Origin of the sequence: Streptomyces sp. NPDC058880 (assembly GCF_042742535.1) — a bacterium.
Classification (GTDB): Bacteria; Actinomycetota; Actinomycetes; order Streptomycetales; family Streptomycetaceae; genus Streptomyces.
This window is the reverse complement of sequence record NZ_JBHYMC010000008.1, coordinates 114,561-155,417: the sequence shown is the minus strand read 5'-3', so window position 1 is coordinate 155,417 and position 40,857 is coordinate 114,561. Positions and strand designations below refer to the sequence as shown.

Annotated in this window: 37 protein-coding genes, 1 rRNA gene and 1 pseudogene (1 of these 39 cut by a window edge); 29 read left to right on the top strand and 10 right to left on the bottom strand. The window is 72.9% G+C overall.

Annotation, left to right across the window (positions count from 1 at the left end):
- The first annotated feature begins 143 nt into the window (after positions 1–143).
- The 3 genes and pseudogenes from rrf (at position 144) to ACFW2G_RS07575 (ending at position 2,384) form a co-directional block, all read left to right on the top strand.
- Positions 144–260: ribosomal RNA gene (gene rrf / locus ACFW2G_RS07585) — 5S ribosomal RNA — on the top strand.
- Between the two features lie 159 nt (positions 261–419).
- Positions 420–1,331 (top strand): annotated as a pseudogene (locus ACFW2G_RS07580) (tetratricopeptide repeat protein); the annotation flags it as partial.
- A 201-nt stretch (positions 1,332–1,532) separates the two neighbouring features.
- Complete coding sequence (locus tag ACFW2G_RS07575) at positions 1,533–2,384, top strand: tetratricopeptide repeat protein (protein ID WP_384454994.1); 852 nt, start codon at positions 1,533–1,535, stop codon at positions 2,382–2,384.
- 89 nt (positions 2,385–2,473) lie between these two features.
- On the opposite strand, the gene ACFW2G_RS07570 is transcribed toward ACFW2G_RS07575, so the two are convergent.
- A complete protein-coding gene (locus ACFW2G_RS07570; RefSeq protein WP_037925601.1) occupies positions 2,474–3,745 on the bottom strand; it encodes a DUF1015 family protein in 1,272 nt (423 codons plus the stop codon).
- 87 nt (positions 3,746–3,832) lie between these two features.
- On the opposite strand from ACFW2G_RS07570, the gene ACFW2G_RS07565 reads away from it, so the two are divergent.
- From ACFW2G_RS07565 to ACFW2G_RS07550, 4 genes are read left to right on the top strand one after another with little or no spacing between them, the layout of a single operon-like run.
- Positions 3,833–4,939 carry an HAD-IIA family hydrolase gene (locus tag ACFW2G_RS07565; protein WP_037925604.1) on the top strand — a complete coding sequence of 369 codons (1,107 nt, stop codon included), beginning with the start codon at positions 3,833–3,835 and terminating at the stop codon, positions 4,937–4,939.
- Between the two features lie 48 nt (positions 4,940–4,987).
- The gene (locus tag ACFW2G_RS07560) at positions 4,988–6,046 is read left to right on the top strand and encodes a FecCD family ABC transporter permease (protein WP_384580572.1); all 1,059 of its coding nucleotides are present in this window, start codon (positions 4,988–4,990) and stop codon (positions 6,044–6,046) included.
- A 41-nt stretch (positions 6,047–6,087) separates the two neighbouring features.
- Positions 6,088–7,089 (top strand): FecCD family ABC transporter permease, encoded by a 1,002-nt coding sequence (locus tag ACFW2G_RS07555; RefSeq protein ID WP_384580582.1) that lies wholly within the window; start codon positions 6,088–6,090, stop codon positions 7,087–7,089.
- On the top strand, positions 7,086–7,940 hold the full coding sequence (locus ACFW2G_RS07550) for an ABC transporter ATP-binding protein (RefSeq protein ID WP_384580570.1): 855 nt from the start codon (positions 7,086–7,088) through the stop codon (positions 7,938–7,940). The genes ACFW2G_RS07555 and ACFW2G_RS07550 overlap by 4 nt, the downstream gene beginning before the upstream one ends.
- Positions 7,941–7,972: 32 nt before the next feature.
- Here ACFW2G_RS07550 and ACFW2G_RS07545 read toward each other — a convergent pair whose 3' ends face one another.
- Positions 7,973–8,326: an SCP2 sterol-binding domain-containing protein gene (locus ACFW2G_RS07545; RefSeq protein ID WP_384580569.1), complete on the bottom strand. Its 354-nt coding sequence runs from the start codon at positions 8,324–8,326 to the stop codon at positions 7,973–7,975.
- A 65-nt stretch (positions 8,327–8,391) separates the two neighbouring features.
- On the opposite strand from ACFW2G_RS07545, the gene ACFW2G_RS07540 reads away from it, so the two are divergent.
- From ACFW2G_RS07540 to ACFW2G_RS07520, 5 genes are all read left to right on the top strand, one after another.
- On the top strand, positions 8,392–8,703 hold the full coding sequence (locus ACFW2G_RS07540) for a hypothetical protein (RefSeq protein WP_236647768.1): 312 nt from the start codon (positions 8,392–8,394) through the stop codon (positions 8,701–8,703).
- Positions 8,704–8,710: 7 nt separating this feature from the next.
- Positions 8,711–9,526 (top strand): TlyA family RNA methyltransferase, encoded by an 816-nt coding sequence (locus ACFW2G_RS07535; protein ID WP_037925614.1) that lies wholly within the window; start codon positions 8,711–8,713, stop codon positions 9,524–9,526.
- Positions 9,523–10,431, top strand: a complete 909-nt coding sequence (locus ACFW2G_RS07530; protein WP_037925616.1) for an NAD kinase — start codon at positions 9,523–9,525, stop codon at positions 10,429–10,431. The genes ACFW2G_RS07535 and ACFW2G_RS07530 overlap by 4 nt, the downstream gene beginning before the upstream one ends.
- A gap of 205 nt (positions 10,432–10,636) precedes the next feature.
- A complete protein-coding gene (gene recN / locus ACFW2G_RS07525) occupies positions 10,637–12,361 on the top strand; it encodes a DNA repair protein RecN (RefSeq protein WP_384580580.1) in 1,725 nt (574 codons plus the stop codon).
- 256 nt (positions 12,362–12,617) lie between these two features.
- Entirely contained in the window at positions 12,618–13,730 is a 1,113-nt protein-coding gene (locus ACFW2G_RS07520; RefSeq protein ID WP_037925621.1) for a glycosyltransferase family 4 protein, read from the top strand.
- A 178-nt stretch (positions 13,731–13,908) separates the two neighbouring features.
- Here the strand turns inward: ACFW2G_RS07520 and ACFW2G_RS07515 are convergent, their stop codons facing one another.
- From ACFW2G_RS07515 to ACFW2G_RS07505, 3 genes are all read right to left on the bottom strand, one after another.
- Entirely contained in the window at positions 13,909–15,528 is a 1,620-nt protein-coding gene (locus tag ACFW2G_RS07515; protein WP_384580567.1) for a PucR family transcriptional regulator, read from the bottom strand.
- A 22-nt stretch (positions 15,529–15,550) separates the two neighbouring features.
- On the bottom strand, positions 15,551–16,936 hold the full coding sequence (locus tag ACFW2G_RS07510) for an FAD-binding oxidoreductase (protein ID WP_384580565.1): 1,386 nt from the start codon (positions 16,934–16,936) through the stop codon (positions 15,551–15,553).
- A gap of 123 nt (positions 16,937–17,059) precedes the next feature.
- A complete protein-coding gene (locus ACFW2G_RS07505; protein WP_172671373.1) occupies positions 17,060–18,889 on the bottom strand; it encodes a glycoside hydrolase family 15 protein in 1,830 nt (609 codons plus the stop codon).
- Positions 18,890–19,335: 446 nt separating this feature from the next.
- On the opposite strand from ACFW2G_RS07505, the gene ACFW2G_RS07500 reads away from it, so the two are divergent.
- The 12 genes from ACFW2G_RS07500 to ACFW2G_RS07445 all read left to right on the top strand — a co-directional run bounded on the left by ACFW2G_RS07500 (position 19,336) and on the right by ACFW2G_RS07445 (position 32,974).
- Positions 19,336–20,988, top strand: coding sequence for a CTP synthase (locus tag ACFW2G_RS07500; protein WP_384454976.1), 1,653 nt, complete (start codon positions 19,336–19,338; stop codon positions 20,986–20,988).
- Positions 20,989–21,072: 84 nt separating this feature from the next.
- A complete protein-coding gene (locus tag ACFW2G_RS07495) occupies positions 21,073–21,705 on the top strand; it encodes an NUDIX hydrolase (RefSeq protein ID WP_304949920.1) in 633 nt (210 codons plus the stop codon).
- 285 nt (positions 21,706–21,990) lie between these two features.
- A complete protein-coding gene (locus tag ACFW2G_RS07490) occupies positions 21,991–23,967 on the top strand; it encodes a tetratricopeptide repeat protein (RefSeq protein WP_384454973.1) in 1,977 nt (658 codons plus the stop codon).
- A 153-nt stretch (positions 23,968–24,120) separates the two neighbouring features.
- Positions 24,121–25,236 (top strand): alanine dehydrogenase, encoded by a 1,116-nt coding sequence (ald, locus tag ACFW2G_RS07485; RefSeq protein WP_037925632.1) that lies wholly within the window; start codon positions 24,121–24,123, stop codon positions 25,234–25,236.
- A gap of 449 nt (positions 25,237–25,685) precedes the next feature.
- Positions 25,686–26,723, top strand: coding sequence for a ParA family protein (locus ACFW2G_RS07480; protein WP_225884681.1), 1,038 nt, complete (start codon positions 25,686–25,688; stop codon positions 26,721–26,723).
- A complete protein-coding gene (locus ACFW2G_RS07475) occupies positions 26,708–27,247 on the top strand; it encodes a hypothetical protein (protein ID WP_078556837.1) in 540 nt (179 codons plus the stop codon). Before ACFW2G_RS07480 ends, ACFW2G_RS07475 begins: the two co-directional genes overlap by 16 nt.
- Before the next feature lie 195 nt (positions 27,248–27,442).
- On the top strand, positions 27,443–28,462 hold the full coding sequence (locus ACFW2G_RS07470) for a segregation and condensation protein A (protein WP_384580562.1): 1,020 nt from the start codon (positions 27,443–27,445) through the stop codon (positions 28,460–28,462).
- Positions 28,459–29,091, top strand: a complete 633-nt coding sequence (gene scpB, locus ACFW2G_RS07465; protein ID WP_384456486.1) for an SMC-Scp complex subunit ScpB — start codon at positions 28,459–28,461, stop codon at positions 29,089–29,091. Before ACFW2G_RS07470 ends, scpB begins: the two co-directional genes overlap by 4 nt.
- The gene (locus ACFW2G_RS07460; RefSeq protein ID WP_384456484.1) at positions 29,091–30,332 is read left to right on the top strand and encodes a pseudouridine synthase; all 1,242 of its coding nucleotides are present in this window, start codon (positions 29,091–29,093) and stop codon (positions 30,330–30,332) included. The genes scpB and ACFW2G_RS07460 overlap by 1 nt, the downstream gene beginning before the upstream one ends.
- Before the next feature lie 130 nt (positions 30,333–30,462).
- A complete protein-coding gene (locus ACFW2G_RS07455; RefSeq protein WP_384580560.1) occupies positions 30,463–31,230 on the top strand; it encodes an AAA family ATPase in 768 nt (255 codons plus the stop codon).
- A complete protein-coding gene (locus ACFW2G_RS07450) occupies positions 31,227–31,967 on the top strand; it encodes an NUDIX domain-containing protein (RefSeq protein ID WP_384456478.1) in 741 nt (246 codons plus the stop codon). The genes ACFW2G_RS07455 and ACFW2G_RS07450 overlap by 4 nt, the downstream gene beginning before the upstream one ends.
- Positions 31,964–32,974 carry an ADP-ribosylglycohydrolase family protein gene (locus ACFW2G_RS07445; RefSeq protein ID WP_384456475.1) on the top strand — a complete coding sequence of 337 codons (1,011 nt, stop codon included), beginning with the start codon at positions 31,964–31,966 and terminating at the stop codon, positions 32,972–32,974. The genes ACFW2G_RS07450 and ACFW2G_RS07445 overlap by 4 nt, the downstream gene beginning before the upstream one ends.
- 13 nt (positions 32,975–32,987) lie before the next feature.
- Here ACFW2G_RS07445 and ACFW2G_RS07440 read toward each other — a convergent pair whose 3' ends face one another.
- The 3 genes from ACFW2G_RS07440 to ACFW2G_RS07430 all read right to left on the bottom strand — a co-directional run bounded on the left by ACFW2G_RS07440 (position 32,988) and on the right by ACFW2G_RS07430 (position 34,658).
- Entirely contained in the window at positions 32,988–33,668 is a 681-nt protein-coding gene (locus ACFW2G_RS07440; RefSeq protein WP_384580558.1) for a DNA polymerase beta superfamily protein, read from the bottom strand.
- 79 nt (positions 33,669–33,747) lie between these two features.
- Entirely contained in the window at positions 33,748–34,233 is a 486-nt protein-coding gene (locus tag ACFW2G_RS07435) for a Rieske (2Fe-2S) protein (RefSeq protein ID WP_037925645.1), read from the bottom strand.
- 83 nt (positions 34,234–34,316) lie between these two features.
- Positions 34,317–34,658: a DUF952 domain-containing protein gene (locus tag ACFW2G_RS07430; RefSeq protein WP_384456469.1), complete on the bottom strand. Its 342-nt coding sequence runs from the start codon at positions 34,656–34,658 to the stop codon at positions 34,317–34,319.
- A 129-nt stretch (positions 34,659–34,787) separates the two neighbouring features.
- Here ACFW2G_RS07430 and ACFW2G_RS07425 point away from each other — a divergent pair, with 129 nt between their 5' ends.
- The 4 genes from ACFW2G_RS07425 to der all read left to right on the top strand — a co-directional run bounded on the left by ACFW2G_RS07425 (position 34,788) and on the right by der (position 38,940).
- Positions 34,788–35,876: a prephenate dehydrogenase gene (locus tag ACFW2G_RS07425; protein ID WP_384446894.1), complete on the top strand. Its 1,089-nt coding sequence runs from the start codon at positions 34,788–34,790 to the stop codon at positions 35,874–35,876.
- Positions 35,877–36,049: 173 nt separating this feature from the next.
- Positions 36,050–36,757, top strand: a complete 708-nt coding sequence (gene cmk / locus ACFW2G_RS07420) for a (d)CMP kinase (RefSeq protein WP_037925648.1) — start codon at positions 36,050–36,052, stop codon at positions 36,755–36,757.
- On the top strand, positions 36,712–37,401 hold the full coding sequence (locus tag ACFW2G_RS07415; RefSeq protein ID WP_078556842.1) for a lysophospholipid acyltransferase family protein: 690 nt from the start codon (positions 36,712–36,714) through the stop codon (positions 37,399–37,401). The genes cmk and ACFW2G_RS07415 overlap by 46 nt, the downstream gene beginning before the upstream one ends.
- 75 nt (positions 37,402–37,476) lie before the next feature.
- Positions 37,477–38,940, top strand: coding sequence for a ribosome biogenesis GTPase Der (gene der / locus ACFW2G_RS07410; RefSeq protein WP_037925650.1), 1,464 nt, complete (start codon positions 37,477–37,479; stop codon positions 38,938–38,940).
- A 13-nt stretch (positions 38,941–38,953) separates the two neighbouring features.
- On the opposite strand, the gene ACFW2G_RS07405 is transcribed toward der, so the two are convergent.
- The gene (locus ACFW2G_RS07405) at positions 38,954–39,328 is read right to left on the bottom strand and encodes a hypothetical protein (RefSeq protein WP_063890635.1); all 375 of its coding nucleotides are present in this window, start codon (positions 39,326–39,328) and stop codon (positions 38,954–38,956) included.
- Positions 39,329–39,540: 212 nt separating this feature from the next.
- A complete protein-coding gene (locus tag ACFW2G_RS07400) occupies positions 39,541–40,353 on the bottom strand; it encodes a hypothetical protein (RefSeq protein WP_384446897.1) in 813 nt (270 codons plus the stop codon).
- 294 nt (positions 40,354–40,647) lie between these two features.
- On the opposite strand from ACFW2G_RS07400, the gene ACFW2G_RS07395 reads away from it, so the two are divergent.
- Positions 40,648–40,857, top strand: the beginning of a protein-coding gene (locus tag ACFW2G_RS07395) for a transglycosylase family protein (protein ID WP_384580556.1). Its footprint extends 510 nt past the window's final position; 210 of the gene's 720 nt are visible here — the first part of the coding sequence; the start codon lies at positions 40,648–40,650; its stop codon lies beyond the right edge, outside the window.

The window sequence follows — 40,857 nt, the reverse complement described above, 5'->3', positions numbered from 1 at the left end:
CCAGATGTGGAAGCCCGGTAACGGGTGGAGCTGACTGGTACTAATAGGCCGAGGGCTTGTCCTCAGTTGCTCGCGTCCACTGTGTTAGTTCTGAAATAACGAACGGCTGTGATTACACACCAGCGTTCTAAATTTCATAGTGTTTCGGTGGTCATAGCGTTAGGGAAACGCCCGGTTACATTCCGAACCCGGAAGCTAAGCCTTTCAGCGCCGATGGTACTGCAGGGGGGACCCTGTGGGAGAGTAGGACGCCGCCGAACAATCTTTCAAAGGACCCTTGGTCCAGCGTTCAACGCTGGACCAAGGGTCCTTTTTGTTTTTCGCTTCTTTACGCCGAAGCGCGGCCACGGGTTGGTTGCGCGAGAATGACTAGCGGTACCCCGAAGACAGGAGTCACACCCATGTCCAACTCTCCCGACGATCGTCCGGAGCGCGAGCCTCGTCGCAACGACGGCGGTGACAGGGGCGGCTACCGCGGGGGCCGTGACGACCGTGGCGGCGACCGTCCCCCGTTCCGTCGTGACGACCGCGGGGGCCGGCCGACCGGTGGTGGCGGTGGAGGCTTCCGCCGCGATGACCGCGGTGGACGTCCCGCCGGTGGCGGCGGTGGCTTCCGGCGCGACGACCGGGGCGGGGACCGTCCGTCCTACCCCCGCCGTGACGATCGTGGCGGGGAACGTGCCTCGTATCCGCGTCGTGATGACGACCGCGGTGGCTACCGGGGTGGCCGTGACGACCGCGGTGGGGACCGTCCGTCCTACCCCCGCCGTGACGACCGCGGTGACCGTCCCTCGTACCCGCGCCGTGACGACCGGGGTGACCGTCCGTCCTACCCGCGTCGTGATGACGACCGTGGCGGCTACCGCGGTGGCCGTGACGACCGCGGTGGCGAGCGTCCGTCCTACCCCCGCCGTGACGATCGTGGCGGGGAACGTGCCTCGTACCCGCGCCGCGACGACCGCGGTGGCGACCGTCCCTCGTACCCGCGCCGTGACGACCGGGGCGACCGTCCCTCGTACCCGCGCCGTGACGACCGGGGCGACCGTCCGTCCTACCCGCGTCGTGATGACGACCGTGGTGGCTACCGCGGTGGCCGTGACGACCGCGGTGGCGACCGTCCTTCGTACCCGCGCCGTGACGACCGGGGCGACCGTCCCTCGTACCCGCGCCGTGACGACCGGGGCGGGGACCGTGGTGGCTACCGCGGTGGCCGCGACGACCGCGGTGGCGACCGTCCGTCCTACCCCCGCCGTGACGACCGGGGTGACCGTCCGTCTTACCCGCGTCGTGATGACGACCGTGGTGGCTACCTCGGTGGCCGTGACGACCGCGGTGGCGAGCGTCCCTCGTACCCGCGCCGTGACGACCGGGGCGGGGACCGTGGAGGCTTCCGTGGTGGGCGTGACGACCGCGGTGGCTACCGCGGTGGCCGCGACGACCGCGGTGGCGACCGCGGGTACCGTTCGGACCGCGACCCCGTCAAGCGGCTTCCGATCGACGAGGACGTCACCGGTCTGGAGATCGACGCCGACGTGCGTCAGGAACTGCTGAGCCTGCCCAAGGGCCTGGCGGAAGAGGTCTCGAAGAACCTGGTCATGGTCGCCCGTCTGATCGACGAGGACCCCGAGCAGGCCTACGCGTACTCGCGCATCGCCCTGCGCCTGGCCTCCCGTGTCGCCGCCGTCCGCGAGGCGGCCGGCTTCGCCGCGTACGCCACGCAGAAGTACAGCGAGGCCCTGGCGGAGTTCCGTGCCGCCAAGCGCATGACCGGTTCCGTGGAGCTGTGGCCCGTCATGGCCGACTGCGAGCGCGGTCTCGGCCGTCCCGAGCGGGCCCTGGCCATGGCCGGCGAGCCCGAGGTGCAGAAGCTCGACAAGGCCGGCCAGGTCGAGATGCGTCTGGTCGCGGCCGGCGCCCGGCGGGACCAGGGGCAGCTCGAAGCCGCCATCGTGACCCTGCAGAGCCCCGAGCTGGCGTCCAGCGCCGTCCAGCCGTGGACGGCGCGCCTGCGGTACGCCTACGCCGACGCCCTGTTGGCGGCAGGTCGTGAGGACGAGGCCCGTGAGTGGTTCGGCAAGGCCCTGGAAGCGGACAAGGACGGGTCCACCGACGCTTCCGACCGTCTCGCCGAGCTCGACGGCGTCGAGTTCGTCGACGCCGCGGACCTGTCGGACGACGAAGAGGACCTGAACGAGGACCTCGCCGAAGGCGACCGGGAAGAGGACGACCAGGACGACGAGGACGACGAGGACGAGGACCCGGCCGAGATCGCCGCGGCCGAGCGCGCCACCGACGTCACCGAGTACTACGACGAGGACGACGAGGAGTACGAGCCGCTGGAGCAGCCCGCGGCCGACGCCGACGTCCGGGGCGACAAGGCCTGAGCCACTTCGGCTCCGGCGTAGCGACGCAGAGGAGAAGGGCGGTACCCCGAACGGGGTACCGCCCTTCTCCGTGTCCGGGCGGGCTCCGCTCAGCCCAGTCCGCGCAGGACCAGGCCCGTGGCCGGCTTCGGGCCGAAGGACGTGGACTTGCGGGGCATGGTGACCCCCTGGCGGGCGAGGTCGCGCACGACCTCCTCGCGTACGGGATGCAGCAGGACGGCGGTGCCCCCGTGCCGTTCGGCCATGGCCACCGTGGACGCGGCGTCGTGGATGTAGGTGATCTGGTCGGGGGCGTCCGGGACGTGCCAGAGGGCGTCGAGCAGCGTCGCGTGCAGCACGGTCGCGTCCAGCCGGCGCCAGGCCTCGGGGCGGTCGTGGCGGACCGTGCGGTCGAGGAGGTCCAGGTCGGGATCGGTGACCAGATGGAAGGTGCCGTCGCCGGCGAGGAGGAAGGCGTTGCCGCGTTCCGCCGCGTCCGAGAGGGCGTCCAGCGCGAGCGGCAGCGGCCCGTCGACCGGGCGGACCCGGAAGTGGCCGGCGACGGCGGCCAGCGCGTCCGCGACCGGGAGGCGGCGCAGCATCCGGTGGATGGCGCGGACCTGGAGCGGGTAGCGGGCGGTGTCCACGAGGAGCACGAGGCCGAAGTCCCACGCGGTGGGCGAGCCGTGCTCCTCCTGGAGGCGCAGGTAGGTCGCCCAACGGTGGTGGCCGTCGGCGATGAGCGCCTGACGGTGGCCGAGATCCGCTGTGACGGTGGCCAGTTCGTCCGGGTCCGTGATGGCCCAGAGGCGGTGCTGGAAGCCGTCCTCGGTGGTGGTCGACAGCAGGGGCTCGCGCTGGGCGGTCCGTTCGACGACCGCCGCAGCACCCGCCCCGGGGTCGTCGCCGCGGTAGGTGAGCAGGAGGGGTTCGAGGTTGGCGGAGGTGGCCCGCATGAGGCCCGCCCGGTCGGTGACCACGTCCGGCATGACGTCCTCGTGGGGGAGGACGATGCCGGCGTCGGCGGTGGACAGGGCGAGGGCTCCGATGACGCCGCGCTGGAGCAGCCCGGCCCGGCGCTGCTCGTACACGTACAGCGCCGGCTCGGGGTCGGCGGACAGGACGCCCTGGGCGAGCCAGTCCCGCAGCGTGCGCGCGGCCTGTTCGTTGCGCGCGGCCGGGGTGCCGGCCTGGGGGAGGATCAGGCGGACGATGTTGTGCGGGTCGGCGGACTCGAGGTGGTCGACTCCGTCGGGGCGCACGACCACGTCGTACGGCGGCGAGGTGACGGCGGCGAGGCTGCCGACACGCTCGGGGACATAGCGCAGCCCATGGAACGGGATGAGGCGCAGCCCGTGGTCCGCGGTGCCAGAAGTGGTCATTGGTGCATGGTAGATCGGGTCTCTCCATGCGGGATGATCGGGGCAGTAGGGAATCGGACACGATCGATCTCACAGGGAGCGGCCAGAATGACCCGGCAGATCAGGACCAGTCCCGCGGCGTGCGACCAGAGCTTGCACCAGGCGTACGACACCGCTCTCCTGGACCTGGACGGGGTGGTGTACGCGGGCGGGCGGGCCATCGGCCACGCCGTGGAGTCCCTCGCTGCGGCCCGCGCCGACGGCATGCACCTCGCGTACGTCACGAACAACGCGCTGCGGACCCCCGAGGCCGTCGCGGAGCACCTGGGCGAGCTGGGCATCCCGACGGACGCGGCCGAGGTGATCACCTCGGCGCAGGCGGTGGCCCGGCTGATCGCCGAGCAGGTGGAGCCTGGGTCCAAGGTGCTGGTGATCGGCGGGGAGGGGCTGCGGGTCGCGCTGCGCGAACGCGGCCTGGTGCCGGTCGAGTCCGCCGAGGAGGAGGGGCTGGCGGCGGTCGCGCAGGGCTACGGCGGTCCGGACCTGGCGTGGGGCCGGTTCGCGGAGGCCTCGTACGCGATCAGCCGGGGCGTGCCGTGGTACGCGTCGAACACCGACCTGACGATCCCCGGGGCGCGGGGCATCGCGCCCGGCAACGGGGCCGCGGTGCAGGTCGTACGGATCGCCACGGGCGCGGAGCCCCAGGTGGCGGGCAAGCCCCTGCCCCCGATGCATCGTGAGACGGTGCTGCGGACCGGGGCGAAGCGGCCGTTGGTCGTCGGGGACCGGCTGGACACCGACATCGAGGGCGCCTTCAACGGGGAGGTGGACTCGCTGCTGGTGCTGACCGGGGTGACCGACGCGGAGCAGCTGCTGCGGGCCGAGCCCCGGCACCGGCCGACGTACGTGGACCGGGACCTGCGCGGGCTGCTGGCCGGACAGCCGGAGGTGGTGCCGGCCGCGGAGGGATTCCGGTGCGGAGGCTGGACGGCGGTCGCGCTGAACAGCGGTGTGCTCGAACTGCGCGAGCACGACGAGGGTGGCGACGGCGATGGGGGCGGCGGGGGAGCGAAGGGTGTGGTGATCGGGGACGGCGGAGCCGGCCGGGACCCGTTGGACGGTCTGCGGGCGCTGTGCGCCGCGGCCTGGACGGCCGCCGCGGAGGACGTGTGCACGCTCGACGCGGCGAAGGCGCTGGCCAGGCTCGGTCTTTGAGGCCTCCGGAAGCCCACTCCGGGTGCAGGCTAGGCTAACCTAACCTGCGTGTTGGTTGAGAGTCCCCCCGAACCCGGGCCGCGCACGGTGCCCCCGCCGGACGCCGTCGCCCGCCCTCGCCATGCCGCGCGTGCCGCGGGCCTGGCCGGCGCCCTCGCGGTGCTCGCCCTGATCTCGGTGCTGAGCATCGCCGTGGGCGCCAGGCAGATGCCCCTGGACGAGGTCTGGCACGGTCTCTTCCACTACTCGGGGACCACCTCGGACGTGGTGGTGCGGGATCTCCGGGTCCCGCGCACCCTCCTCGGGCTGATGGTCGGCCTCGGCCTCGGCCTGTCCGGGGCGGTGATGCAGGCGCTGACCCGCAACCCGCTGGCCGAGCCCGGCATCCTCGGCGTCAACGCCGGTGCCGCCGCGGCCGTCGTCTCGGCGATCAGCTTCTTCGGCGCGAGCTCGCTGAGCGAGTTCGTGTGGTGGGCCTTCCTCGGCGCGGCCGTCGTCTCGGTCGTCGTGTACGTGCTCGGCGGCAGCCGCAGCGCCACGCCGGTACGCCTGGCGCTCGCTGGTACGGCGGCCAGCGCCGCCCTCGTCGGCTACATCAACGCGGTGCAGCTGATGGACAGCACGGCGCTGGACAAGCTGCGCTTCTGGACGGTGGGCTCGCTGGCGTCGGCCACCATGGACACCGTCCGCCAGGTCGCTCCCTTCCTGCTGGCGGGTGCGGTGCTCGCGCTGGCGCTCGGCCGGCCGCTCAACGCGATGGCGATGGGTGACGACACGGCCAGGGCGCTCGGCGCGAACCTGGCGCGGACCCGGATCGGCGCGATGCTCGCCATCACCCTGCTCTGCGGTGCGGCGACCGCCGCCTGCGGGCCCATCGTCTTCATAGGCCTGATGATCCCGCACCTGGTGCGGGTCTTCACCGGACCGGACATGCGCTGGGTGCTCGCGTACTCGGCCGTCCTGTCGCCCGTCCTGCTGCTCGCCGCGGACGTCGTCGGCAGGGTCGTCACCCGGCCCGCCGAGCTCCAGGTCGGCATCGTCACCGCGCTCATCGGCGGGCCCGTCTTCATCCACCTCGTCCGGCGCAAGAGGATGGCCCAGCTGTGACCGTGACCGCCAAAGCCCGTCCCCTGCGGCTCCCGGGCGGGATGTCCCTGCGGATCGAGCGGCGCGCCCTGGCCGTCGGCGGCCTGCTCGTCCTCGTCGCCTTCGCCATGTCCGTCCTGCTGATCGGCACCGGCGACTTCGACATCGCGCCGTGGGACGTGGTACGGACCCTGCTCGGCAACGGCACCCCCGCCGACGACTTCATCGTCAACGAGCTGCGGATGCCGCGGGTGCTGGTCGCCCTGCTGGTGGGTGCGGCTCTCGGGATGGCCGGAGCCGTCTTCCAGTCGGTGACCCGCAACCCGCTCGGCTCGCCCGACCTGCTCGGCTTCTCGTACGGGTCCGCGGTCGGCGCCCTCGTCGTCATCATCCTGATGAAGGGCTCGGCGACCGAGGTCGCCGCCGGCGCGCTGCTCGGCGGCCTGCTGGCCGGCGCGGCCGTCTACCTGCTGGCGTACAAGCGGGGCATCCACGGCTACCGGCTGGTCCTGGTGGGCATCGGCGCCTCCGCCATGCTGGTGGCCGTCATCCAGTACCTGATCACCAAGGCCCAGCTCGTGGAGGCCTCGCGGGCGATGGTCTGGCTGACCGGTTCGCTGGCCGGCCGGGACTGGGCACAAGTGTGGCCGCTGCTGGCGACCTGCGCGGTGCTGTTCCCGCTCGTGCTGGGGCAGAGCCGGGCGTTGCGGATGATCGAGATGGGCGACGACGCCGCGTACGCGGTCGGGGTGCGGGTGGAGCGCACGCGGTTGCTGCTGATGATGGCCGCGATCCTGCTCACCACGGCGGCGAGCGCGGCGGCCGGGCCGATCAGCTTCGTCGCGCTGGCCGCGCCGCAGCTGGCGCGGCGGCTGACCCGCTCGCCGGGCGCCAACCTGCTGACCGCCTCCCTCATGGGCTCGGTGGTGCTGCTGCTCTCGGACTGGGCCTCGCAGCGGGCCTTCGGCGCGGACCAGCTGCCGGTGGGTGTGGTGACCGGGCTGGTCGGCGGTGTCTATCTGCTCTGGCTGCTCGTCACCGAGCGCAGGGCGGGACGTATATGAACCTCAGGAGTGCGCAAGTGCAGCGGCTGACCGCGGAGAATGTGACCCTCGGCTACGACCGGCGGGTCATCGCCGAGAACCTGTCGGTGGAGATCCCCGACCACTCCTTCACAGTGATCGTCGGCCCCAACGCCTGCGGCAAGTCCACGCTTCTGCGGGCCCTGTCGCGGATGCTGAAGCCGTCCCGGGGGCAGGTGCTGCTGGACGGGCAGGCCATCGGGACCCTGCCCGCGAAGCAGGTCGCCAAGACCCTGGGGCTGCTCCCGCAGTCCTCGATCGCGCCCGACGGCATCACGGTCGCCGACCTGGTCTCGCGCGGCCGCTACCCGCACCAGGGCCTGCTGCGCCAGTGGTCGCCCGAGGACGAGCGGATCGTGAACGGAGCGATGGCCTCGACCGGGGTCGCCGAGCTCGCCGACCGGGCCGTGGACGAGCTCTCCGGCGGGCAGCGGCAGCGCGTGTGGATTGCGATGGCGCTGGCCCAGCAGACGCCGCTGCTGCTGCTCGACGAGCCGACGACGTACCTGGACATCCAGCATCAGATCGACGTGCTGGACCTGTGCGCCGACCTGCACGAGACCCAGGGACGCACCCTCGTCGCGGTCCTGCACGACCTCAACCACGCCGCCCGCTACGCCACGCACCTGATCGCCATGCGGGGCGGGAAGGTCATCGCCGAGGGGCCGCCGCGCGAGGTGGTGACCGCGGGGCTCGTGGAGCGGGTGTTCGGGCTGCGCTGCCAGGTCATCGACGACCCGGAGACGGGTACGCCGCTGGTCATCCCGGCGGGGCGGCGCGCGCGGGCGCGGGCGGCCGCCGAGGTCGCGGAGCCGGCGGCGGGCACGGCGTAGGGCCTGTCCGGCGGATCACGGTCGGGTGGGCACTACGACGAGAGGAGGCTCTTCAGTCGCAGCAGGTCGCGGAATCCGGCCTCCAGCCTGACCCGGCCGGAGGCCCAGGCCTTCGCGAACTTCAGCTCGCCCGCGACCAGGGCGACCAGGTCGTCGCCGGCCATCGCGAGGCGGATCTCCGCCTTGCGGGCCGGCGGGCCGGGCGCCACCGCCTCCACATGGATCCGGCCCCCGTCGAGGCGGCCCGTGAACGTCTGGTCCAGGTCCGTGATGTGGCAGCTGAGGGATCGGTCGAACGCGGCCGCGCCGCGCACGCCCTCCTCGGCCCGCACGAGGTTGTCGGAGAGTCGGTCGAGTGCTCCACGGCACTCCTGGATCGTAGCCATCGTGATCAGGACGGTACCGCAGAGCCGTGCGGGGCCGTGGGGGCGCTTCGGGGTAGCGTCGTGGCATGACCGACGAAGCAGCCGAGATCCGGGCCGGGACCCAGAGCGCGGACGGAACCGAGGCCGGGGGCGGTGCCGGCGCGGCGGAAGAGCCCGCCGCGCCCGCGGAGCCCGCCGCGCCGGCGCCGCTCGGCGTCGTACGCACCCCCACCGGCCACACCGGGGTGGACGCGTACCTGGCGCGGCTCGCGGACGCGGACCACCTCGGGGCGGACGGACACGTCGAGGTGTACGAGGATGTCCACCGGGGGCTGCGTGAGGCGCTGACGGCGCTGGACGCACCGCCCCTCCCCGGACCGTACGAAAACAGGAGCTGAACCGAACGTGGCAGGAGTGGCACGCCGCCGCCTGGACGCCGAACTGGTACGCCGCAGCATGGCCCGCTCGCGAGAGCACGCCGCGCAGCTGATCGCCGCGGGCCGGGTGACCGTCGGCGGCACCACCGCGACCAAGGCCGCCACCCAGGTCGAGACCAGCGCGGCCCTCGTGGTCCTCAAGGACGACGACGACCCCGACTACGTCTCGCGTGGCGGACACAAGCTCGCGGGCGCCCTCGCGGCGTTCCGGCCGCAGGGGCTGCAGGTCGAGGGCCGCCGGGCGCTGGACGCGGGCGCGTCCACCGGCGGCTTCACCGACGTGCTGCTGCGCGCGGGCGTGGCCCACGTCATGGCGGTGGACGTCGGCTACGGGCAGCTCGCCTGGTCGCTGCAGAGCGACGACCGGGTCACCGTGAAGGACCGCACGAACGTGCGTGAGCTGACGGTCGAGCAGATCGACGGCATCCCGGTCGATCTCGTCGTCGGCGACCTGTCCTTCATCTCCATCGGCCTGGTGCTGCCCGCGCTGGTGCGGTGCACGGCACCGGACGCGGACCTGGTGCTGATGGTCAAGCCGCAGTTCGAGGTCGGCAAGGACCGGTTGGGCAGCGGCGGCGTGGTGCGCAGCCCCGAGCTGCGTGCCGAGGCCGTGCGCGAGGTGGCGGCCAGCGCCGCGGGGCTGGGACTGGGCGTCCTCGGAGTCACCGCCAGTCCGCTGCCGGGGCCGTCGGGGAACGTCGAGTACTTTCTGTGGCTGAGGGCGGGGGCACCGGCACTCGACCCGGCGGATGTTGACCGTGCAGTGGCGGAGGGGCCGCAGTGACAGATTCTTCGGGGGCACGCACCGTATTCCTGCTCGCGCACACCGGGCGGCCGGCGGCCATCCGCAGCGCGGAGCTGGTCGTCAAGGGCCTGCTGCGCTGCGGACTGGGCGTACGGGTCTTCGACCACGAGGCGGTGGACCTGCCGCTGCCGCAGGAGGTGGAGCTCGTCACCGAGTCCACGCCGGGAGTGCTCGATGGGTGCGAGCTGCTCGTCGTGCTGGGCGGGGACGGGACCCTGCTGCGCGGCGCCGAGTTCGCGCGGGCCTCGGGTGTGCCGATGCTGGGCGTCAACCTGGGTCGGGTCGGCTTCCTCGCCGAGGCCGAGCGCGACGACCTGGACAAGGTAGTGGACCGGGTGGTGACGCGTTCGTACGAGGTCGAGGAGCGGATGACCCTCGACGTGATCGTGCGGACGAACGGCGACGTGGTGCACCGGGACTGGGCATTGAACGAGGCCGCGGTCCAGAAGGTGTCCCCGGAGCGGATGCTGGAGGTGGTCCTGGAGATCGACGGGCGTCCGGTGACCGGCTTCGGATGCGACGGGATCGTCTGCGCGACTCCGACCGGCTCGACGGCCTACGCCTTCTCCGCGGGCGGGCCGGTGGTCTGGCCGGAGGTGGAGGCGCTGCTGATGGTGCCCATCAGCGCCCACGCGCTGTTCGCGAAGCCGCTGGTGACCTCGCCGAACTCGGTGCTGGCGGTGGAGGTGCAGAGCGGTACTCCGCACGGGGTCTTGTGGTGCGACGGCCGGCGCACGCTGGAGCTGCCGGCCGGGGCCCGCGTGGAGGTCCGCCGGGGTGCGGTGCCGGTACGGCTCGCCCGGCTGCACCACGCGTCGTTCACGGACCGGCTCGTCGCGAAGTTCGCGCTGCCTGTGTCCGGCTGGCGGGGCGCGCCGCACTGACCGGTGCCTGGGGCTTTCGGCGGGCCGAGGGCGGCGTCCGGGGCGGAAGCAGCCCCGGCGCCCGCAAGCCCCGCCGGGTTCAAGGGCGTTGCCGCCCGGTGCCGGAGCCGAGAGCCCTAATAGCACACGCGTTCGAAGAATTCCGGGCGGGTGACGTCACATGGCACTCGGGAAACCTCGGTATCGTCGTCCCGTGCTTGAGGAGATGCGGATACGGTCGCTCGGGGTCATCGACGACGCGGTGGTCGAGCTGTCGCCCGGTTTCACCGCGGTGACCGGCGAGACCGGTGCGGGCAAGACGATGGTCGTCACCAGTCTCGGGCTGCTGCTCGGCGGGCGTGCCGACCCGGCCCTGGTGCGGATCGGGGCCAAGGCGGCGGTGGTCGAGGGCCGCATCGTCATGCGTCCGGACGCCCCTGCCGCGGTGCGTGCCGAGGAGGCGGGCGCCGAGCTCGACGACGGTGCCCTGCTGATCAGCCGGACCGTGTCCGCCGAGGGGCGCTCACGTGCCCACGTCGGCGGCCGTTCCGTGCCCGTCGGCCTGCTCGGCGAACTCGCGGACGACCTGGTCGCCGTCCACGGGCAGACCGACCAGCAGGGCCTGCTCCGGCCGGCCCGGCAGCGGCAGGCGCTCGACCGGTACGCCGGAGACGCCGTCGCCGTCCCGCTGGAGAAGTACGGCTCGGCCTACCGCAGGCTCCGGGCGGTCGCGGTGGAGCTCGACGAGATCACCACCCGGGCCCGGGAGCGGGCCCAGGAAGCCGATCTGCTGCGCTTCGGGCTCGACGAGATCGCGGCCGTGGAGCCGGTGGCTGGCGAGGACGTCGAACTGGCGGCCGAGGCGGAGCGGCTCGGGCACGCCGAGGCGCTGGCCCAGGCCGCCCAGGCGGCGCACGCCGCGCTCGCGGGCAACCCCGAGGACCCCGAGGCCATCGACGCGAACATGCTCGTGGCGGGAGCCCACCGGGCGCTGGAATCCGTACGGTCGCACGACCCGGCGCTCGGCGCGCTCGCCGAGCGGATCGGCGAGCTCGGCATCCTGATGTCGGACGTGGCGGGCGAACTGGCGGGCTACGCCGACGACCTCGACGCCGATCCGCTGCGGCTGGCCGCGGTGGAGGAGCGCCGGGCCGCCCTGACCCAGCTGACGCGCAAGTACGGCACCGCGGGCACCGTGGACGCCGTGCTGGAGTGGGCCGAACAGGGTGCGGCGCGGCTGCTGGAACTGGACGGCGACGACGAGCGGATCACCGAGCTGACCGCGGAACGCGACGGGCTGCGGTCCGAACTGTCCCTGCTGGCGCAGACGCTGACCGACGCCCGGGTGGAGGCGGCCAGCCGCTTCGCCGCCGCGGTGACGCAGGAGCTGGCATCGCTGGCGATGCCGCACGCCCGGGTGACGATCGACATCCGGCAGACGGAGGACCCCGAAGGGGTGGAGGTGGGCGGCCGTCTGGTCGCCTGCGGGCCGTCCGGCGCCGACGAGGTGGAGTTGCTGCTGGCCCCGCATCCGGGCGCCCAACCGCGGCCGATCGCCAAGGGCGCCTCCGGCGGCGAGCTGTCCCGCGTGATGCTCGCCGTCGAGGTCGTCTTCGCGGGTACCGACCCGGTGCCCACCTACCTCTTCGACGAGGTCGACGCAGGCGTCGGCGGCAAGGCGGCCGTCGAGATCGGCCGGCGCCTGGCGCAGTTGGCCAGGTCGGCGCAGGTCGTGGTCGTCACACACCTGCCGCAGGTGGCGGCCTTCGCCGACCGGCAACTGCTGGTGGAGAAGACCAACGACGGTTCGGTCACCCGCAGCGGCGTCACCGTCCTGGAGGGGGAGGACCGGGTGCGGGAGCTGTCGCGCATGCTCGCCGGGCACGAGGACTCCGTCTCCGCACGGGCGCACGCCGAGGAACTCCTGGCCGCGGCGCGCGCCGACGGGTGAACGCGCGCATCCCCGAGGGCCCGGACCGCATGGCGTTCCGGGTCCTCCGTTTGACCGCGAAAGACCGTTTCGGACCCGAAGTGGACCGATCGGCACGTCACTCTCCGGATTCCACTTACGCCCTGTGGGTGAGGCCGTCGGGCCTGCGACCGTATCTCGCACAGGATCCGCACCCGTATGGTCCCGGAACGCGCGTGCGGACTGGCATTCTGGGCGACGTCTCTGCACTCTTCCCTCCCCCCTGGAGCTTCGGCCCGTGAGCAGCTCCCCGGTCTCCACCTCCGCCGCGGCACAGCCCTACGGGCGCCCGCTGCGCACCGTCCACGTACTCGGCGACGGTGCGGGCGCGGGCAGCTGCGCTCACGTCCGATCACTCGCCACCGGGCTCGCCGCGCGCGGGGTGCGGGTCACGGTGTGCGCACCCGTCCGGGCGGAGGGGGAGTACGACTTCACCGGCGCCGGGGCGGAGTTCGCGCCCGACGCGGTGAGCGTGCTGCGGGCCGCGTGCGCCGGTGCGGACGTCGTGCACGCGCACGGGGTGAAGGCCGGCCTGCGGGCCGCGCTGGCCCTGCGCGGGCGCCGGGTGCCGTTGGTGGTGAGCTGGCACGGCGAAGGCCGGTCGGTGCCCGGAGCGCTCGGGCGGCTGAGCCGGATGCTGGAACGGCGCGTGGCGCGGGCCGCCGCGGTGGTGCTCGGCGCCTCCTCGGACCTGGTGGACCTGGCGCGGCAGCGGGGCGCCAGGGACGCGCGGCTGGCACCCGTCGCCTTCCCGTCGGCTCCGGAAGGGGTGACCGACCCAGGCAAACTGCGGGCGGAACTCGGGGTCATGGAGCGGCCGTTGCTCGTCACGGTCGGCAGCCTCGTCGCGCACCGCGGATACTCCGTCCTGCTGGACGCGGCGCGGGAGTGGCGGGCGCTGGAGCCGACGCCGCTGCTGGTGATCGCCGGCGAAGGGCCGTTGCGGACCGAACTCGCCCGGCGGATCGAGGCGGAGGGGCTCCCGGTCCGGCTGCTCGGACGGCGCCGGGATGCGGCGCACCTGCTGGCGGCGGCCGACCTGGCGGTCCTCCCGAGCCGGTGGGAGGCCCGGGCCCTGCCGGCGCAGGAGGCGCTCCGGGCGGGCGTACCGCTGGTGGCCACGGCGGTGGGGGGCGTCCCGGAGCTGGTGGGGGAGGGTGCGGTGCTCGTCCCGCCGGGGGAGGCGGGGGCCCTCGCCTCGGCCGTGACCGGCCTCCTGGCCGATCCGGCCCGCCGGGCCGATCTGGCCGCCGCCGGGCGCGTCCAGGCCGCGACGTGGCCGTCGGAGGACGACACGGTGGCCCAGATCCTGTCCGTCTACGACGAACTGACGGAACGCACCCGCCGCTAGGGTCTGTCCGCCGGCGGCACACCCCCAGCGAAACGGCGGCGAGGCGATGCGGCGAGGCGATGGGGCGGGGCCGATGGGGCGGGGCCGGGCCGGCGGGTCGGGGACGGCGGGTCGGGGAGGGCGGGTCCGGTCCGGGACGGTGCGGCTCAGCCCCGGCGGCGAGGGGCGAGAGGACGCGTCAGGAAGGGCCGGCGTGGCGGCGGGCGCGAAGGGCGAGGCTCAGCGAGAGGACCGTTTCCGGGTCGTCCAGATCCGTGCCCAGCAGCTCCGAGATGCGGGCCAGCCGGTTGTAGAGGGTCTGCCGGTTCAGGTGGAGCTCACGGGCCGTCTCCGCCTTGCGGCCCGCATGGGCCAGGTACGTCTCCAACGTGGGCAGCAGCGGCGGCCGCGAGGCCCCGTCGTGCGCGCGCAGCGGGCCGATCGCCCGGTCCACGAAGGCCGCCAGGTCCGGGTGTTCGCGCAGCCGCCAGAGCAGCAGGTCGATGTCCAGACGCCGGGCGTCGTACCAGGGCCGGGCCGGCAGCCCGTGGGCCGCCGTGGCGGTCTCGGCGGCGTGCCGCAGCCCCGACGAGGCGGCCGCCCAGCCGCCCGCCACGCCGACGACCACGGCCGGCGGGGCGGTGGCCCGGTCCAGGCCCGCGCGTTCGACACCCACCCGCAGCGCCGCAGCGACCCGGTCGGCGACCGCGGTGCGCTCCGACTCGGCCCGCAGCGACACCAGCAGCGGTACCCGGCCCTCGACCGGCCGGACGCCCAGCAGGAACGGGACCCCGACGGACGACAGCTCCTCCAGCACCGCCCTCGCCAGCACGGCCCAATTGCCCGACGGACCGAGGTCCGACAGTCGCATGACCACCGGAAGCAGCGGCCCGGCACCCGGCCTGAAACCCAGCACGCGGGCCTGCGCCGGCGCGTCCTCCGCCGAGATGCGGCCCTCCGCGAGGTCGGTCAGGAAGTCGCCGCGGCCGCGCGCCGCCAGCTCCTCCTCCTGCCGCGCCTGCATCAGGACCACGGCCAGCACGCCCGCCGTGCGCTCCGCCGCCATCCGGTGCACCGGCAGCAGCGGGGCCGAGACGCCGACCAGGACGACCCGGGCCCGGACCGAGCCCGAGCCGTGGCCACCGCCCGGTACGTCGATCACCACAGTGTTCGCCGACGGCTCGGCCTCGCGCTGGCCGCGCAGCCCCTCCCACACCTGGAGCGGGTCCGCCCCCGGGTCCCCGGCCGCGCTGGCAGCCGCGTACAGCAACTGCCCCTCGGGGGTCTCCAGGAACACCGGGTTCCCCGTGAAGTCGGCCAGGATGCGCAGGACCTGCGGGATGCCGCCGCCGCCCAACAGGGCCTCCGTGCACCGCCGGTGGACTTCCTCGGCCCGCTGGAGCAGGGCGTAGTGGCCGTTGACGATCTCGGTGTGGACCTCTTCGGTGACCGTGACGAAGGGGACCTCCCGGTGGAGCTGCACCAGAGGCAGTCCCGCGGCGCGCGCCGTCTCCACGATCGTCGCGGGCAGCCGCGTGAACCGCGGGCCCAGCTCGACGACCAGCGCGGCGATGCCCCGGTCCGCGAGGCGGCGTACGAAGGCCCGCTGCTCGGCGGGCCGGGCGCCCAGGCCCAGGCCCGTGGTCAGCAGCAGTTCGCCGCCCTTGAGCAGGGAGGCGATGTTCGGCACCTCGCCCGCGTGCACCCAGCGGACCGTGCGGCCCAGCCGGTCGGCGCAGGCCACCACCTCCGGCAGACCGCTGCGCAGCCCCGGCAGTTCCAGTGCCCGCTGAACGGTGATCCCGCCCTGGTTCTCCATGTCGCGGGACGCTACCAGGGGGTCAGGCCGGGCGGATGTTGTGGTTGAAGCGGAAGACGTTGTCCGGGTCGTACTGGCGCTTCACCCGCCCCAGCCGCCGCATGTTGTCCGCGCCGAGTCCGGAGACCACCCGGTCCGCGCCCTCGTCCCCGGTGAAGTTCAGGTACACCGCGCCGGTGCTCCACGGCTGCGCGTCCGCGCGGACGTCCTTGACCCACTGCCGGCAGCGTTCGTCGTCGGCCGGATCCTCCCAGATCCCGAACGGGTGCACCGCCCAGGGGGAGTCCCGGTACGGCACCGGATAGTCGGCCGGGCCGGAGGCGATCGCGCCGCCCTGCGGGAACAGGATGTGCTGGGTTCCGGTGGGCACCGGCATCGACGAGGCACGGGAGCAGAACACGTCCACGTACGCGTCGGGTGCGCCGGTCAGGTACTCGGCCGACCAGTAGTTCCGCATCCCCGGCGGGTCGTCGATCATGCACTGGAGGTCGGCGTACGCGATGCCGGTGACCATCGCCGCCTCGTGCGGCACCGCGAGCAGCGGCTCGGCGAGCCGCCGCAGCCGCTCCTCCGGGCCCGCGTACGTCAGCAGCGCCGCGCACAGCAGCTTCCCCGCGAGGTGCGGGGGCACGAAGTCGTCGTCCGGAGGGCCGGTCAGGTAGATCACGCCCCCGCTCGCCTCCGCCGGCCCGGCCTCGATGAGGTCCCGGTAGGTCCGCACCACCTCGGGGCCGTTCTCCGGCAGGTACAGGACGAACGCGATCGCCATGGCGGGCAGTTCGTGCAGCCGCAGGGTGATCGCGGTGGCCACGCCGAAGTTGCCGCCGCCGCCGTGCAGGGCCCAGAACAGCTCGGGGTGCTCCTCCGCGGTGGTCTCCACGACCGAGCCGTCGGCGGTCACCAGCTCCACGCCCAGCAGGTTGTCCACGGCCAGCCCACAGGTGCGGTCCAGCCAGCCGCTGCCGCCCCCCAGGACGAAGCCGCCCACCCCGGTGGTGGAGGCCCGGCCGCCGGTGGTGGCCAGGCCGTACGGGGCGCAGGCCCGGTCCAGGTGGCTCATCGTCGCCCCGCCCTCGATCCGAACCGCGCGAGCACCCGGGTGGACGGTGACCTCGTGCATCCGGCGCAGGTCGACCACCAGGGCTCCATCGCCGAGAGCGGAACCGGAGACGCTGTGCCCGCCGCCGCGCACCGCGATCTTCAGGTCCAGGTCCCTCGCGAAGCGCACGGCGGTGACCACGTCCTCCGCGCTCTCGCACTGGGCGATGACGGCGGGCCTTCGGTCGATCATCGCGTTGAAGACGGTCCGGGCCTCGTCGTAGCCCGGATCCTCCGGAGCGAACACCTCGCCGGACAGATCCTCGCGGAGCGCGGTCAGGGCCGCGCCCGCCTTCGAGAGGGGAGCCATGGCTGCCCCCTTCCAACAGACGGAGGGCATAAGACCCTTCCAGCCTAGGCCCGGAGGATCACCGGGGCGCGGTGAACACCGCGCCCGCCCGCACCGCCGTCGGGTCAGGAGCGCGCGGGCCCCTCAGCCGCCGTACGCCCCGCTCGCGGTCAGCCGCAGTGCCGTGTCGATCAGCGGAACGTGGCTGAACGCCTGCGGGAAGTTGCCCACCTGACGCTGGAGCCGCGGGTCCCACTCCTCCGCCAGCAGGCCCAGGTCGTTGCGCAGCGCCAGCAGCCGCTCGAACAGCCGCCGCGCCTCGTCCACCCGGCCGATCATCGCCAGGTCGTCGGCCATCCAGAACGAGCAGGCGAGGAAGGCCCCTTCGTCACCTTCGAGGCCGTCCACGCCGGCTTCCTCACCGGCCGTCGGGTAACGCAGGATGAAGCCGTCTGCCGTGGACAGCTCGCGCTGGATCGCCTCGATGGTGCCGATCACCCGCTTGTCGTCCGGGGGCAGGAACCCCATCTGCGGGATCAGCAGCAGCGAGGCGTCCAGCTCCTTGGACCCGTACGACTGCGTGAAGGTGTTGCGTTCCTTGTCGTAGCCCTTCTCGCACACGTCCTGGTGGATCTCGTCGCGCAGCTCCCGCCACCGCTCCAGCGGTCCGTCCGCGTCCCCGCTCTCGATCAGCTTGATCGTGCGGTCCACGGCCACCCACGCCATCACCTTCGAGTGCACGAAGTGCCGGCGCGGGCCGCGCACCTCCCAGATGCCCTCGTCCGGCTCCGACCAGTGCGTCTCCAGGTAGCGGATCAGCTTGAGCTGGAGCACCGAGGCGTAGTCGCTGCGGGCCAGGCCGGTCATGTGGCCCAGGTGGAGGGCTTCGGTGACCTCGCCGTACACGTCGAGCTGGAGCTGGCCCGCAGCGCCGTTGCCGACCCGGACCGGGCGCGAGCCCTCGTAGCCGGGAAGCCAGTCCAGCTCGGTCTCGCCGAGCTCCCGCTCGCCCGCGATCCCGTACATGATCTGCAGGTTCTCCGGGTCGCCGGCCACCGCGCGCAGCAGCCACTCGCGCCAGGCGCGGGCCTCCTCGCGGTAGCCGGTGCGCAGAAGTGAGGAGAGGGTGATGGCCGCGTCCCGCAGCCAGGTGTAGCGGTAGTCCCAGTTGCGGACCCCGCCGATCTCTTCCGGGAGGGAGGTGGTCGGCGCGGCGACGATCCCGCCCGTGGGGCCGTACGTGAGGGCCTTGAGCGTGATCAGGGAGCGGACCACGGCTTCCCGGTAGGGCCCGTGGTAGGTGCACTGGTCCACCCACTCGCGCCAGAACTCGGCGGTCGACTCCAGGGCCGCCTCGGCGTCGGGGGCCTCGGGTGCCCCGCGGTGCGAGGCCTGCCAGCTGATGCTGAAGGCGACCCGGTCGCCGGGCCCGACGGTGAAGTCCGCGTACGTCGTGAGGTCCTTGCCGTAGGTCTCCGCGTCGGTGTCCAGCCAGACCGAGTCGGGCCCGGCGACGGCCACAGTGCGTCCGTCGACCTTGTGCACCCACGGCACCACCCGCCCGTAGCTGAAGCGCATCCGCAGGGTCGAGCGCATGGGGACGCGCCCGCCGAGGCCTTCGACGATGCGGATCAGCTGCGGTGCGTGGTGCTCGCGCGGCGGCATGAAGTCGATCACCCGGACGCTGCCCCGCGGGGTGTCCCACTCGGACTCCAGCACCAGCGAGTCGCCGCGGTAGCGTCGGCGGGTGGCGCGCGGGGCCTCGGAGCCCGCCGGGAACACCGGCCCGATCCGCCAGAACCCGTGATCCTCGGTGCCGAGAATGCTCGCGAACACGGCATGGGAGTCGAAGCGGGGCAGGCACAGCCAGTCCACAGCCCCGTCCCGGCAGACCAGTGCCGCGGTCTGCATGTCCCCGATCAGTGCGTAATCCTCGATGCGCCCGGACACGTGCATCTCCAGTCGAACGGCCACGTCCGCCCCGAAGGGCGCTTGCATTGCGCGTCTGCGCGGTCTCCTGTGTGCAGGGATCCCCGCGTGAGCCCATGATTCCGTATATCGGCTCGGTTAGGCCGTCCGACGGACTGCCCGGCGGTGATGTGTGCAATATCCGAGCAGGATATGACGGCACCCTAGTGATCTTCTCCAGGCCGCGGGCAATGCCGTTGGGCCGAACGGGTGAGTCGCGCGACTGCCGCCCCGGCGCACTTCGGCGCTCTGCTACGAGCCGTCGACGGCGCGTGGCCGGAGGCAGACCGGTCCGGGCGCTGATAGGCTGGTACCCCGTGGACCGGTGGTCTGCCTGTGCGAATCAGGGGCCCCGAAACCGCAGCTTCGGCGCCCCCTGAAACCCTTCCGGATCGATGGTGGCCGGCGCTGGAAGCACCTCACTTCGCGACCACGGGAGCCCCCTCTTGGCGATGCCGCCCAAATCCATGACGACCAAGCACATCTTCGTCACCGGGGGTGTCGCTTCCTCCCTCGGCAAGGGCCTGACGGCCTCCAGCCTGGGTGCGCTCCTGAAGGCGCGCGGTCTGCGGGTCACCATGCAGAAGCTCGACCCGTACCTGAACGTCGACCCCGGCACGATGAACCCGTTCCAGCACGGTGAGGTGTTCGTCACCAACGACGGCGCGGAGACCGACCTGGACATCGGCCACTACGAGCGCTTCCTCGACGTCGACCTCGACGGCTCGGCCAACGTCACCACCGGCCAGGTGTACAACACCGTCATCGCCAAGGAGCGGCGCGGCGAGTACCTCGGCGACACCGTGCAGGTCATCCCGCACATCACCAACGAGATCAAGCACCGCATCCGCCGCATGGCGACCGACGACGTCGACGTCGTCATCACCGAGGTCGGCGGCACCGTCGGCGACATCGAGTCGCTGCCGTTCCTGGAGACCGTCCGCCAGGTCCGCCACGAGGTCGGCCGGGACAACGTCTTCGTCGTGCACATCTCGCTGCTGCCCTACATCGGCCCCTCCGGCGAGCTGAAGACCAAGCCGACCCAGCACTCCGTCGCCGCCCTGCGCAACATCGGCATCCAGCCCGACGCCATCGTGCTGCGCGCCGACCGCGACGTGCCCACCAGCATCAAGCGCAAGATCTCGCTGATGTGCGACGTGGACGAGGCGGCCGTGGTCGCGGCCATCGACGCCAAGTCGATCTACGACATTCCCAAGGTCCTGCACACCGAGGGCCTGGACGCGTATGTCGTCCGCAAGCTGGACCTGCCCTTCCGCGACGTCGACTGGACCGTCTGGGAGGACCTCCTCGACCGGGTCCACAACCCCGACCACGAGGTCAAGGTCGCGCTCGTCGGCAAGTACATCGACCTGCCCGACGCCTACCTGTCGGTGACCGAGGCGCTGCGCGCCGGCGGCTTCGCCAACAAGGCCCGCGTCCAGATCAAGTGGGTCACCTCCGACGACTGCCGGACCCCCGCCGGCGCGGCGGCCCAGCTGTCCGACGTGGACGCGATCTGCGTGCCCGGCGGCTTCGGCGACCGCGGCGTGAACGGCAAGGTCGGCGCGATCACCTACGCCCGCGAGAACAAGATCCCGCTGCTCGGCCTGTGTCTGGGCCTGCAGTGCGTGGTCATCGAGGCCGCGCGCAACCTCGCGGGTATCGAGGACGCCAACTCCACCGAGTTCGACGCCTCCACCCCGCACCCGGTCATCTCGACCATGGAGGAGCAGCTGGCCTTCGTCGAGGGCGCCGGCGACCTGGGCGGCACCATGCGCCTGGGCATGTACCCGGCGAAGCTCGCCGAGGGCTCCATCGTGCGCGAGGTCTACGGCGACGAGGCCTACGTGGACGAGCGCCACCGCCACCGCTACGAGGTCAACAACGCCTACCGCGGCGAGCTGGAGAAGAAGGCCGGCCTCGTCTTCTCCGGCACCTCCCCGGACAACAAGCTCGTCGAGTACGTCGAGTACCCGCGTGAGGTCCACCCCTACCTGGTGGCCACCCAGGCCCACCCGGAGCTGCGCTCGCGCCCGACCCGCCCGCACCCGCTGTTCGCGGGTCTGGTCAAGGCGGCCGTGGAGCGGCAGCAGGCCGCCAAGTGAGTGCCTGACCGCATAACGTAGACGGCCGGGGTACGGACAAGGATCCGTGCCCCGGTCGTCGCGCGTTGTGGAGGACTTCGGGGCATGATCATCAAGGACACGTCGGAATCCTGGGAGACACTGTCGACCCGGCGGCCCTTCCAGGGCGCCAAGACGGCGGTGGACTCCGACGAGGTCCGGATGCCGGACGGCTCGACCGCCCGCCGCGACTACCAGGTGCACCCCGGCTCGGTGTGCGTGCTCGCGCTGGACGAGGAGGGGCGGGTCCTGGTCCTCAGCCAGTACCGGCACCCGGTGCGGCGCAGGCTGTGGGAGCTGCCGGCCGGACTGCTGGACGTCCCCGGGGAGAACCCGCTGGTCGGCGCTCAGCGCGAGCTCTACGAGGAGGCGCACGTCAAGGCGGAGGACTGGCGGGTGCTGGTCGATTTCTACGCCTCGCCCGGCGGGTCGGACGAGGCGATCCGGGTCTTCCTCGCGCGCGGTGTCTCCGAGGCGGACGGCGAGCGCTACTCCGAGTCCGGCTCGGAGGAGGCGGACATGGAAGTGACCTGGGTGCCGCTGGCGGAGCTGGCCCGGGGGATCCTGGCGGGCGAGCTCGGCAACCCGGGGCTGGTAGCCGGGGTGCTGGCGCTGTCCGCCGCACTCGCCTCCGACGGCGGCGTCGACGCCCTGCGCCCGGCCCTCGCCCCGTGGCCGGCCCGCCCGTACGAGGTGTAGCCGGGCATCCCGGCCGCTATCCGGGCATCCCGGCCGGGCCGCCGCGCCCTCGGCCGGGCGGCGCGGGACCGCGGGGGACGGCGGGGCGGCTGCGTGCAGCGGCGCCCCCGCCCGTCGGCCGCGGTCCGGCCCATCCGGGGCGCCCTGCACGGCGCCGCCGGGTACCGCAGGGAAAAACCGACCATCTGCTGATCCGATTGGGGGATTTCCCCGCCGCGCTCCACACGGGCCGTCGCTCTGCGTGAACTACGCTCGCCATCCGAAGGCAGGGAGAGGAGCGGATCCGTGACGGATTTCGTCGGGCGGCGGCGTGAGCTCAAGGAGCTGCGCGAGGACATCGCGCGGACCGGGCTCGACACCCTCTCAGGCCGGAAGGCCAAGGCCCCCCGGGCGCGCGTGCTGCTCGTCGCCGGACGTCCCGGATCCGGCCGGACGGCCCTCGCGGAGACGTTCGTGCGCGAGGTCCGCGGCCAGTACCCCGACGGGGTGCTGCGGACCAGGCTCACCACTCCCGGCGGGGAGACCGTGGCGACCGAGCGGGCCCTGCGCGGCCTGCTGGCGGGGCTGGGGCACCGCACGCCGCCCGGCGCCGGTGAGGACGAGCTCAGTTCGGCCCTGCGCACCGCGCTCCACGAGCGGCGGGCGATCATCCTGATCGACGACGCGGCCGATCCGCACCAGGTCGACGCCTTGCTTCCGGACACCCCCGAATGCCTGGTCGTCGTCACCGCGGAGGGCCCGCTCACCGGCATCCCCGACGTGCGCCCCTGCACCCTCGGCGGCCTGGACACCGTCTCCGCCGTCGGGATGCTCGCCCGCCGTATCGGCGACACCCGCATCACCACCGACCCGCGGGCCGTGGAGTCCCTGGCCGAGGCGTGCGGGGGCCAGCCGGCCGCCCTGGAACTCGCCGGCGGCTGGCTCGCGGCCCGGCCCAAGGCCGCCGTCTCCGACCTGGCCAAACAGCTCCACGACATGCCCGCCGGCGCCGGCGGGCCGCTCGGCCGCGCCTTCCGGCTCGTCTACGACTCGCTGCCGCAGCCCGCCCAGCGCACCCTGCGCCTGCTCTTGCTCGCCCCCGCAGGCCTCGTCGATTCGCACACCGCCTCCGCGCTGGCCGGCTGCTCCGTGGCCGCCGCCCAGTCCACACTGGACGACTTCGCCGGTCTGGGACTCGTCCGGCACGCCTCCGACGGGCTGTTCCTGCTGCCCGGCTGCCTCACCCCGATGCTCCGGGCGCTGCTGGAGGCCAAGGAGCGTCCTGCCGAGGTCCAGCTGGCCCGGGCCCGGATGCTGGAGCGCACCGTCCGGCTGCTGCACTCGTGCCGGGCCATGGCGGCGGCCGAGGGCGACGGCCTCGACGGCGAACTCCAGGAGCTGCTGGACGGCCTCCCGCGCGCCCTGCGGTTCCCCGACCGGCGGGCCGCCGCCGTCTGGCTGGACACCCGGCTCCCGGCACTCTCGGCCGCGGCCTCCCTGGCGGTGGCCGACGGCGAGCTGGACACCCTGGCCCGCCGGCTGGTCGCCGCCCTCGTGCGGGCCCTCGCGGACCACCGCGGCACCACGGAGGCCGCCCCCGAGCTCTACGGGCTGCACCGCTTGGTCCTGGACGTGGCGGAGCGCCGCGGTCTGCACCGGGAACAGGCCGCGGCCCTGCTGAACCTGGCCGACCTGGACGCCGAGACCGGCCGCACCCAGGAGGCCCTGGAGCGCTACCGGGCCGCCCTGGATGCGGGCCGGGCCGCGAACGACCCGTACGCGACGGGCCGCGCGATGGAATCCGTAGGCGGGGCGTACCAGGAGCTGGCCGACTGGCACCGGGCCTCCGATTGGTTCGGCCGCGCGCTCGCCCAGGCCCTCTCGCGCGGGGAGCGCGCGGACGAGGCCCGGCTGTACGGGCGGCTCGGCAACGTCCACACGTACGCGGGCCGGTACGGGGACGCGCTGCGCAGCTGGCGGGCCGCCGCCGCGGGCTACCGGAAACTGGCCGATGTCCCGGGCCAGGCCAAGGCGTTGAGTGAGATGGCGCGGATCCAGGAGTACGCCGGTCGGCCCGAGGAATCCCTGCACACCTGCCGCGAGGCGGTGGAGCTGGCGCGCCGGGCCGGCGACCAGCGACTTCAGGCCGCGCTGCAGGTCCGGCTGGCCGACACGCTGGACCGGCTCGGGGACCCCGCGGCCGCGAGACTGCACCGCTCCGCCGCGGACAGATTGCTCGGAGATGACCCCGCCGCCTGCGAAATCCGTAGTGGATCCGACTGAGATTATTGGTTTGCAAGGCTAGACAGCGACTCATCCTTCATTAAACTGGGTTCACCACGCCATCTCGTGGTGCATCCCGTTGCGCACTCTTGTGGGCGGGTATGTATGGAAGTGCCCTGTTATTTCCCCCTGAGTCAAGGACCGTGATCGACGATGAAGGTCGGCATCCCCCGCGAGGTCAAGAACAACGAGTTCCGGGTCGCCATCACGCCCGCCGGCGTGCATGAGCTGGTCCGGGGCGGCCACCAGGTCTTCATCGAGCAGAACGCCGGCGTCGGCTCCTCGATCACGGACGCCGAGTACGTCGCGGCCGGCGCGGAGATCCTCGCCACCGCCGACGAGGTCTGGGCCACTGCCGACCTGCTGCTGAAGGTCAAGGAGCCGATCGCGGAGGAGTACCACCGCCTCCGCAAGGACCAGACCCTCTTCACGTACCTTCACCTGGCAGCCTCCCGCGAGTGCACGGACGCCCTGCTGGAGTCCGGTACCACCGCCATCGCCTACGAGACGGTCGAGCTCGCCAACCGCGCGCTCCCGCTGCTCGCCCCGATGTCCGAGGTTGCGGGCCGGCTGGCCCCGCAGGTCGGCGCCTACCACCTGATGCGCTCGGCCGGCGGCCGCGGCGTCCTCCCCGGCGGCGTCCCCGGCACCCACGCCGGCGAGTGCGTTGTCATCGGCGGCGGCGTCTCCGGCTGGAACGCCGCGCAGATCGCCATCGGCATGGGCTTCCACGTGACCCTGCTCGACAAGGACATCAACAAGCTCCGCGAGGCCGACAAGATCTTCGGCACGAAGATCAAGACGATCGTCTCCAACGCCTTCGAGCTGGAGAAGGCCGTCATCGAGGCAGACCTCGTCATCGGCGCCGTCCTGATCCCGGGTGCGAAGGCCCCGAAGCTGGTCACCAACGAGCTCGTCGCCAAGATGAAGCCCGGAAGTGTACTTGTCGACATCGCGATCGACCAGGGTGGCTGCTTCGAGGACTCGCGTCCGACCACCCACGCCGAGCCGACCTTCCAGGTCCACAACTCGGTCTTCTACTGCGTCGCCAACATGCCGGGCGCGGTGCCGAACACCTCCACCTACGCGCTGACCAACGCCACGCTGCCCTACATCGTGCAGCTCGCGAACCTCGGCTGGGTCGAGGCGCTGCGCCGTGACCCCGCGCTCGCGCTGGGCCTCAACACCCATGATGGCCAGGTCGTTTACGGTCCGGTCGCCGAGGCCCACGGTCTCCAGACCCTTGAGCTCGGCACGCTGCTCGGCTGACCCGTCAACGACTGACGTCAATCTCACGTATCCGGCCGGACCTTGCCCGCAAGGTCCGGCCGGACGTGTTTGCCGACCGCCCCGAGATTCCGCTCAACTCGCCTCGAACGTAAGCCTTTAACCCTTTCGCGCACCCGCGAAACTTCGCAGCGACAGCTCGGACGCCCTTGACAGAGCGGTGTTCGGTTGCCGACACATCGTGCCGGGTCCGGCGGATTGTGTTGCCGCTGAGTGGTGACACGCCATAGAGTCGCCAACCGTCGGCATGGTGCCACGCTGACCTATCGATAAGTGTCCTGGTCACGTCCGAGGAGGTAAGACGACTTGTGAATGAGTCGACATTTACTCCTGGGGGTGGTGGAGCAGGCGTCCCTGAGCGGGGCCAGAGTCCTGCCGGGCTCGAAGCTGTCGGCTCCGTCGCAGTACGCACCTTCGCAAACCACCAGCACATGACGACGCCCCAAAAGAGCATGGACGGCCTAGACGTGAACTCCAGGGCCGGCGACCTGAGCGGCGACACGCCCACGGGATTCGCCGACTACGACAATGTGCCCGAGGGGCACTTCTACGACCCCGACGCGGAGTACGAACCGGACCCCGAGTACGCGGCCACCCTCGCCCCCGACGCTGCCCGCCAGCGCCGTGAGCGGATCGGCCCGACCGGACGCCCGCTCCCGTACTTCCCGATCCCGGGTCCGCTGACCGACCACGGTCCGGCAAAGATCATCGCGATGTGCAACCAGAAGGGCGGCGTGGGCAAGACCACGTCGACCATCAACCTGGGTGCCGCGCTGGCCGAGTACGGGCGCCGCGTGCTGCTCGTCGATTTCGACCCGCAGGGCGCGCTGTCCGTGGGTCTCGGCGTGAACCCGATGGAACTCGACCTGACGGTCTACAACCTGCTCATGGAGCGGGGCATGTCGGCCGACGAGGTGCTGCTCAAGACGGCGGTCCCCAACATGGACCTGCTGCCGAGCAACATCGACCTGTCCGCTGCGGAAGTGCAGTTGGTCAGCGAGGTCGCGCGCGAGTCCACCCTGCAGCGGGCCCTGAAGCCCCTGATGGCCGACTACGACTACATCGTGATCGACTGTCAGCCCTCGCTCGGTCTGCTCACCGTGAACGCCCTGACGGCGGCTCACAAGGTCATCGTCCCGCTGGAGTGCGAGTTCTTCGCGCTACGCGGCGTGGCGCTGCTGACCGAGACGATCGAGAAGGTGCAGGAGCGGCTCAACCCCGAGCTGGAGCTCGACGGCATCCTCGCCACCATGTACGACTCCCGCACGGTGCACAGCCGCGAGGTGCTGGCGCGCGTCGTCGAGGCCTTCGACGACCACGTCTACCACACGGTCATCGGCCGGACGGTGCGCTTCCCGGAGACCACGGTCGCCGGCGAGCCGATCACGACGTACGCGTCCAACTCCGTCGGCGCCGCCGCCTATCGCCAGCTGGCCAGGGAGGTGCTCGCCCGGTGTCACGCCGAGTGAGTCTGCCCGGCGCCGACGAACTGTTCCGTACGACCGGGGGGATGGCGCTCCAGTCGTCCTCGCCGCGCCGCGGGGCCGACGAGGCGCCCGCCGCGGAACACTCGGCCGCTCCGGCCGGGGGCACGTCGGGAGCGGGCCGCAGCCGGGAGGCTGAGGCCGGTACGGACACAGGTGGCCCCGTGGTGGGGCAGCCGAGGCGGGCGCAGGAAGGTTCTGCCAGTCCGGCCGGGCCGACCCCCGGGGCGGCAGCCGCCCCGGCCGGGGCGACCCGGCGGGGCAAGGGCCAGGGCCGCGGCGCCAACCGGCGGCCCAGCGGCCGGGAGCGGCACGACGAGAAGATCACGGTCTACGTCTCCGCCGAGGAGTTGATGGACCTGGAGCACGCGCGGCTGGTGTTGCGCGGAGAGCACGGCCTGGCCGTCGACCGCGGCCGCATCGTCCGCGAGGCGGTGGCGGTCGTCCTCGCCGACCTGGAGTCCCGCGGGGACGCCAGCATCCTGGTCCGCCGCCTCCGCGGCCGCTGACCGCCGGTCCGCGGCGCACGGCGCCGCGTCCGGAGCGCGCCGAGGGGCCGCCGGCTCCGCCGCCGGTCACGCCCGGCCGGCGGGCCGTCCGCCCCCGGGCTCGGCCCGCGGCCCGCCGGGGCGGGAAAACGTTCGGGCAGGGCCTAGGCTTCCTGTGGCCGACCTGCCGTTCCTCCCGTACCCACCTGGACCGCCATGCCCCACCGCCACGACGCCGCCCGCCCGGCCCGCCGGAGCCTGGGGCGCGGGCCCGGCGCGGCCGCCGGGGCCCCGGCGGCCGACCCGGAGGTGCCGGAGGCCGCAGCGGCCACCGGCGGGCCCGGGCGCGCGGATCCGGCCCAGCCCGCCGAGGGGCCGGCCGCGGAGCCGGCGGGCCGGGGCGAGGAGCCCGCGCCCGGAGCGGGAAGCGGTACCGGGGGCGACGGGCGGTTCACGCTGCGGCTGGACAACTTCGAAGGGCCCTTCGACCTGCTCCTCCAGCTGATCTCCCGGCACAAGCTCGACGTCACCGAAGTCGCCCTGTCCAAGGTCACCGACGAGTTCATGACGTACATCCGGGCCATGGGGCCCGACTGGGACCTCGACCAGACCACCGAGTTCCTCGTGGTCGCCGCCACCCTGCTCGACCTGAAGGCCGCCCGGCTGCTGCCGGCGGCCGAGGTCGAGGACGAGGCCGACCTCGCCCTCCTGGAGGCCCGGGACCTGCTCTTCGCGCGCCTGCTCCAGTACCGCGCGTACAAGCAGATCGCCGAGATCTTCGAGCGGCGAGCGGAGAGCGAGGGCCGTCGCTATCCCCGGACGGTGGGGTTGGAGCCGCACCACGCCGACCTGCTTCCCGACGTCGTCATCAGCATCGGAGCGGAGGGGTTCGCCCGGCTCGCCGTCAAGGCCATGCAGCCCAGGGCCAAGCCCCAGGTGTACGTGGACCACATCCACGCGCCCCTCGTCAGCGTGCGCGAGCAGGCCGGGCTGGTGGTGCGGATGCTGAAGGCGCGCGGCGAGGCCACCTTCCAGGAACTCACCGAGGACGCCGAGGACACCCTCACCGTCGTGGCGCGCTTCCTGGCCCTGCTGGAGCTCTACCGGGAGAAGGCGGTCGCCCTCGACCAGGAGGAGGCCCTGCGGACCCTCACCGTCCGCTGGAGCGGCGGGGACGGCGACGGCATGCCGACCGTGACCGACGAGTTCGACCAGATCGTGGAGGCGAAGGATTGAGCAGCGACGCCGGCGCGGTCGCCGAGCTGGAACTGAAGCCCGCCCTGGAGGCCGTCCTCATGGTCGTGGACGAGCCCGCGACCGAGGCGCACCTCGCCAAGGTGCTGGAGCGCACCCCGCGCGAGGTCGCGACCGCGCTGCGCGAGCTCGCCGACGAGTACACCACCGCGGGCAGGGGCTTCGAGCTGAGGCTCGTCGCGGGCGGGTGGCGCTTCTACACCCGGGCGCAGTACGCCCCGGCCGTCGAGGGCTTCGTCCTGGACGGCCAGCAGGCCCGGCTCACCCAGGCGGCCCTGGAGACCCTGGCGGTGGTCGCGTACCGCCAGCCGGTGAGCCGGTCGCGGGTCTCCGCGGTGCGCGGAGTCAACTGCGACGGGGTCATGCGGACCCTCCTCCAGCGCGGTCTGGTGGCGGAGGCGGGGACGGAACCCGAAACAGGTGCGATCCTGTACAGGACGACGAACTACTTTCTGGAGCGGATGGGCCTGCGCGGCCTGGACGAGCTCCCGGAGCTCGCGCCCTTCCTCCCCGAGGCGGACGCGATCGAAGCCGAGACGCAGGAAGGTGTGCCGTCGTTCGATCCGGACGCACCGGACACCGATGAAGACGACAAGACGACGGAACTTTGATGCGAAGCAGCGGCAACGGCAACGGTGGCAACAGGAACAGCGGCGGAGGCTCCGGCGGCGGGCGCGGTGGCGCCCGGGGCGGCAGCCAGGGCGGCGGCTACCGCGGGGGCTCCGGCGGCGGTGGCGGCCACCGGGGAGGGTCCGGCGGTTCGGGCAGCGGTGGCGGCGGCTACCGCGGCGGCCAGGGCGGCGGCCAGGGAGGCTCGCGCGACCGTGACCGCGACCAGGCGCCGCAGCGGCCCCGCAACCCCCGTCCGGAGGAGCGCCGCTACGACGTGGGTCCCGAGGGCGAGCGCACTCGCGGCGCCCGCGGCGCGGCCGCGCGCGGCGGCGCCAAGGGCGGTCCCAAGGCCCCCAGGACGCCCGGCGTCGGTGGCGCCGGCGGCCCGCGCCGCGGTCCGGGCAGCCGCAGCGGCCAGTCCCGGCCGCGCGAGCTGGACGCGCGCATCGAGGAGCGCGTGCGCGACCGGTACGCCGACAAGCCCGTGATCAAGACGCCGAAGACCTTCCCGGGCGCCGAGCAGGAGGGGGAGCGCCTGCAGAAGGTCCTCGCCCGGGCCGGCATGGGCTCGCGCCGCGCCTGCGAGGAGCTCATCGAGCAGGCCCGCGTCGAGGTCAACGGCGAGATCGTCACCGAGCAGGGCAAGCGCGTCCAGCCCAAGGACGAGATCAAGGTCGACGGCCTGACCGTCGCCACCCAGTCGTACCTGTTCTTCGCGCTGAACAAGCCGGCCGGTGTCGTCTCCACCATGGAGGACCCGGACGGCCGCCAGTGCCTGGGCGACTACGTCACCAACCGTGAGACGCGGCTGTTCCACGTCGGCCGGCTGGACACCGAGACCGAGGGCATCATCCTGCTCACCAACCACGGTGAGCTGGCCCACCGCCTCACGCACCCGAAGTACGGCGTGCAGAAGACCTACGTCGCCGCGATCACCGGCAACCTGCCGCGCGATATCGGCAAGCGGCTCAAGGACGGCATCGAGCTGGAGGACGGCTGGGCGCGCGCCGACAACTTCCGCGTCGTCGACCAGGTGGGCAAGAACTACATGGTCGAGGTGACCCTCCACGAGGGCCGCAAGCACATCGTCCGCCGCATGCTGTCCGAGGCGGGCTTCCCCGTCGACAAGCTCGTCCGGACCTCCTTCGGTCCCATCGAGCTGGGCGACCAGAAGTCCGGCTGGCTGCGCCGCCTGACCAACACCGAGGTCGGCATGCTGATGCGCGAGGTCGGTCTGTAAGGACCCCGCCCGGTGCGCGAGGTCGGTCTGTAAGGACCCCGCCCGGACCCGCTCCACGAGAAGCCCGCAGTGCCCACGGCACCGCGGGCTTTTCGCTTGCCCAGGCCCCGCCCTCCTGTTTATAGTCACAATGACTATTAAGGGAGGTGGGGCGGGCATGACCGGGACCTTGAGCTGGAGCGAGGTGCTCGGGTTCGCCACGGGCGCCCTGTGCGTCTGGCTGGTGGCCCGTCAGCACATCGCCAACTGGCCGATCGGCATCGCCAACAACGTCTTCTTCAAGCCGCCGCACGCCGGCCACCACCACCTGGTGCGCACCGCCCAGGACCGCTGCGAGCGGCTGACCGTGCTGGTCTGCGCCGCCTCCGTGGAATCGGTGCCGCTCGCCGACCGCGGCGCCTGGATGCGCGAGGCCCACCCGGACGCGGACGTCGTCGGAGCCGCCGACCCGGGCGCCACGTGGGCGGACCTCTCCTTCACGTCGCAGGAGTTCCCCGTGATCGCCCGCCGCCAGGACGCGGCGGAGGAACGGGCCGCACGCGTCGGCTCCCCGGTGCTGGTCTGCGACACCGACTCCTTCGCCACCGGCATCTGGCACGAGCGGTACACGGACGGCCGCAGCGCGGAGGTCGAGCGGATCGCCGCGCTCACCCGCCGACACCTGTACCTGCTCACCGAGGACACCGACGTGCCCTTCGAGGACGACGGGCTGCGCGACGGCCCCGAGCTCAGCCCCTGGATGACCCGGCGCTTCCGCGAGGAGCCGGCGGCGACCGGACGGCGCCTCCGGTCCGTGCCCGGCGACCGCCGGGAGCGGCTGGCCACGGCCGTGGCAGCCGTGGACGGACTGCTCGCCGAAGGCTGGCGGTTTGCCGACCCCCTCCCGGAGAACCGATGAGCGGGGCGGCGCGCCCGGGCTATGACCCGTACGCCTTCCAGCCGTTCGCGGTGACCGTCGACCTCGCCGTGTTCACCGTGCGCGGCGGCGCCCTGCACGTGCTGCTGATCCGGCGCGGCCAGGAGCCGTACGCCGGGTCCTGGGCTCTGCCCGGCGGGTTCGTCCTGCCGCGGGAGTCCGCCGAGACGGCCGCCCGGCGCGAACTGGCCGAGGAGACCGGCCTGCCCGGGCGGACCGTGGCGGACCTGCACCTGGAGCAGCTGCGCACCTACAGCGAGCCGGACCGCGATCCCCGGATGCGGGTGGTCTCGGTGGCCTTCACGGTCCTCGTCCCGGATCTGCCCGAACCGGCCGCCGAGGGCGGCGGGGACGCGGCGCAGGCCCGCTGGCTGCCGCTGGGAGAGGCTCCCGACCTTGCCTTCGACCACGCGGTGATCCTGGCGGACGCACGCGAGCGGATCCGCTCGAAGCTGGAGTACACCTGCCTGGCCACCGCCTTCTGCCCGCCCGAGTTCACCCTCGGGGAGCTGCTGGCCGTGTACGAGACCGTCTGGGGCACCGCCCTGGACCGCCCCAACTTCCGCCGCAAGGTCCTGGCGACCCCCGGTTTCGTCGAGGCCGTACCGGGCGCCGCCCGGCTCACCGGAGGCCGCGGCAAACCGGCCGCCCTCTACCGGGCCGGTCCGGCGACCGCCCTCCATCCCCCCCTGCTCCGACCGGAAGGACCCACCCGATGACGAAGCGAGCCGCCACCGGCGCGCTGGTCGGCCTGGCCCTCGGCGACGCCCTGGGCTTCCCGACCGAGTTCAACGACGTTCCCGCGATCCTCGCCAAGACGGGCCCCTGGCGCGAGATGCGCCTGCCCCGCCCGGCGATCGTCACGGACGACACCCAGATGACCCTCGCCCTGGCGCGCGGCATCCGGACCGCGGCGGACCGAGGACGCATAGGCCCGCTGCGGCTGACCCGCCCGGTCCGCGAGGAGTTCGTCGACTGGTACCACTCGCCGGAGAACAACCGGGCGCCCGGCAACACCTGCCTGCGGGCCTGCCACCTGCTGAACGACCCGCAGCGCGACTGGCGCGACGCCAGCCAGACCGGCTCGAAGGGCTGCGGTGCGAACATGCGGGTGGCTCCCGTCGGGCTGGTGCCCGGCTGGACCGACGAGGAACGGGCCGGCGCGGCACAGCTGCAGTCCGCCCTCACCCACGGCCACCCGACGGCGCTCGCCGCCTCCGACCTGACGGCGCGGGCGGTGCACCTGCTGGCCCTGGGCACCGAGGTGACCGGCCTCGTCGGGCTGCTGCGCTCGTACGCCCTGGAGAACCGCACCCGGTACCACGAGCGCTGGCTCGGCGACCTGTGGATGCGCACCGCGAGCGACGCCACCCCGGAGTCCTTTATCGCGCGGGGCTGGGACGAGTGCCTGGCGGTGCTGGACCGGCTCGCGGCGGCGCTGCGTTCCCCGTCCCCGGAGACCGACCCCTGCCTGACCACCGGCGAGGGCTGGATCGCCGAGGAGGCCCTCGCCACCGCCCTGCAGTGCTTCCTGCTCTTTCCCGACGAACCCCTGACGGCCCTGCGGCGCGCCGCCTGCACCAAGGGCGACTCCGACTCCATCGCCTGCCTCGCCGGAGCCTTCGCCGGCGCTCACCTCGGGGCGGACGCCTGGCCGCGCGCATGGGAGGGGCGCATCGAGTACCGGGACGAGATCCTGGCCTTCGGGACCCTCTGGGACGCCTGACCCACGCCGGACCCTACCCGGCTGACGCGCGCCGGGCGCGGGCGAGGAAGTCCTCCACCCGGGCGCGATCCGGTGCCTCGGGCAGGGGGCTGCCGGCCAGGGCGTCCTCCGTCTCCTCCTGCAGGCGGGTCATCCAGGTGCCGGCCTCGTCCCAGGTGAGTTCACCGCGGCGGACGGCGAGCAGGCGGTCGCGGTACGGGCCCGCGTCGATGCTCAGGAGGCCGGTGCGCAGCAGGTCGCGGCAGGACAGCAGCAGGCGCAGCAGGTGCATGGCGTGCTTCCAGCGAGGTGCGCCGTGGAGGCGGACGTCCGCCAGGAGCTTGCCGTGCTGGGAGGCCGCGTACCGGCTGAAGCTGGTGTGGACCCGGCGGGAGAGGAAGGCCCCGCGCAGGTCGAGCAGCTCCCGGCCGACCGGGTCGACGTGCTCCACCAGCGGCGAGTGCAGGCACTCCAGGATGTTCGGGTTGGCCCGCAGGCCGAGTTCGCAGAAGCGTTCGAACTCCCAGGAGAACTCCTCCTCCCGGGGCCCCTCGACGTGCGTGGGGGGCTTCTCGAACCGCCAGAACAGCGGTGTCGGGGCGAGGTAGACACCACGCCGGTCCGTGTCGCTGGTCTCCGTGGCCAGCCCGAACGCCCGGGATCCCATCACGCACCGGTAGATCGTGTGGTCGCGTACCAGCGTCAGATCGTCCATCCCGGGAGCCTACGACGGGGCACACCCGCCCTGCCGGACAGTTTTCACCGGCCGGCAGGGCTTGGGGGGTGCCGCGCGGCTACGCGAGCGTGATGTTGCCGTCCGCCGCGACGGTGATCTTCTTCTCGGCCAGCCCCTTGGTGGCCGGTCCCTTGACCACCGAGCCGTCCGTGACCTTGAACTCGCTGCCGTGGCAGGGGCAGTCGATGGTGCCGTCGGCCACCTTGTTCACCAGGCAGCCCTGGTGGGGGCAGACGGCGGTGAAGCAGCGGTAGGAGCCCGCCGTGGGCTGCGTCACCACGACCTTCTCGCCCTGGATGACCTTGCCGCCGCCCACCGGCACGTCCGCTGCCTTGGCGATGGCCTTGCCGCCGCCGGCGCCGCCGGTCGCGGACGCGTCGGCGGGGGCGGAGCCCGCGGGCGGGGTGGCGGCGTTGGGCTCGCCCGACGAGGCCTGCCCGCCGTCACCGCCGCCGCTGCCGCATGCGGTGAGCGCACCGCCGGCCAGTGCGGCCGCACCGGCCACCAGTACCTTGCGCCGGGCGGTCTGCGTCAGGTCGCTCATCAGTCTCTCCTCGCTGTGCGGCTGGTTCGGCGTGCAGCATCCTGGCCCGCGGCCGGCCTCAGGTGAAGCCTGCCGCGCCCGTTTCACGAGTCCCGCTGCCACGGTGCCAGTGAGACGGGTGTGCCAGGTGTGCGTACGACCTCCCACACGTGGACGACGGCGTCCCGGTTCAGCGGTCCGAAAACATGTGGGAAACGATCACCGGATTCACCCTCCCGGCGGACCTCCGCGGTCAGCGCGTCCTCGTCGAGCTCGACCGCGAGCAGGGTCCCCGGCTGTTCCCGGTAGTGCCTCTCGGCGATACCGAGCGCCGTCGCGCGGTCCGCCGAACAGTGCACGAACCCGGCGGAGTCGAGTGAGGGCGGGGAGTAGGGGCGCCCGGGGGCGGCGGTCCAGTCGGCGAGCGGGACGATGTGGAAGATCATGGGGTTCGTTCTACCGCAGCGGCCGCGGGTCCGGCCGCCGTCCCACAAGGCGGGCGGCCGGACCCGCGCGGCGTACCGTCTGGCTACCCTGAGTCAGAACCTGTCGTCACGCACCCCGTGGAGCGCCCCGTGAGAACCGCCGTCGTCATCGGAACCGGACTGATCGGCACCTCCGCGGCGCTCGCGCTGACAGCCCGCGGGGTCACCGTGCACCTCGCCGACCACGATCCGGACCGGGCCCGCACCGCCGCCGCCCTCGGGGCCGGCACCGACGAGCCCGCGCAGGAGCAGGTCGACCTCGCGATCGTCGCCGTACCGCCGGCCCACGTCGCCGCGACCCTGGCCGACCTCATAGGGCGCGGCGCGGCGCGGGCCTACGTCGACGTGGCCAGCGTCAAGGGCGGGCCGCGGCGCGAACTGGCCGCGCTCGGCGTGGACGCCACCGCGTACATCGGCACGCACCCGATGGCGGGCAAGGAGCAGTCGGGGCCGCTCGCCGCGACGGCGGACCTCTTCGAAGGCCGCCCCTGGGTGCTCACCCCGACCCGTGAGACCGACCACGAGGTGCTCAACCTCGCCCTGGAACTCGTCGCGCTGTCCCGGGCCGTACCGGTGGTGATGGACGCGGACGCCCATGACCGGGCCGTCGCGCTCGTCTCGCACACCCCCCAGCTCGTCTCCAGCATGGTCGCGGCCCGGTTGGAGGAGGCCGACGAGACGGCGGTACGGCTGTGCGGTCAGGGCATCCGCGACGTGACCCGCATCGCGGCCTCCGACCCGCGGATGTGGGTGGAGATCCTGTCGGCCAATCCGGGACCGGTCGCCGACGTCCTCGCCGGGATCGCCGCCGACCTGGAGGAGACCGTCGACGCCCTGCGCAGCCTCCAGTCCGCTGATGTGGACAAGCGCCGCGGCGGCGCCGCTGGCATCGAGGACGTGCTGCGTCGCGGGAACGCGGGCCGCGTACGGGTCCCGGGCAAGCACGGAGCGGCGCCCACCGTCTACGAGACCGTGGCCGTGCTGATCAGCGACCAGCCGGGCGAGCTGGCGAGGATCTTCGCCGACGCCGGCCGCGCGGGCGTCAACATCGAGGACGTGCGGATCGAGCACGCGACGGGCCAGCAGGCCGGCCTCGTCCAACTCATGGTCGAGCCGAGGTCCGCCGCCGTCCTCACGGCCGAGCTGCGGGAACGGGGCTGGGCCCTGCGCACCTCCTGAGTCCCGGGGGCCGGGAAGGCACGGGCGGGGCGGGGTGCGCAGGGGGTCTCATGGCGGCCGGGGCGGGTGAGCCCGGACTGACCGGCACGACACTCCCTGGGGCCCGGTAACCTTGCAGAGGGGCGCTTTGCCGCGCCCTGACACGCACGCGCAACCAGGAAGGTGCCCGCACCGTGGAAACCGCAGCTCCGTCCGCCGTGATCGTCGCCATCGACGGTCCCTCCGGCACGGGCAAGTCCAGCACCTCCAAGGCCGTGGCCGCCAAGCTCGGGCTGCGCTACCTGGACACCGGTGCCCAGTACCGGGCCATCACCTGGTGGATGATCTCCAACGGGGTCGACACCGACGACGCGCAGGCCGTGGCGGTCGCCGCCGGCAAGCCCTCCATCGTGTCCGGCACCGACCCGGCCGCCCCCACCATCACGGTGGACGGCCTGGACGCCGCCGGTCCCATCCGGACCCAGGAGGTCACCTCCCGGGTCAGCGCCGTCAGCGCGGTCCCCGAGGTGCGCACGCTCATCACCGAGCTCCAGCGATCCATCGCCGCCGAGGCGGCCCGCGACGCGGACGGGATCGTCGTCGAGGGCCGGGACATCGGCACCACCGTCCTGCCCGACGCCGACCTGAAGATCTTCCTGACGGCGTCCGCCGAGGCGCGGGCCGCCCGGCGCAGCGGAGAGCTCCGAGGCAAGGAGGCCGCCGACCTCGCGGCCACCAAGGCGGCGCTGATCAAGCGCGACGCCGCGGACTCCGGTCGCAAGACCTCCCCGCTGGCCAAGGCCGGCGACGCCGTCGAGGTCGACACCACCGAGCTCACGCTTGACCAGGTGATCGAGTGCGTCGTGACGCTCGTGGAAGAGAAGCGGGCGGGCCGCAAGTGAGCCGAGCGCCCTCCCTCAAGGGTGCGGCGGTCGGCAGGCGCATCGGAATCGGCCTCATGTACGGGCTGTGGAAGCCGCGCGTGCTGGGCGCCTGGAAGGTGCCCGCCTCGGGTCCCGTCATCCTCGCCGTGAATCACACGCACAACATCGACGGCCCCATGGTGATGGGCACCGCGCCCCGCCCCCTGCACTTCCTGATCAAGAAGGAAGCGTACGTGGGCCCGCTCGGCCCCTTCCTGGACGGCATCGGGCAGGTCAAGGTCGACCGCTCCGGCGCCGACCGGGCGGCGATAGGCCGCGCCCTCGCCGTGCTCGACCAGGGCGGGGCCCTCGGGATATTTCCCGAGGGCACCCGGGGCGAGGGCGACTTCGCCTCGCTGCGCGCGGGACTCGCGTACTTCGCGGTCCGCAGTGGCGCGCCTATCGTGCCCGTCGCGGTTCTCGGCAGCGCCGAGGACCGCGGCCGCCTGATCTCCGGGCTGCCGCCCTTCAAGAGCCGGGTCGACGTCGTCTTCGGCTCGGCCTTCGACGCCGGGGACGGCAGTGGCCGCCGTACCCGCACCGCACTGGACCAGGCCACCGTACGCATCCAGGACCGGCTGACCGCCCACCTGGCCGACGCCAAGCGCCTGACCGGGCGCTGAGCGAGACTTGACCTAGTAGTGGAACCGCGCTGCGCGGGCACCACCGATCACCACGAACGACGAGGAACGGACTTCATGAACGACCAGCACGACCACGGAGCGCTTGGCGATGCCGAGTACGCGGAGTTCATGGAGCTCGCCGCGGAAGAGGGCTTCGACCTCGAAGAGGTCGAAGGCGCCATCGGGGAGGCGGGTCACGGCCCGCTGCCCGTCCTCGCCGTCGTGGGCCGCCCCAACGTAGGCAAGTCGACCCTGGTGAACCGCATCATCGGCCGCCGCGAGGCGGTCGTCGAGGACAAGCCGGGCGTCACCCGCGACCGCGTCACCTACGAGGCCGAGTGGGCCGGCCGGCGCTTCAAGGTCGTCGACACTGGCGGCTGGGAGCAGGACGTCCTCGGCATCGACGCCGCCGTCGCCGCCCAGGCCGAGTACGCCATCGAGTCCGCCGATGCGGTCGTCTTCGTCGTGGACGCCAAGGTCGGCGCCACCGACAGCGACGAGGCCGTCGTCAAGCTGCTCCGCAAGGCCAAGAAGCCGGTCGTCCTGTGCGCCAACAAGGTCGACGGACAGAGCGGCGAATCCGACGCCGCCTCGCTGTGGTCGCTGGGCCTGGGCATGCCGCACCCGGTCTCCTCGCTGCACGGCCGCGGCACCGGCGACATGCTGGACGCCGTCCTCGACGTCCTGCCCGAAGCCCCCGAGCAGACCTTCGGCGGCGTCGCCCCCGGCGGCCCGCGCCGCATCGCGCTGATCGGCCGCCCCAACGTCGGCAAGTCTTCGCTGCTCAACAAGGTTGCGAAGGAGAACCGGGTCGTCGTCAACGAGCTGGCCGGCACCACCCGCGACCCGGTCGACGAACTGATCGAGCTCGGCGGCGTCACCTGGAAGTTCGTCGACACCGCCGGTATCCGCAAGAAGGTCCACCTCCAGCAGGGCGCCGACTACTACGCCTCGCTGCGCACCGCCGCGGCCGTCGAGAAGGCGGAGGTGGCGGTCATCCTGATCGACACCACCGAGACCATCAGCGTCCAGGACCAGCGCATCATCACCATGGCCGTCGAGGCCGGCCGTGCGATCGTCATCGCCTACAACAAGTGGGACGAGCTCGACGAGGAGCGCCGCTACTACCTCGAGCGCGAGATCGAGACCGAGATGCAGCAGGTCTCCTGGGCGCCGCGGGTCAACGTCTCGGCGCTCACCGGCCGGCACATGGAGAAGCTGGTCCCGGCGATCGAGACCGCCCTCGCGGGCTGGGAGACGCGCGTGCCCACCGGTCGGCTGAACGCCTTCCTCGGTGAGGTCGTCGCCGCCCACCCGCACCCGATCCGCGGCGGCAAGCAGCCCCGCATCCTGTTCGGTACCCAGGCGGGGAGCAAGCCGCCGCGGTTCGTCCTCTTCGCCTCCGGCTTCCTGGAGCACGGCTACCGGCGCTTCATCGAGCGCCGCCTGCGCGAGGAGTTCGGCTTCGAGGGCACCCCGATCCACATCTCGGTGCGGGTGCGCGAGAAGCGCGGCGCCCAGTACAAGAAGAAGAAGTAGCCGCGGTCCGGGGTCAGTAGCCCCGGCGCGGAGCGGGCGGCAGGGCCGCCGGGAGGTGTGTCATCCCGGTCTGGTGCTGCCGCCCGTCCGCGTATCCGAGGCCGCCCGCGTACGAGTAGGCCGGCTGGGTCTGGGGCTGCGACGGCGCCTGCGAGCCGTGGAAGGGCTGCCATTCGGACCGCTGCCACGGTGAGGCGCTCCAGCCGCTGCCGTACGTGCCGCCGGTGTGGCCGCCCCCGTACGAGAAGGCCGTGAACCCGAGGTCCTCCTCACCCGTACGGTCGCCCGGCAGGGCCCGGAAGGCGCGCAGGTACTCCGAGTACAGCGTGTCGTAGATCGGGGTGTGCGAGACGGCCGGCGAGCTGTCCCGATCCCGTGCGGGACGCATGGCGGGGACGGTGCTCGGATAGGACGGGGCGCGGGAGGAGTCGTATGGATGCACGTATCAGCCAACGAAACCGGCGCGCTGCGGATGCGGGGTGAAGAGGCCGGAAACACAGATCGCCGGGGGTGCGCGGGACGGACCGCACACCCCCGGCGCAGGGCCGCCCGGCCCCCACACTGGGGGCCGGGCGGTCATCCACCGGTACCGGCCGGGGATCAGGCGCCGGGCGTCCCCGCCAGCGGCATCGCGGCGGCCACGAGCTTGCCCGCCGCGGCCGCCTTGTCCAGGGCGTCCCGCAGCAGGTCCTCGCGGGGCTGCTGGCCGATGGAGCCGACCGGCGCGGCGTAGATGAGCACGCGCTGGGTCTTCTGGACGGCGGTCCGCCAGCCGTCGGTGACCGACAGCGCCTGGTGCGCCTGCCACCAGGCGACCGGGCCGCCGCCCTCGGTGCCCGGCTGGAGCACGGCGTGCAACTGCCCGGCCGCGAGCAGGACCGACCAGCCGCTGAGGAGGGTCGGCAGTTCGTCCGTGTCGGTCACCGGGATGAAGCCCTGCTCGATCAGGAGCGGCAGGAAGTCGTCGCCGGGGCCGTCACTGCCCGGGCGGGCGATCGGCGCGGTCGGCTCGACGACCAGGGCCGGGTGTAGCTCGCCGCCGATCAGCATGAGGCCGCTGGTGATGCCGAGGACGGCCTGTCCGCCGGGTACGTTCTGCGGCGCGGGCGCGCCCGTGTCCGACGCGGCGGCCGGGCTGTCGCCGGTGATGCTGCGGACCGCGCCCTGGAGCTGTTCCTCGGAAACGGATACGACCTGCGAGGGGATGCAGGTGGCGTGGGCGAAGGCGAGGACGGCGGTCTCCTCACCGACGAACAGCACCGTGCTGGTGCGCTCGTTCTCGGGGTCGCCCGGAGTGCGGCAGGAGGTGCAGTCGTAACTGCGCGGCGCGTCGTCGCCGACGAGCAGCCTGTCGGCTTCTTCGTCGCCGATCTCGGCACGTACCTCATCACTGACGTCGAGCATGCGCGGCACGGGGTGGCTCCTCGGCATAGGTGCGGGTCCGGGAGGCTCCCGGCTCGCCGGGCACAACGCAGGAGCGGCGGCCGGGGTCACGCCATTTGAGGGAACGGATTCGAACCGGACGCCCGGAAGGGTGAACCGTGCGACCAGAGCTTCGGTTCTGTGTCAACTGTTGCCTGGTTGTGTGCAGTTGATAGCCGGGTGTGGCCGTTTCGGGGGGATCGAGCGGTCGGCCGACCGGGTGGGGTGGCGTGACCCGCCGCGTGGCGGTCCCGGGTACCGCGGAGGGCTGCGTAGCGTGACCCGATGCCCAGCCTCCGGATCCCCCGGGCCGCCCGCGCCGCCGCAGCCGCCGTCGTGCTCGCGTTCGTACCGCCCCCGGGGGCGGCGGAAGCGGCACCGCCACCGCCCGCGCCGGGCCCGGCCGGGGCCGCGCACCCGGGCTCGCCGGGCGTGATCGGGAGCGGGCCCGGGGACTGCGGACCGGGCGGGGAATGGCCCTGGGACTGCGTGGCC

What these genes read in the sequence shown, in the direction of transcription:
- ACFW2G_RS07515 (WP_384580567.1), bottom strand. Translation starts at nt 15,528, where the DNA reads ATGGAGAACCAGGGCGGGATCACCGTTCAGCGGGCACTGGAACTGCCG.
- ACFW2G_RS07510 (WP_384580565.1), bottom strand. Translation starts at nt 16,936, where the DNA reads ATGGCTCCCCTCTCGAAGGCGGGCGCGGCCCTGACCGCGCTCCGCGAG.
- ACFW2G_RS07480 (WP_225884681.1), top strand. Translation starts at nt 25,686, where the DNA reads ATGACGACGCCCCAAAAGAGCATGGACGGCCTAGACGTGAACTCCAGG.
- ACFW2G_RS07445 (WP_384456475.1), top strand. Translation starts at nt 31,964, where the DNA reads ATGACGAAGCGAGCCGCCACCGGCGCGCTGGTCGGCCTGGCCCTCGGC.
- der (WP_037925650.1), top strand. Translation starts at nt 37,477, where the DNA reads ATGAACGACCAGCACGACCACGGAGCGCTTGGCGATGCCGAGTACGCG.
- ACFW2G_RS07495 (WP_304949920.1), top strand. Translation starts at nt 21,073, where the DNA reads ATGATCATCAAGGACACGTCGGAATCCTGGGAGACACTGTCGACCCGG.
- ACFW2G_RS07550 (WP_384580570.1), top strand. Translation starts at nt 7,086, where the DNA reads ATGAACCTCAGGAGTGCGCAAGTGCAGCGGCTGACCGCGGAGAATGTG.
- ACFW2G_RS07440 (WP_384580558.1), bottom strand. Translation starts at nt 33,668, where the DNA reads ATGGACGATCTGACGCTGGTACGCGACCACACGATCTACCGGTGCGTG.
- ACFW2G_RS07455 (WP_384580560.1), top strand. Translation starts at nt 30,463, where the DNA reads ATGACTATTAAGGGAGGTGGGGCGGGCATGACCGGGACCTTGAGCTGG.
- ACFW2G_RS07450 (WP_384456478.1), top strand. Translation starts at nt 31,227, where the DNA reads ATGAGCGGGGCGGCGCGCCCGGGCTATGACCCGTACGCCTTCCAGCCG.
- ACFW2G_RS07555 (WP_384580582.1), top strand. Translation starts at nt 6,088, where the DNA reads ATGTCCCTGCGGATCGAGCGGCGCGCCCTGGCCGTCGGCGGCCTGCTC.
- ACFW2G_RS07500 (WP_384454976.1), top strand. Translation starts at nt 19,336, where the DNA reads ATGCCGCCCAAATCCATGACGACCAAGCACATCTTCGTCACCGGGGGT.
- ACFW2G_RS07565 (WP_037925604.1), top strand. Translation starts at nt 3,833, where the DNA reads ATGACCCGGCAGATCAGGACCAGTCCCGCGGCGTGCGACCAGAGCTTG.
- ACFW2G_RS07460 (WP_384456484.1), top strand. Translation starts at nt 29,091, where the DNA reads ATGCGAAGCAGCGGCAACGGCAACGGTGGCAACAGGAACAGCGGCGGA.
- ACFW2G_RS07435 (WP_037925645.1), bottom strand. Translation starts at nt 34,233, where the DNA reads ATGAGCGACCTGACGCAGACCGCCCGGCGCAAGGTACTGGTGGCCGGT.
- ACFW2G_RS07570 (WP_037925601.1), bottom strand. Translation starts at nt 3,745, where the DNA reads ATGACCACTTCTGGCACCGCGGACCACGGGCTGCGCCTCATCCCGTTC.
- ACFW2G_RS07405 (WP_063890635.1), bottom strand. Translation starts at nt 39,328, where the DNA reads ATGCGTCCCGCACGGGATCGGGACAGCTCGCCGGCCGTCTCGCACACC.
- ACFW2G_RS07470 (WP_384580562.1), top strand. Translation starts at nt 27,443, where the DNA reads ATGCCCCACCGCCACGACGCCGCCCGCCCGGCCCGCCGGAGCCTGGGG.
- ACFW2G_RS07540 (WP_236647768.1), top strand. Translation starts at nt 8,392, where the DNA reads ATGACCGACGAAGCAGCCGAGATCCGGGCCGGGACCCAGAGCGCGGAC.
- ACFW2G_RS07545 (WP_384580569.1), bottom strand. Translation starts at nt 8,326, where the DNA reads ATGGCTACGATCCAGGAGTGCCGTGGAGCACTCGACCGACTCTCCGAC.
- ald (WP_037925632.1), top strand. Translation starts at nt 24,121, where the DNA reads ATGAAGGTCGGCATCCCCCGCGAGGTCAAGAACAACGAGTTCCGGGTC.
- recN (WP_384580580.1), top strand. Translation starts at nt 10,637, where the DNA reads ATGCGGATACGGTCGCTCGGGGTCATCGACGACGCGGTGGTCGAGCTG.
- ACFW2G_RS07430 (WP_384456469.1), bottom strand. Translation starts at nt 34,658, where the DNA reads ATGATCTTCCACATCGTCCCGCTCGCCGACTGGACCGCCGCCCCCGGG.